Source organism: Halobacterium yunchengense, from assembly GCF_037031165.1.
In the GTDB taxonomy this organism is placed as follows: domain Archaea; phylum Halobacteriota; class Halobacteria; order Halobacteriales; family Halobacteriaceae; genus Halobacterium; species Halobacterium yunchengense.
Map to the genome: position 1 here is coordinate 1 of NZ_JAYEZL010000003.1, position 53773 is coordinate 53773.

The following is a 53773-nucleotide window of genomic DNA, read 5'->3' on the forward strand; positions in this document are numbered from 1 at the left end:
CACAGCGACACCGACACGCCGCCCCGGAGCTCCATCATCGGCGGCACCCGGTAGGACTGGATCTTCTTCGCGACGTCGGGGATGTCGTCGGCGTCGACCTCGGCGTCGGCGTCGTGACTGATGCCGCCGTCGCCGTCACCGCTCGTGGCGGTGTACGTGATGAACGCGCCGATCCCGCCGAGCAGCCCGACGTAGATGACGCTGACCACGAGGTCCGCGAGGCCCATCGCCTGGAGGGCGTGGAGGCCGATCTTGCCGACTTCGATGCCGGCGGTGGTCCCGGCGATCATCAGGACGCCGAGCTTGTAGTCGACCTGCCCCAGGTCGCGGTGTTTCAGCGTCGCGATGACCGACGTCGCGAACACGAACGCGAGCCCGGAGGCCACCGCGACGGTCGTGTCGTAGCCCATCACCATCAGCGCGGGCGTCACGAGGAACGACCCGCCCATGCCGAAGAAGCCGAACAGGAGGCCGATGAGGACTCCGAACCCGGCGAACAGCGCGAGCAGGCTGACCGCGACGCCGAACAGTTCCATCGTCATTTGCCACCGACCGCGTCGACGACCGCCGGTCCGAACACCCGCTCGAGGATGCCGTAGCCGACGTACAGGATGACCGCTTCGACCAGGACGACGCCGACGACGAGCAGTGCGCCGTCGACGCCGCTGGCGTTCTCAAGCCCGAACATCTGTCGTCACCCCGAACAGTATTGTGTAGTTCATGGTATTCTGCTCAATTCTGCCTAGTTCACTGCCTCACTTAACGGTTTTGGGTCTACCGTACAATTCTATTCGGAGCAGTACGCCGTACGTTACACAGAACGGACGCACGCGCGGTCCGACCGCCACCTGACGCTGGACGCGAGCGAGAGCGACGCGAGCGGCGGCGAATCGCTGTACTGGCCGGACGGCCGCGGTGGGCCGCGCGGTCACAGCGCGGCGAACGCCACGCCGTACGCCAGCGAGAACGAGAGGACGAACGAGCCGACCCACGCGCCGACGGTCGTGCCGACCTTCCGGGCGCTCACCGCGTTGCTGCCGCCGACCGCGGCGCCGCTCCCGATGATCGCGCTGACGACGATCTCGTTGAACGAGACGGGGACGCCCAGCAGCACCGCGAGCTGCGCGATCAGAAACGACGGCACCAGCGCCGCGATCGAGCGCCGCGGCCCCAGCGACGAGTAGTCTTGGCTGATGGCCTTGATCATGCGCGGCGCGCCCGTCCACGACCCGACGAGGATGCCGAAGCCGCCCCCCGCGAGCACGGCGAACGTCGACACGCCGCCGACCTGGTCGACCAGCGGCATCAGCGGGCCGACCGCGAGGCCGACCTGGCTGCCGCCGGCCGAGAACGCCACGAGCGAGCCGAGCGCGAGCAGGACGCGCCGCAGCCCGCCGGCCTCGTCCCTGCGCACGTCCCACCAGACCGCGGCACCCACGGCGGCCGCCGCGACGAGCGTCACGGCGACGGCCGCGCCGGTGCCGTCGGCGCCGACCACTCGCTGGGCGAGCGCGCGGAGCGTCCCGCCGGAGCCGTTCCGGCCGAGGAAGCTGAACTCGACGTTCGCGAGTACCGCGCCGACCAGTCCCGCGAGCGCGGCGACGCTGTACCGCTCGGGGACGTCCGGCCGCGGCAACACGCTCGCGATGCCGTACGCGATGCCGCCGCCGACGAACGGGGTCAACACCCAAACGGCCGCGACCTGCGTGTACTTCGGCCAGACGGGCGTCCCGCCGAGCGCGAGGCCGACGCCGATGACGGCGCCCGTGACGGTGAACGCCGTCGCGATGGGGTAGCCCGTGACGATGCCGACGGCCATGAGGCCGGCGCCGAGCACGAGCACGAGGATGACGCCGGCGACGGGGAGTTCGATGCCACCGACGAGGCCGCTACCGACCGCCTCCGAGACGTTGCCCCCCTGCGTGACCGCGCCGACGAAGCCGAACACGCCGACGACGAACGCCGCGCGCATCGTCGAGATGGCGTTCGCGCCGACCGCGGGCGCGAACGGGGTCGCGCCGCTCGATCCGGCGCCGATGACCCACGCCATGAAGAGGCTCGCGAGCGCTGCGGCGGCGAAGAGGGCGAGGAGAGCGGGGTCCATGCTGTGTGTGTCAGTCGGCGCCGGCCGTGGCGGCGTCGCGTGCCTGGCTGCGACTCCGCCAGTAGCCCTGGGCGTACGCGCCGAGGAACATCCCGGCGAGCGCCCAGAGGATGGTCACGTTGCCGACGCCGAGGCTGGCGTAGGCGGCGCCCGGGCAGATGCCGGACAGCCCCCAGCCGACGCCGAAGACGGCGCCGCCGACCAGGACGTTCCGGTCGAAGGGCTTCAGGCGGCGCTCGTAGGCGTCGCCCGTGAGCGGTGCGCGGTCCCGAATCCGGGGCAGCACTGCGAAGGCGACGCCGGAGACGATGGCCGCGCCGAACATCACGAACACCAGCCCGAAGTCCTCGAACTGGAGGAAGTTCAACACGACCTCGGGGCGCGCCATGTGGCTGAAGCCGAGCCCGAACCCGAAGATCAGGCCGCCGACGAACACCAGCGGCTTGAACAGGGGGTGTCGGTCCGTCATGGGCTCACCCCCAGCGCGGCGACGACCTGGGCCGTCCCGATCGCGACGGTCAGGAACGTCAGCACGCCGACCAGCGACGTCTTCGACGCCGACCCGACGCCGCAGACGCCGTGGCCGGACGTACAGCCCTTGCCGATGCGGGTGCCGACACCGACCAGGATGCCGCCCAGGAACAGCCGCCACGGCTGGACGTCGGTCGTCCACAGGGTCACGCCGGCGACCTCGTAGAGCCGGCCGGTCGTCCCGGGCTCGTACAGCGACGTGGAGACGAGTCCGGACTGGACCGTCGCCGCGAACGCCAGCGCGCCCAGCACGATGCCGGCCGTGAACACGACCCGCCAGTCACGCGAGGCGACGTACCGCTGGAACCGCGGCTGGTCGGAGACGTACGACAGCGTGGACTCGAGGAACGTGCTCGCGCCGGCCGGAATCCCGGTCCCGGCGTAGATGACGACGGTCCCGAGCCCGACGAGCAGGCCGCCGACGGCGTACCGGCTGACGCCGTTGGGGAAGAGGTCGGCGGCCAGCTGGAGCAGTACGGGGTCAGTCACCATCGGCGTGGTCAGTCACCCGCGAGCGACTCCTGGCTCGCCGCGCAGTTGTTCGGCCCGAGTTCGAGGGTGAACGCCTCCTCGTCGTCGACGGCCTGCTGGCCGAGGTTGGTCGCGATGATGCTCTCGTAGTTGGCGGGCCGCGGCGGCATGTCCGAGAGGATGAGTTCGACGAACTCGTCCTCGTCCATCGTGAGCGCGGCCATGTCCTCGACGAGCTCGCCGATGGGCGCCGTGTACGTGCCGTCCTCGGCGGGTTCGGCGGCGTCGCTGAAGTGGGCGCCGCCGATCAGCGTGTCGTCGGGCAGCGTCAGGACGCGCTCCTGGAGGGACTCGTAGAGCATGCGCGCCGCGTCGGGGGCGCCGTCGTCGCCCTCCTCGAGGTCGGGGCGGGCGACGCTCTCGACGAACAGGCCGTCGCCGGTCGCGAGCAGGCTGTCGTCGACGAGGTACGAGGTCATGCCCGTGGTGTGGCCGGGCGTGTAGACGGCCTCGATGGTGACGTCGCCGACCTGGAAGGTGTCGCCGTCCGCGGCGGTCGTCAGTTCGTCGGCGTACGTGACGCCGCGGTCGACGGCCGCCTCGGGGATGACGCCCTCGACGCCCTCGCCGTCGAGGTCGCGGACGCCCGAGATGTGGTCGGCGTGGATGTGGGTGTCCAGGGCGTACTTCAGGTCGACGCCGAGCTCGTCGGCGTCCTCGAGGTAGCGGTCGGTGAACGCGCGCAGCGGGTCGACGATCGCGGCCTCGCCGTCGTCGTAGACGAGGTAGCCGAGACAGCCCGAGGACGGGCGCTGGTACTGGACGAGCGTGCCGGCGCCGTCGTAGCGTTCGACCTCGACGGCCTCGTAGATGCTCGCCCAGCCGTTCATCCCGTCCTCGAGGTGGTTCACGTCGTAGCCGCGCTCGGCGAGGGTGCCGGCGACGAACTCGCTGGCGCCGCCCTTCGCGCAGAGCACGGTCACCTCGCGGTCGTCGGGGATCTGTTCGAGGACGTCCTCGTCGACGTCGTCCTCGAGGAAGTGGAAGTAGGGGACGTTGATCGACGTGACGTTCTCGCCGTCGATGCGCCACTCCTCGTAGTCGGACTCCATCCGCGCGTCGAGCAGCGTGACGTCCTCGCCGGCGTCGATGCGGTCCTTCAGCGCCTCCGGCGTGACGGACTCGACGTCCGCGTCCGGAGTCGGGAAGTCTTCGGGGTTCATGTCGTGCAGTCGCTTCTACTGGACGGACGCACTAAAGAGTTTGCATAGTAATCCACCGATTGCACAATATAGCCTGCGTGCCGCGTCCGCCGAACGACGTGAATCTGGCGCGTACCCGCGCGATTACTACACTAACAAGGATAGCTGCGGCCGACCGAGAGTTCGGACCGTGCACAAGAACCAACATTCTTTTAACCACGGAGTTGGTATTGTGCGTTAGCTCCAATACACACCAACGGAGCAGACATCCCATGAGTGCAGAATACGACATCGCGGAGACGCTCGACGTGAAGGGTGCATCGTGTCCCATGCCGGTCGTGAAGACGAAGTCCGCCATCGACGACCTCGCCGAGGGCGAGGTGCTGGAGGTGCTCGCGACGGACCCCGGCAGCGTGAGCGACATCGACGGCTGGGCGTCCGGCACCGCCGGCGTCGAACTCGTCGACCAGGAGGAGGGCGAGGACGTGTACAAGCACTACGTCCGCAAGACGGAGTGACGATGAGCACGGACACGCCCGACGCGCCCGGCGACGACGCCCCCTCGCGAGCGGAGCTCGCCGCCCGCGTCGAGGAACTCGAGGAGGCGCTCGCCGCCGCAGACGAGGACGACCAGCGGAAGATGTCCATCATCGCGACGAAGGGCACGCTGGACATGGCGTACCCGCCGCTCATCCTCGCGAGCACCGCCGCCGCGTTCGGCTACGACGTGACGGTGTTCCACACGTTCTGGGGCCTGGACATCCTCCACGAGGAGCGCTCGAAGAACCTCAAGCTGAGTTCGGTCGGCAACCCCAACATGCCGGTGCCGAACGCTGTCGCCGCGCTCCCCGGGATGGACCGCGTGACGACGAAGATGATGGAGAAGAAGATCGCCGACAACGACACGGCCACCATCGAGGAGCTGATCGAGACGAGCCTCGAGATGGGCGTGGAGTTCCAGGCGTGTCAGATGACCATCGACCTGATGGACTACGACGAGGACGACTTCTACGACGGCGTCACCACCGGCGTCGGCGCCGCGACGGCCCTACAGGACATGGCCGACGCCGACATCCAGCTGCTGGTCTGACCGGACGGCTGTCGCTCCCGCGGACCCGTGTCTCTCCGTCGCCCGCCGACGGACCCGACTTTCGACGTTCGCACCAGAAACGACCCGGGGCTCGCCGGCGAAACGACCCGGGGCTCGCCGCCGAACCGTCTCCGACGTGGTGTTCCGGCGGCCGGGACCGCGTCTCGACGAGCCGGTTCGCGCGCGGGTCGCGGCGACGGCGTCAACGCCGGCAACCGGGCCCGGTCCGGCGTTCGACTGGCGTACCAGAAGGAGTATCGATCCGGGCCGCGTAGTCGGTATCGTAGAACAGTTGCACGGATGCTGCGGCTGCCGCGACCCGCCCGTTCACAGAGACCGATGTCAGAGACGAGAGCGGCGATCGAGCGAGCGGTACAGACCCACCCGGGACTGCACTTCCGGGGGCTGGCTCGCCGGCTGGAGATCGCGCCGGGCCAGGTGCAGTACCACGTCCGGCGGCTCCGCTCGACGGGGGACGTCGTCGCGGAGTCCGTCTACGGGCGGACGCACTACTACCCGCCGGAGTACGACGAGTGGGAGCGGACCGCGCTCGCGTTGCTCAGGCGCGAGACCGCGGGCGACGTCGTCGCGCACGTGCTGGTCGAGGAGCCGGTCCGCCCCGGCGACGCCGCGGACGCGCTCGGAATCGCGCGCAGCACGCTCGAGTGGCACCTCGACCGCCTGGTCGAACACGGGCTCGTCGAGAAGCGCCGCGGCGCCCGCGGCCGCGTGCGGCTCGCGGTCCCGCAGCGTGACCGGACCGTAGAGCTGCTGCGGGACGCCGACCCGTCGCTCGGCGAGCGCATGGTCGACCGGTTCACGCGCCTCGTGGACGGCCTCCTCGACGGGCCCCGAGACCGATGACGCACTGGCTCCCGGGACGGTACGGCGGCGTCCTCCTCGCCGTCCTCGCGCTCGCCGCGCTCGCCACGACCGCGCTGTTCGCCGTCGCGGCGGCCGCGTACGCGCGGCGGCGGTCCCGCCGGTACCTGCTCGTCGCGGGGGTCGTCGGGCTGCTCGCGCTGCGCACGCTGCTCGGCATCGGCACGGTCCTCGACGAGGTGCCGATGGTCGTCCACCACCTGGTCGCGCACGGCATCGACCTGGCGGCCGCCGTCGCGCTCCTCTACGCGGTCTACCGGGCTCCGGCCCACCGCCCCGGAGACCTGTAGGGCTGCCGACACTCCCGTTAGAGGGTTGTACCAGAATCCCCATACCGCGAACGGTCGTAGTGTCGGGTAGCGACGAGGGGCGGTCGCCGCCCGCCGCCCGCTCGCCAGAACCCAACGATGTCCGACACTACCTGCCACTCGTCGACTGACCAGGAACGCGACCACGAGCGGTCCGCCGACCGCGCCCGCTGCCGACGCAGGAGCGTCCTCGCGGCGACCGGCGCGGCCGTCGCCGGCGGCCTCGCCGGCTGTCTGGGCGGCGGCGGTGGCGACGGTGACGCCCCCGGACCGGTGACCCTCGACGAGGACGACGACTGCGACGTCTGCGGGATGGTCATCTCCCAGCACCCCGGGCCGACGGCCGAGGTGTTCTACGCGGACGTCGAACCGGCGGGCCACGAGAACCCGGCGCGCTTCGACAGCACGTGGGAGGCCTTCCAGTTCGACTTCGAGCACGACGACTGGACGCGGGAGGCGTTCTACGTCACCGACTACTCGAGTGTGGACTACAGCATCCAGACGGGGGAGGGCGAACCGGTCATCTCCACGCACTACGACGCGGAGTCGTTCGCCGACGCAACCGACGTGACGTTCGTCGCCGACTCGGAGGTGGTCGGCGCGATGGGGCGGGACCTCGTCGGGTTCACCGATAGGGCGGACGCGGAAGCCTTCCGGGACGGACACGGCGGCGACCTGGTGTCCTTCGACGACGTGACGCCCGAGGTCGTCTCGTCCCTGGGGCGGTGAGATGCTCAGCCAGGACCTCGCGACGGTGGGGCTCGTGGTCCTCGTCGTGTTGAGCCTCTCGCTGGCCGTCCCCGTCGACGCGGGCGGCGGCGCGGACCCCGTGGCGTTCGGCGACACGCTCCGCCTCGGCCTCACCGGCGAGACGGTCCGCGAGGCCGAACAGCACGACCTCTCGATTCCACGCGTGCAGGTGTACTACTCGGGCTACGAGTACGTCGTGGGATTCAACGGCGTCGAGTCGTTCGTCGCCGAGCAGGCCCGGACCGGCAACGAGCGGCAGTTCGGCCGCCCGGTCGCCGTCTTCGTCTCCGACTACGCGGGGACGAACGTCTCGCTGACCGAGGACGGCTACCTCACTGCGACCCGCCACGTCGGCTTCGAGCGCGCCGGGGAGACGTACGTCGTCGTCGACAGCCGCGCCCGCCTGCCGAGCGGACCGGTCGCGGTGCCGTTCGGCGAGCGGGACGCGGCCGCCGACTTCGCCGACGAGTACGGCGGGTCGGTCGTGCCCTGGCGGGACGTCGGCGACCGCGTCGACGCCGACCGGTCACTCGACGCGTCGACGTTCCGGGCGGCCGTCGACAACCGGAGCGAGTGGGCCGACGACGCGGTCGCGTCGACGAGCGACCTCGCGGACCGCCCGACGTCGGTGGTCGTCGGGGAGGACGAACCGACGCTCGAGGCCGCCCTCGAGGCCGCACCGCCGAACACCACCGTCGAGGTGCCGCCTGGCACCTACCGGACTGACGGGCTCGTCGTGAACGAGTCGGTCACCGTCGCCGGCACCGGTCCGGAGACGCGCATCGTCGGCGACGAGAACGGCACCGTCGTGCACGCCGCCGCGTCCCGGGTCGCGCTGACCGACCTCACCGTCGCGGGCGTCGGCGACGTCGGGAGTCGACGGGGCGAGATGAACGCCTCGCAGCTCTCGGACGTCGGCTGGTCGGAGAACGTCGAACTGGCGTACGGCCGCGGCGACGCCGGCGTCCGCCTCGTCGACGCGCCCGGCTCGCTCGTCTCGGACGTCCGCGTCGAGTCGCCGTCGTCGGGCGTCGTCGTGTTGAACAGCAGCGGCTCGGCGCTCCGCGGCCTCGACGTGAACGTGACCCGCGGCATGGAGGAGGGCTACATGGGCGTCGTCGCGATGTACGACCCGATCGTCGTCGAGGACAGCAGCTTCGAGGGCGGCCGGGACGGCGTCTACACGCACCGCGCGGACGGGGTCGTGGTCCGGGAGAACGAGTTCGCGGACGTCCGGTTCGGCGTCCACCAGATGTACACCTCCGAGAGCCTCGTCCGGGCCAACGCGGTCCGGGACGCGCGCACCGGCGTCGTCGTGATGACGCGCCCGACCGGGAACCTCGTCGTCGACAACGACGTCCGCGAGTCGGGCGTCGGCATCTCGACGGCGGGGTCGCACTCGTACTTCGCCGGGAACGTCCTCGCGGACAACGCCCGTGGCCTCGACGTGTTGAGCGCCCAGTCGCTGTACACGCACAACACCGTCGTCGACAACGGCGTCGGCATCCGCGGCGGCACGGGCCTGGCGACGAACCTCGTGACCGCCAACGACGTCGTCGACAACGACCGCGCCGCGACCGCCGAACTCGGGTCGCTGCGCGTCTGGACCGTCGGCGACGAGGGGAACTACTGGGGGCCGGTGCCGGGCTTCGACGAGGACGGCGACGGCCACTCCGAGCGCGCGTTCCGGCCGACCGGACCGGTCGACTCGCGCGTCGACACAGTGCCCGGCGCGTGGACGCTCGCGCAGTCCCCGTCCGTCGAGGTCGTGCGACGCGTCGAGAGCACCGTCCCCGGCCTGCGTGCGGCCGGCGTCGTCGACACGGCGCCGCGCGCCCGCCCCGCCCGACCGGAGGCGCTCGCGGCCGTGCGCGACGGCGCGAACAGTACGGAGGTGGGCGCGTGACCGAACACGCCGGCCCGGACGACGAACGCGCCAGCCCGGACGACGAACACGCCGGCACGGACGACGGGCCGGTGCTCGCCGCGTCCGACGTCTCGGTCTCGTTCGGCGACGTCGACGTGCTGGACGGCGTCGGCGTCGACTTCGAGGCCGGCACCGTCGCCGCGCTCGTCGGGCCGAACGGCGCCGGGAAGACGACCGCCCTGGAGGTGCTCGCCGGCCTCCGCTCGCCCGACGCCGGGACGGTGACCCGGCGGTCCGCGGCCGCCCGGTCGGTCGCGTACCTCCCCCAGTCGCCGCGCTTCCGGGACGCGTTCACGGCTCGCGAGGTCGTCTCCTTCTACGCGTCCCTCGTGGACGTCGACGTGGACGTCGACGCGCTGCTCGACCGCGTGGGGCTGTCGGCGGCCGCCGACCGCCGCGCCGACGCGCTCTCCGGCGGGATGACGCGCCTGCTCGGGCTCGCGCAGGCGCTCGTCGGCGACCCGCCCGTGGTCGTGCTGGACGAGCCGACCAGCGGCCTCGACCCGGACGCCGCCGACCACGTCTTCGAGGTCGTCGCGGACATCGCCGCCGACGGCCGACTGGTCCTGACCGCGAGCCACGACCTGGCGGCGATCCAGCGGCGCGCCGACCGCGTGCTGTTGCTCGCGGACGGCGAAGTACAACTCGACGGCACTCCCGACGCGCTGGTGGCGGACGCGGGCGTCGAGACGCTCCGGGACGTCTTCTCGGCGGCCGTCGGCGAGACGGGGCGGCGGGCGACCGCCGTCTCGGCGGCCGCGCCGGGGGGTGAGCAGTGATGCGGCGCCACGAGCGGACGTTCGTCGTCGCCGACCGCGAACTCCGCACGGTCGTCCGGAACCGGGCGCTGCTCGCGGTCGCCGCCGCGTTCTTCGCGGCCGTCGTCGGCCTCGGGGGCGCGTCGACGGGGTCGCCGGGCGGCTACGTCTCGCTGACGTACAACCTGCTCGTGCCCGTCGCGGTGCTCGTTCCCGTGCTGGCGTTCGCGTTCGGGTACCAGTCGGTGCGCGGCGACGCGGCCCGCGGCGAGGTCGACGTCATCCGGACGTACCCCGTCTCGCGCGCGGAGTACGCGCTCGGCGTCTTCGTCGGGCGCGCGCTCGCGGTGCTCGCCGTGGTCGTCGCGTCGCTGGCGGTCGCCGGCGTCGTCGCGAGCACCGGCGCCGAACAGCCGGCGTCGTTCCTGGCGACGCACTCCGCGGGCGACACGCTCGCCGTGTACGCGCGGTTCGTGCTGTTCGCGGTCGGCTACGCGCTCGCTGTCGTGGCGCTGGTGCTGGCGGCGTCGGCTGTCTCGCGGTCTGACCGCGAGGCGCTCGCGGTGACCGCTGGCGTCGTGGTCGTCGTGGTGTTCGTCCTCGACCTCGCGCTGGTGACGCTGCTCTCGATGGGGTTCCTGACCGCGGACTCGGTCGCGGCGTTCCTCGCGGTCGGGCCGTCGAGCGCGTTCCGCGGGCTGGTGTTCGAACTCGCGGTCCGGCCCGCGCTGGCGACCCCGCTGCCGGTCCGGACCGCCGCGCCCGCGCTGAGCGCCGCCGGCCTGCTGGCGTGGTGGGCGGTCGGCGTCGGCGTCACCGCGCTCGCCGCGTGGCCGGCGGGAGACGAGTGAGTCGCCCGGGAGCGGGCTACGCGAACCCGAGCGCGTCGGTCAGCCGGTCGACGTCCTCGGTGGTGTTGACGGCGTGGATGGACGCCCGGACGGCCGAGGGCTCGGGGAGCGCGCGCACGACGACGCCGCGCTCGCGGAGCCGCTCGACGGTCGCCTCGGGGTCGTCGACGTCGACGGTCACCAGCCCGGACTCCGGCTCCGCGGGACTCAACAGCCGGTCGTCGGGGACGGCGTCGGTGAACCGCGACGCGAGGTCGCGGATGCGGTCCCGGACGCGGTCGACGCCGACGTCGTCGATGGCGTCGACGGCCTCCCGGAGCGCGACGTGCGGGGCGGGGTTCGCGGACCCGACCTCGAAGCGGCGGGCGCCGGCGGCGAACGCGTACGGGTCGTCGGTCGGCGTCTCGACGCTCCGGTAGCCGACGGTCGCGGGCCGCAGGGACTCGGCGACGTCGCGGTCGACGTACAGGAAGCCGCTGCCCCAGAGGCCGAGCAGCCACTTGTGGCCCGCCGCGGCGACGGCGTCCGCGCCCCAGTCCCCGACGTCCATCGGGAGCTGGCCGGGGACCTGGACGGCGTCGACGAGCGCGAGCGCGCCGGCGTCGTGGGCGACGTCGACGAGCTCCGCGACGGGGAGTTCGGTGCCGTGCGTCCACGTGACCGCGCTGAAGCACGCGAGCTCCGCGCCGGCGACGGCGTCCGCGAAGGCGTCGACGTCGACGCGGCCGCGGTCAGTCTCCACGACGCGGACCTCGACGCCGCGCTCGCGGAGGCGCTGCCAGGGGAGCACGCCGGCTGGGTGTTCGACGTCGGTCCGGACGATCGCGTCGCCGGGCTCCCAGTCGACGGCGTTCGCGACGGCGTTGACGCCGGCGGTCGTGCTCTCGGTGAGCGCGACCTCGTCGACGTCGGCACCGACGAACGCGGCGAGCCGCTCGCGCGTCCGGTCGTACTCCGCGAACGCCGCCTCGTAGGGGTCGGCGTCGACGGGCGCCTCGTACTCGTGGGCCCGCTGGAAGCGGTCCGCGGCCTCGACGACGTACTCGGGGCTGGGGCCGTGCGCGCCGAAGTTCAGGTACGCGTGTTCGGCGAGGGCGGGGACGTCGGCGCGGAGTTCCCGCGGTGTCACCGCCGGTCACCCCGGACAACCGGGAGCGACGGCCCGGACGCGCTCACGCGTCACCTCCCGGGCGCTGGGCGCGGCCGAGCGCTCGCGCGAGCGCGACCACGTACCCGAGGCCGTACTGGACGTCCGGGTCCCGGACCGCCTTCACCAGGCCGACCGGGCCGACGCGTTCGGGGGGCTCGCCCTCGGCGTCCCCGACGCTCGCGAGCAGCGTCTCGAGCCCGTCGCTGGTGTCGTCGTCGGCCGCCGTGTCCGCGACCTCCCCGAGCGACGACCCGGTCGCGGCCAGCGACCGCACCATCTCGTCGTCGAGCGCGGCGGTCAGCAGCGACGCCACGCCCGCGAGCTCGACCAGTTCGTCCAGCGCGCCCGTCTCCTCGAGGACGACCAGCGACTCGAGGGCGTCCTCGAGTTCCCCGCCGTGCTCCCCGACGGCTTCGGCCAGCCCGACGGTCTCCTCGGTGGCGAGGCCGTCCGCGGACTCCGCGAGCGTCGACGCCGTCCCCGCGAGGTCCTGGACCATCTCGTCGGTGAGCGCGCTCTCCCCGAGCGCGAGCACGTCCAGGAGCTCGTTGACGGCGTCCAGCCGCCGGACGAACGCCGCGACCGCCTCCGGGTCCTCTGCGATGGCGGCCTCCAGGTCCGTCTCTGTCTCCGTCGCGTCGGACATGCTACAGCAGCCCCCGCGCGGTCAGCCAGTAGGACTCGTTGTACGCGAGCTTCGCCCAGTGGAGCTTCTCGGAGGGCGGCGCCGGCGACGGCGGGTTCTCGTAGTCGAAGGCCACGAACGACGCCTCGCTCATCCCGGTCTCGAGGAAGCACAGCGTCTTCCCGTCGTACGTCGCGGTGGCCGGCCGGCCGCGGACCTCGCTGGCGAGCCGCCGCGACACGACGCCGGCCTGGTAGTGCGCGACGCTGCCCGCGTTCGGCGCGCCCGTCTCGGCGGTGTCGCCGATGGCGTACACGCGGTCTGCGGCCTCGGCTTCGAGGGTGTGCTGGTCGACGTCGACCCAGCCCTGGTCGCCGAGCCCCGCCTCCTCGACGAGGTCGACGCCGCGGTGGGGCGGAATCGTCACGAGGAGGTCGTAGTCGAGTTCGCCGCCCTCCATCGACGTCACGGTCCGAGCGTCGGGGTCGACCGACTCCGCGTTGAAGAACGTCTCCACGTCGATGTCGCGGTCGTCCATGATGGGCCGCGCCCACTCGGCGATGTGTTCGTTGCCGTGGACGCGCTGTACCGGGTACGTGTACGTGATGTCGACCTCGTCGCGGAGGCCGCGCTCCCGGAACCAGTCGTCGGCCATGAACACGAACTCCAGGGGCGCCGCTGGGCACATGTGCGGCGTGCCGACGACGCTCAACACGAGGCGGCCCTCGGTGAACGACAGCAGTTCGTCGCGGAGCGCTTCGGCGCCGGACTCGCTGTAGTAGTCGTGGCCGGCCTCGGCGAGTCCGGGGACCTCGTCGGGGGCGAGCGTCGACCCGGTCGCGAGGACGAGGTAGTCGTACTCGATGGGGGCGCCGTCCCGCATCTCGAGGCGGCGCGCGTTCGTGTCGAGGCGGGTGACGCGGTCGATGCGGAGGTCGACGGCGTCGTCGACAAGCTCCGCGAGCGGCCGGCGGCCGTCGGCCGGCTCTCGCTCGCCGAACGGGACGTACAGCCAGACCGGCTTGTAGACGTGGTCGGGGTCGTCGTTGACGAGCGTGACGCGGACGTCGCCGGCGTCCAGTTCCGGTGCGAGCCGGTCGGCGAGGTCGTTCGCGAGGACCGACCCGCCGGTGCCGCCGCCGAGGACGACGACGTGGTCGGTCATGCTTTCTCCACGTAGAACGCGTAGTGGTCGTCGGCCTCCTCGACGTCCAGCAGCTCGTTGCCGGACTCCTCGGTCCACTCGCGGACGTCGGTCAGCGACTGCTCGTTGTCGCTGCGGAGGACGACGACGGCGCCGGAGTCGACCGTCCTGAGCTTCCCGATGAGGTCCATGAGGGGACCGGGGCAGGCCGAGCCGCGCGCGTCGACGGTCGCCGCCGGTTCGGTGTCTGTCGCAGGCATGGGTACGCGTGGACGTACGCCGCCCAGCCATATAGTATTGCACCTAGTTCCCAATATTCAGAAACCGGGCGGTGCGGTGCCGCGAGCGGCGCGGTGACGGCGGCGCGGGGCGGCCAGCGGCGTCCCGCGCTCGCTACGGCCGGCACGTGTTCACGCCCAGGAGGCGGTACACCAGGCAGAACCGCGTCAGCGCGGTGCCGACGAGGATGGCGCCGGCGGCGACGGCGACCGCGCCCAGCAGCGGGCTCGCGGCGACGTCGCCGGCGAGCACCGCGACGCCCGCGGCGGCGAGCAGGCCGCCGACGGCGAGCCTGACGGTCTTGTCGGTCGACCCGACGTTGGCTTCCATACCAGACACGACGGCCGAGACCGTGTTAAGCGTTGTCGAGGCGCTCGCGGAACGCCCGGGGCAGCGACGCGTAGACGGCCGCGTTCGCGGCGAGCGCGTCGACGGTCGTGTACTCGTCGACGCCGTGGACGGTGTCCGTGCCGAACGCGAACTCCACGGTGGGGATGCCGGCGTTCCGGAGCGCCTTCGCGTCGCCGCCGCCGGTCGCGCTCCGGCGGTAGACGCGCTCGCCGCTCACGGCCTCCGCGGTCGACGCGACCGCGTCGACGAGCGGGCTGTCCATCGGTTCGACCGTCCCCACGCTCCAGGAGACGTCGGTGACGGAGACGCCCTCGCAGTCGGCCACGCACGAGCGGACGTCCGCGAGCACGTCCGACGTCCCCACGCCCGCCGCGAGCCGCACGTCGATCTCGGCGCGGGCCGACTGCGGGACGCTGTTGACCGCGTCGCCGCCCTCGAGCGTCCCCAGGTTGATCGAGGGGTGCGTGAAGAGCTCGCGGGCGACCGACTCGCCCATCGACGGCGCGTAGTACTCGACGGACTCCTCGACGACGGCCGCCACCTCCGGCGGGAGGTCGAGGCGGCGCCCGCCGAACCGCTCGCGGAGCGTCTCCACGGCGGCGTACAGCCGGTCGATGGCGTTCTCGCCGAGCACCGGCCGCGACCCGTGGGCGGCCTCGCCCGTCGCCTCGAGGGTGAGCCAGATGCTGCCGCGGTCGGCGACCGTGACCGAGTGGCGGCCCGCCTCGCAGGTCGGCTCGCCGACGACGCAGCCGTCGGCGGCCAGCCGGTCGGCGTCCAGCAGCGCGGGCAGGCCGGCGTCGCCGCCGACCTCCTCGTCGCTGACGAACGCGAACGACAGCGTCACGGGCGGCGCGGTGTCCGTCTCCGCGAACGCGGCGGCCGCGAACAGCATCGCGGCGAGCGAGCCCTTCATGTCGGTCGCGCCGCGGCCGTAGACGCGGTCGTCGACGCGCTCGCCGAGGGGGTCGTGGCGCCACTGGTCGGCGTCGAACGGCACGGTGTCCATGTGGCCGTTGTACAGCAGCGTCGCCTCGCCCTCCCCGGGCAGCGTCGCGAGGAGGTTCGGCTTCGACGGGTCGACGGCGAACCCCTCGACGTCGACCCCGTCGGCCTCGAGGAACGCCGCGACGACGTCGGCGAGTTCGGTGGTGTCGCCGGGCGGGTTCGACGTGTCCACCGCCAGCAGGTCGAGTGCCAGGTCGACCAGCTCCGGGCGGTGGGCGTCGACGTACTCCCTCGGCGTCGACGCGCTCACGACCGCACCTCTCTCCTCGCGAGAGTCGCGGCTCCCGCGCTGCGACCGTCCTCGAGACGGGTGAGCATGCGTCGAGGTTCGGTCGCCAGCGTCAAAAGGATTTCTCGATTCGCACAATACTGTTCCTCCGTCGGAACCGCGGAACCGGGTCGCCGGAGGCCCGTCAGCAGCGCCCGCAGCGCCGCCGCTGGTAAGCGAGCACGGCGACGAAGAACGCGACGCTCGCGACGCCGATGACCGGCCGGAGCGGGTCGAACGTCGTCAGCAGCGCCGACGAGCTGAACAGCGCGAGCAACACCGCGTTGCAGACCGGGCAGCCGAACGCCAGCAGGCCGCCCGCGAGGCCGCCGACGGCGAGGCCGTCCCCGACCTGCCGGTCGGCCAGCGACCGCTGGTAGACGAACGCGGCCGCGAACGCCGCCGTCGCCGCGAGGAACACGTAGTCCGCGACCGTCCGGTCGACCATGCGGACGTAGACGGGGTTCGGGAGCAGGCCGGTCACCGTGCCGAAGACGAGGAAGACGCCGACGCCGGTCGCGACGCCGTCGACGAGGGGCGTGCGTTCGAAGGACATCGTCGAGTTGGCTGTCTCGGACTGCTGTGTCCACGACCAAAGGCGTCGCGGAATCGGCCGGCCGTCGTGGTCGTCGACCAGCCCACTACCGGCCGCGCCGAAACCCGAAAGAGTTTGCCTCGAGAACCCAATACTCCACAGGAATGACGCTCCCCATCGACCCGACCGACATCGACCCCGAGGAGTACGGCGAGGAGCAGGCGGTCCTGGAGATGGCCCACGAGGACGCCGTCGAGCACGTCCGCGAGGCGTTCACCGACGCGGGCTTCGGCGTCCCCGTGGAGTTCTCCGTCTCCGAGATGCTCAACGAGAAGGTGGACGCCGGCCGGGACCCCTACTACGTGCTGGGCGCGTGCAACCCCGCGGTCGCCGACCGCGCGCTCGACGCCACCGACAACAGGCTCGGCGCGCTGATGCCCTGCAACGTCGTGGTCTGGCAGGAGGAACCGGGCCGCCAGCGCGTCTACCACGTCTCCATCATGCGCATCGCGCGCCTGCTCGGCATGGCGCCCGACGACGAGGAGATGGCCGACATCGTCGCCGAGACGGGCGAACTCGTCGACGAGGCGTTCGCGAACGTCTGAGGGCGGGACTCCCCGCGTTTCCCCGACCGTTCGTATCGGATAGGTATCACGCAAGCCACATGGCGACGCGGCCCGAACCCGCCACCGGATGACGCCCCCGCACTCGACGCCCTCCCGCCGCGACGTGCTGAAGGCCGCCGTCGCCGCCGGGTCGACGGCCGCGCTGTCGGCGTGCCTCGACCTCGCGCCCGACGACGGCCCGCCGTCCGGCGACCCGACCGCGAAACCCGGCCGCCAGCACGCGTGGAACGACCACGTCCGCACGGACGACCACGGGAACGTCGAACTGCCGCGCCACCAGACGCTGCTGTACCTCACCCTGGACCGGGACGGCCCGCCGACGCCCGGCGACCGCGAGACCGTCGAGTCGGCGCTGTCGACGCTCGACGAGGCCTACGAGTGGTCGAACGAGGGACTGGTGTTCTCCGCGGCGTACTCGCCGGCGTACTTCGAGCGCTTCGACGCCGCCCTCCCAGAGCGCGTCGCCGTCCCCGACCCGGAGCCGCTGTCGCCGTTCGAGGACCCCGTCTTCGACACGCAGGACGCGCTCGTCCACCTCGCGAGCGACCGCGCGGACGTCGTGCTCGCGGCCGAGCACGCGCTCACGGGCGAGGCCGACGAGGTGAACGGCGTCGCCGTCGACGCGGCGCTGACCGACGCGCTCACCGTCGACTCGCGGCGCACGGGCTTCGTCGGCGCCGGCCTGCCGGCCGACCGCCAGGACGCCGCCGGCGTCCCGGACTCGGACCCCGTCCCGGAGGAGTCGCCGCTGTTCATGGGGTTCACGGCGGGGTTCGCGGCGAACCAGGCGACCGAGGACTACGTCACGTTCGACGACGGCCCGTTCGCCGGCGGCACCACGAAGGTGGTCGCGAACCTCCGGCAGCGCCTCGATGACTGGTACGGCGAGCAGGACTACGAGGAGCGCGTGATGGAGCTGTTCAGCCCCGGCCACGCGGCCGACGACCTCGTGGAGGGCGTCGGGAACAACCTCGGGGCGGACAGCCGGGTCGACCGGTACGTCGACGACCTCGCCGAGCACGCACGCGAGTACGGGCGCGTCGGCCACGCGCAGAAGGCCGCGCGCGCGAACCGCGACGGCGACGGGAACGTCCGCCTGCTGCGCCGGCACTTCGAGTCGACCGACGAGCTCGGCTCCGACCAGGCGGTCGCGAGCCTGCACTTCCCGACGCTCCAGCGGGACGTCCGCGAGTTCGAGGCCGTGCGTCGCGCGATGAACGGCACCGACGTCACCGCGGCGACGCCGGCGGTCCGCCAGCGCGTGAACAACGGCATCCTCGAGTACGTCTTCGTGCGGCGGCGCGGCTACTTCCTCGTGCCGCCGCGGTCGCTGCGCGCGCTGCCCGAGCCCGACCCCTAGAGGTTCGGCCGGGTGGCGTCCGCGACCTCGAACTGCCAGACGTCGGGCTCGCCGGCGAGCAACTCGGGGAGCCCCGCGGCGAACTCCCGGTAGTGGTCGGTCTCGAGGTGGGCGTCGAGGGCGGCCTCGTCCTCGTAGCGCTCGACGAACCGGATCGTGTTCGGCTCCCGGACGTCGACGTTCGCCGTGTACTCGAGGACGCCGTCCTCGCGCCGGGTCTGCTCGACGAGGCGTTCGGCGGCGTCGAGGGCGTCCGCGCGGCGGTCCGGGTCGACGGGGAGGCTGGCGTGCAGGATCAGCATACGGGACGGCTCGCGGCGCGGCGGAAAAACTGTTTCCCGTCCGCGGCGGCCAGACTGCACGCGCCGCGGTCCGTCACGACCTGGCGAGCAACAACGCGGCGACGAGGAGCGCGGTCGCGGCGTGCACGACGCCGTACCCGGGGACGCTCGACCCGGACTCCCGCGTGGACTCGGTGGGGGTGCGCTCGGTCGTCGCCGGGTCGTCCGCGGTCGGCGTGGCCACGTCGGCGTCGCTCGTGGCGGTGTTGACGACCGGGCCGGACGTCGTCGCGTTCGCGTCCCCGGTCTCCCAGACGAGGAAGTACGAGCTCACGGGGCTGTCGCCGGCGCGGAGCCGCCGGTCCCGGTCGGTGAACTCACCGTCGCCGTCGTCGACGTAGACGTCCGCGTGCAGGCCGAACGTCGACTCGTTCGTCGGGACCGCGCTGCGGTCGAAGGCCACGTCGACGGACTCGTGGACGCCCGCGTCCAGGGCCTCCACGCCGACGACGGTGTCGTTGTCGTCGTCCGCGCGGAGGACGAGGAAGCCGTCCGCGGGGAGCGCGACCTCCCCGACGGTGGCGGTCCCGGCGGCGGTCCGCTGGGGCGAGGACCGCTCCGCGAGCACGCGCGCCGGCCGGTCGGCCGCCGCGAGCGTGACGGGGCGGCCGGTCACGCGACCGAACGCGGAACTCGGCGGGTCGTCCTCCGGGTCGAACTCGCCGTCGCCGTCGTCGGCGTGGTAGACGACCCAGACCGTCTCGTTGGCGGGCCAGTCCGCCCAGGCGTCGTCGTCCATCTCGACGGGGACGTCGCGCTGGAAGCCGTCGTCGACGTCGACGGCGGTGTGGCCGATCGGTTCGCCGAAGCTCCCGTTCGGGGCCTCGCGATGGAGGACGAGGAACCCGTCGGCGAGCGGGCGGACGGCCTCGACGACGACGGTGCCGTCGCTCGAGTACTGGCTGTCGGCCTCGACGTGGTTGCCGTGGGCGGCGACCGGGCCCGCGGACGCGACCAGGAGGACCGCGAGGAGGGCTGCGGCGGCGGGGCGGCGCATGCGCCACCGTTGGACCGTCTCGTGGTTAACGGTTCTGGACGCGCCGCGGGCGCTGCGAACCGACCAGTGGTTCTATGGTCTCCCTGCCCCCCGTTCCGTGTATGCGACGCCGCCGCGTCCTCGCTCTCGCGTCCGGGACGGCCAGCGCCCTCCTCGCCGGCTGCACCACCGACACGGGCGACTCGACCGACGAACCGACCACCGGCGACGCGCCCGAGACGACCGCTCCCGCCACCACGTCCGCGGAGCCGGACGGCGTCTACGTCCAGCCCTTCGAGGAGCGGATGTCGATGCAGGGCTCGACGACGGCCGGCGACTACTCGGTCGCGCTCATGTTCACGGTGCCGCACACGTTCTGGACGGTGACCGGCTGGGACCGCTCGAAGACCGCGAAGACGGACGACGACTCCGTGCACCTGATGGCGGTCGTCTGGGACGACGACTCCGGGACGACGCTGCCGGACGCCGGCGTCTCCGTCGAGGTCCAGCGGGACGGCGAGCTGGTCTCCCAGGAGGTCATCTACCCGATGCTCTCCCAACCGATGGGGTTCCACTACGGCGGGAACTTCACGCTGCCGAGCGACGGCGCGTACGCGGTACGCGTCTCGGTGGGCGGCATCGCCGCGCGCACGACCGGCGACTTCGAGGGGCGGTTCGAGGACGCCGAGACGGCCGAACTCGACCTCGAGTTCACGGACGAGTCCCGCGCCCGCGTTGGATCGACGGCCGTCGACGCGGCCGGCACGGAGGGCGCGCTCGCGCCGATGGAGACGTCGTACCCGAAGTCCGTCGCGCCCGGCCCGGACGGCCTCCCGGGGACGGTCCGCGGGACGGCCGCCGTCGACGACGCGTACTTCGACGTGACGACACTCGAGTCCGCGTCGCGCGTCGGCGAACCGGACAGCGCCTACCTCGCGGTGTCGGCGCGCACGCCGTACAACGACTACGAGCTCTCGGGGATGGCGCTGGACGCGACGCTGGCCCGTGACGGCGAGAGCGTCTTCGAGGGCGCGCTGGAGCGCACGCTCAGCCCCGACGTCGGCTACCACTACGGCGCCACCGTCCCCTCGGTGGCCTCCGGGGACGAACTGACGCTGTCCGTGACGACGCCGCCCCAGGTCGGGCGCCACGAGGGCTACGAGACGGCGTTCCTGGACATGCGGCAGTCGGTCACGCTCTCCCTGTAGGCGTCGGCGGACGCGAAGCGACGGGACTGCGGGGACCAGCGCGGACCCCGACCGGCGAGGGTAACGTGCGCAGTCGTCTGCGGTCGTCCGTCGGGCGTCCGTTCCCCGTCTGCCTCAGGCGATCGGCAATTCCTCCCCCGTCTGCCTCAGGCGGTCGGCAATTCTTCCCCCCGTCTGCCTCAGGCGATCGGCAATTCTTCCCCCCGTCTGCCGTCGCCCGTCCGGCGACCGCTTCCCCACTCCCGACCGCGAGCGGCGACAGCGCCGTGGGCGTCGGTCGGTGCGGTCTGCCGCGCTCGCGGTCGGTCCAGCGTTGCGTGCGAGCGCCCTTCACGTCACGCTCCGGGAATCCGGCTCACGGCCCGCGTCCCAGTATTTAGTCGTTTCCCCGAGCGCGCACTTCGTTTCGGGACCGACCGCGCTGCGAGATTGGAAAACGCTCTTATCGATGCTCCGACACCGCGTGTGGTATGGCGTCGCAGACCGACCACGACGTCGCCGGCGCGGCGGTGCGGACGCTGCTGGACCGCCGCCAGTTCCTCGAAGCGCTGCTCGACGGCCCGAAGGACAAGCGCGCGCTCGTCGCGGAGACGGACGTCTCGCGGTCGACGGTCGACCGCGCGGTCCGCGACCTGGAGGCCCAGGGCCTCGCCGAGCGCGCGAACGGCGAGTACGAACCGACCGCGTACGGCGAACTGCTCGCCGAGGAGTTCGAGTCGCTCGTCGAGACCGCGTCGGTCGCGTGGGAACTCGGCGACCTCCTCGAGTGCCTGCCGAGGGACGCACTCGGCTTCCGGCTGTCGCGGCTGGCGGACGCCACCGTGACGACGCCGACCACCGCGAACCCGGCCGCGCCCCTCGAGCGCGTCGTCGAACTCAAGCGCGGCGCGAGCCGCGTGCGCTCGATGGCGGCCGGCCGCAGCCCCGGCGCGCTGGACGCCCACGAGGAGGCCGCGGCCGCCGGCGACCACACGTTCGAGTCCGTCGTCTCCGTGGACCTCGTCGCCTGGCTCGTGGCCGACGACGGCCGCCGCGAGACGCTCGCCGGCCTCCTCGACGCGGACGGCGTCAGCGTCCACGCCTACGACGGCGAGATTCCGGTCCCGCTCGGCGTCGCCGACGACGTCGCGTTCTTCGGCGTCGAGTCCGAGGAGGGCGCGCCGGTCGCCGTCGTCGAGACCCGGGACGAGCGCGTCCGCGAGTGGGCCGTCGACGCGTTCGAAGACCGCCGGCGCGCCGCGACCGAACTCGACCCGGCCGACCTCGAGGACTACGTCCGGGAGTGAGCTCCCGGGCGGACAGCTCCTACTGCGGCGGAATCGCCGTCTCGGGCGCGGTGTCGGCGAGCGCGCGCTTCACGGCGGCGACGGCGTCGGTGTCGGCCTCGCACTGGTTCTCCATCAGGACCGTCTCGCTGGGGAACAGGCGCTCGCCGACCTCGAGGCCGTGCTCGCGCGCCGTCGACCCCGTGACGGTGAGGTAGGCGCCGACGCCGACGTCCGCGATGGCGGCCTCCTCCTCGCGGTCCGCGTCCGGGTAGACGAAGTCGACGCCGTCCGCGGCGTCCGTGCCGAGGACGGCCTCCACGAGGCGCTCGTAGCGCGGACTGATGCAGAACGCGCCCTCGTAGGCGGCGACGAACTCGCGGTCGAGCGCGTCCGCGCCGACGGACTGCCTGGCCGCCGGCGTCGCGAGCAGCGTGTGGTGGACCGTGTCGCCGAGGCCGGAGACGACGCGGACGTCCGTGTCGTGGGGGTCGATGCGCTCGTTCAGGTCCGCGATCGACGAGAGGGGCTCGGCGCGCAGCTGGACGACCTCCTCGAGGACGAGGTCGGCGCTGTCGAACCCGAGCGCGAACTCGTGGGTGCGCAGCGCGCGGAACGGCTCCTCGCGGCCGACCAGCTGGACGGGCGTCCCGTCCACCGCGAGGGTCAGCGAGTCGAAGACGATGCGGCGGGGCTTCCCGGCGCGCGCGTCCCGCAGCAGCGTGTAGTCCGGTCGATGCGGGTCGCTGGGGTCGCTGTACGCGGCGAGGCGGTCGTAGACGCCGCGGTCGGCGGTCTGCTCGCCCTTCGCGACGGCCTTCTCGTAGCGGAGCGTCGACGCCACGTCGTCGGCGACGTCGGTCGCGTCGGCGCGAGCGGCGAGACGGTCGAGGACTGCTTCCAGCGGCCGCCCCTTCCGCGGGACGGCGACGCGCACCGGCGCTGTCATTGTCGAATGCAGCCGTCGCGCGCCGAAAACGGTTGTGATTCCGGGGATATCCCCGGCGCGTTCCAGCGAGAGAGCGCCCCTACGGCGTCACGCGCCGAAGACGTCCGAGAGCTGGCTGCGCCACTGCTCGATCTCGTCGACGTGCTCCTCGAGGGCCTCGAGGTCGTCCTCGAGGTCGTCGACGTCGTCCTCGACGTCCTCGACCGTCATGGCCGCCTCCTCGGCGTCGGTCAGGCGCTCGTCGATGGCCTCGACGTCGCCCCGCACGCGCTCGACGGTGTCCACGAGGTCGTCGACCGCGCCCAGGTCGTCCTCCACGCCGGCGACCCGGTCGCGGAGCGCCTCGCGGTCGTCGGCCGCGTCCTCGACGCTCGCCTGCACCTCGGCGACCTCCTCGGAGAGCCCCTCGACGTCGGCGGAGAGCGCGGCGACGTCGTCCTCGACGTCGTCGACGATCTGCTGGGCGGTGCCCTCCTCGTCGAGGAACTCCTCGAGGGCGTCCGTGTACGCCTCCAGTTCGGAGACCCGCGACTGGAGGTGCTCGATCTCGACCTCGGTGCTGTTCGGCACGCCGCCGAGCGCCGACCGGATGGTCTCGAGGTCGTCGTCGTCGACCTCGTCGTTCCGGATGGCCGCCGCGAGCGCGCTCGCGACGTCGCCAGCCTCGAGGCCACCCGCTCCGGCCGCGGCAGCCGCCGTCGACTCGGCGTCCGCGTCGCCGGCGTACCCCTCGGCCTCCGGTTCGTCGAGACCCGGGTCGGCCTGCGGCGGGTCCGGCTGGTCGGCGCCGAAGCCCTCGGCCTCCGGCTCGGTCGACGGCTCCTCGTCGAGGGCCGGCTCCGCCTCGTCGGCCGCGTCCTCGTCGGAGTCCTCGTCGGGAGCGTCGTCCGGGGACGCCGGGTCCGCGTCGGCCGACAGCCCGGGTTCGCCCGCCGGGTCACCCAGGCCGACGTCGCCCTCGAGGATTTCGGCGTCGTCGTCCGGGATCGACTCCACGCCGCCCGCGGACGCCTCGGCAGCCACCTCCTCGTCGTCCTCCAGGCCCGGGACCGTGTCGCGCTCGCCGCCCGCGAGCTCGCGGACGACGTCCGTCGACTCCGGCGGGACGACCGCGTCGATACCCTCGCCCTCGAGTTCGACCGTCGGCGCCGAGAGGAACGGCGTCTCGTCCTGTCCCTCCTCCATGCGGACGCCGTAGACGGTCGTGAACGACTCGCCGGGCTCGAGGTCGCGCTCGAACCGGACGACGCCGTCGCCGCTGGCCGTCCAGTGCTCGCTGCCGTACTCGGGGTGGAACCCGATCTGGTCGATGCCGAACTCCTCGGGGATCTCGTCGACGATCCGCAGGGTCACCTCGTCGGTGCGGCCGGACTCGACGTCGAACGCGACGGCGGGCACCGGGAAGTCCTCGGCGTTGAAGAACTTGCTGACGGTGACGCCGTCCGTCTCCACGACGGTCTCGTCGCTCACTGCGAATCACCCGCGTGTCGGTCGTGCATACGCCCACGTACGCGGACCAGGACTTAAATTGCCCGCCACGGTAAAGCGGTGATTAACGGCTCCCCGACGCGTCGCAGGGAGGTGCTACCGCTCGCTCTCGGGTCCCCGCCTCCCGTACGCTCCGAGTCAGCCGTCGACGTCGACGCGGTCCCCGATCTCCGCGAGTTCGAGGCGCTCGGGGTACTCGAAGCTCCGGACGTGGTGGTGCAGCGCCGTCGGGTCCGCCGTCAGGCCCTTCCACATGTCCCAGTGCGACGGGAGCAAGCGGTCGAACTGGAGCGCGCTGGCGGCCTCGACGACCTGGTTCTCGTCGTTGTACCAGCGCGTGCGCTTCGGCTCCCGGGTCCGCTTGTCCGGGATGGCGCCGACCGTGCCGAACGCCAGAACGCCGAGGTCGACGTCGTACTCCTCGCCGACGCGCGCGAACTCGTCGCTGGGCTTCGTGTCGCCGCCGTGGAAGACGGTGCCGGCGTCGTGCTCGAAGACGTACGAGACCGGGTGGGTGGCGTCGGGGTCGTGGGCGACCTCGACGTGGACGGTGAACTCGCCGACCTCGAACGTGTCGCCTTCCTCGACTTTCCGGTACTGGTCGCGGGAGACCGCGTAGTGCTCGTGCCAGGCCTCCTCGCCGCGCGCGACCGCCAGGGAGTCCTCGGGCGCGTAGAAGTCCGCGCCCGTCTCCGCGAGAATCGGCGCCTGGCTCGGACCGTGGACGTGGTCGGTGTGCTCGTGGGTCGCGAACACGGCGTCCGCCTCGGCGACGTCCCGTGGGTCGAACGGCACGGGAATCATGCGGACCGTGCGCGGCGGGTCGCCGGTGCCGAGGTAGGGGTCGACGAACAGCGTCGTCCCCTCGCTGCCCTTCAGCACGAAGCCGTTGCAGCCGAGGTACCAGACCGCGACGCCGTCCGGGTCGGCGTCCGCGACCGCTTCCGGGAGCCAGTCGCCCCAGTCGCTGTGAACCATACGGGGACCTCGCTCGCGGACGCCCTAAGTCGCATCGGAGTGCGTCGCGAGCGAGCGCGAGTCACTCGAGCGCGTCGGCGAGCAGTTCGACCGGGTGGGGCGGCCGCTCGGCGCCGTCGCGGTCCGCGAGCTGCGTGCGGCAGGACGCGCCCGGCGCGGTGACGCGGCCGGCGTCGCTGTCGTCGACCTCGTCGAACAGCAGGCGGCCGATGGCCAGCGAGAGGTCGTAGTGTTCGGCCTCGTAGCCGAAGCTCCCGGCCATCCCGCAGCAGCCCGAGTCGAGGGGGTCGACGGCGTAGCCGGCGCGGCGCAGTACGCCGACCGCGTGGTGGTCAGCGTTGAGCGCCTTCTGCGCGCAGTGGCCGTGGTAGGCGACGGCCTCGCCGCCGGCGTCCGCGTCGAGCGCGTCGTCGAGCCGGAACGCGTCGAGGTACTCGGTGACGCCGAAGGCGGCGTCCGCGACGGCGCCGACGCCGTCCGCGTCGACCAGGTCGCGGTACTCGTCCTGGAACATGACCGCCGCGGAGGGCTCGACGAACACGACGTCCCAGCCGTCGGCGACGCGTGGCGCGAGCGTGCCGACGTTCTGGCGGGCGCGCTCGGCGGCGGCGTCGAGGAACCCCAGCGAGTACGCCGCGCGGCCGCTGTCCCGGACCTCGCCTGCGAGCTCGACGTGGACGCCGGCGGCTTCGAGGACCTCGACGGCCGCCTCGCCGATCCCGGGGTAGCTGTAGTTCGTGTAGGGGTCGGGGAACAGCAGCGCCTTCCGGTCGGCGGCCGCCTCGGGGACGCGGGGCTCGCGGTCAGCGAGTCGGTCGGCGAGCGTCCGCCTGCGGAACGTCGGGAGGTCGCGCTCGGGCGCGACGCCGGCGACCGCCTCGGCGACGCGGCCCGCGCCGGGGAGCGCCGGCAGCCAGTTCGAGAGCGGCGCGAGCCGGCTGCCGAGCCGGGAGACGGCGTCGACGTTCGCGAACAGGCGGTCGCGCAGCGACGCGCCCTCGCGCTCGTGGTACTCGTGTTTGACCTCGGCCTTGAGCTTCGTCATGTCGACGCCGGTGGGGCAGTCGGACTTGCAGCCCTTGCAGCCGACACAGAGGTCGAGGACCTCCGCCTGGAAGCGCTCGGTGTACAGCTCGCCCTCGGGGAGCTCGCCGCTGATGGCGGCGCGGAGGAGGTTCGCGCGCCCCCTCGTGGTCTGCTGTTCCTCCCTCGACGCCCGGTACGTCGGGCACATCGTGTCCGAGTTCGTCTGCCGGCACGTCCCGCAGCCGTTGCAGAGCTCGACGAGGTGCGCGAACCCGCCCTCGTCGCCGAAGTCCTGTTCGGTCTGCGGTTCGACGGACTGGTAGGCGGGCCCGTACCGGAGGTCCTCGCGCATGTCGGTGGGGTCGCCGCGGTAGACCACCGTCCCGGGGTTGAGCAGCCACTCGGGGTCGGCGGCGGACTTCACGTCCCGGAACGCCCCCCAGAGGTCCTCGCCGTACATCTTCGGGTTGAACATCGTGCGGGCGCGGCCGTCGCCGTGCTCGCCCGAGAACGAGCCGTGGTGGTCGAGCACGAGGCCGGTGACGTCCTCCGTGATGCCGTGCATCGTCTCGACGCCGTCCTCGGATTTGAGGTTCAGGATCGGCCGGATGTGGAGGGTGCCGGCGCCGGCGTGCGCGAAGTACGCCGCGCTCGTGCCGTGGTCGGCGAGCACGTCCTCGAAGTCCGCGACGTACGCCGCGAGGTCCTCGGGGGGGACGGTCGCGTCCTCGATGAACGGGTAGGGCTTCGGGTCGCCCTCCAGACCCATCAGCAGCGGAATCGCGGCCTTCCGGAGCTTCCAGAGGTCGGCCTGGGCCTCGTCGGTGTGGGCGGCCAGCGAGTCGAAGGCGTCGCCGTCCTCGCGGAACCGCCGGTCGGTGGCCGCGACGGCGGCCTCGAGGTCGTCGTGGAGCTCCGAGTCGAACTCCAGCATCAGCGCGGCCGCGGCGTCGTCGGGGATCGGTTCGACGTACTCGGCGAACTCCGGGGAGTCCCGCGCCAGCCGGAACAGCTCGTCGTCCATCAGCTCGACCGCGCTCGGGTCGTAGTCGAGGGCGACGGGCACGGCGCGGACCGCGTCGAGGAGGTCCTCGAAGCAGTACAGCGCGAGCGCCGTCTCCTCGGGCACGGAGACGAGGTCCAGTTCGGCCTCGACGACGACGCCGAGGGTCCCCTCCGCGCCGACGAACAGCTTCGAGAGGTTGACGCAGCGCTGGCCGTCGTCGTTCTCGTAGCAGACGCGGTCGAGGTTGTAGCCGGAGACGTTCCGCTTCAGGTCCGGGTAGCGGTCGGCGATCTCCGCGGCGTTGTCCTCGACGACCGCCCGGACCGTCCGGTAGAGCCCGGCTTCGAGGGAGTCCCCGCTGGCGAGGTCGTCCCACTCGTCGCCGTCCACGACCACCTCCCGGGTCTCGACGACGGAGCCGTCCGCGAGCACGACCGTCAGGCGGTCGGTGTACGCGACGGTGATGCCGTACCGCACGGAGTGGGCGCCCGTCGAGTTGTTCCCGATGCCGCCGCCGACCGTCGCGCGGTTCGATGACGCCGGGTCCGGCGCGAACTTGAGGTCGTGCTCGGCGAGCGCGGCGTCGAGGTCGTCCTGGACGACGCCCGGCTGGACGGTCGCGCGCTCCGCGTCCGGGTCCACGTCCACGATGTCGTCCATGTACCGGCTGACGTCGACGACGACGCAGCCGTCGCCGACGGTCTGGCCGGCGAGCGACGACCCGGCGCCCCTGGGCAGAACCGGCGTGTCGTGCTCGGCGGCGGTCCTGACTGTCGCCCGGACGTCCGCGACGTCGCGCGGGCAGACGACGCCGGCGGGCCGCGCCTGGTAGACGCTGCCGTCGGTCGCGTACAGGAGCTGGGCGTACTCGTCGAAGCGAACGTCGCCGTCGACGCGCTCGCGGAGGTCCGCAGCGAGCGCCGCGTACTCGCCGACGGCCTCGCGGTCGTAGCCGAGCGCGTCCACGGACGTCTCCAGGTCGTCGCGGTGGGAGTCGTCGCCGGCGGCCATGAGATTACCTCATTGTCGTTCGTGAATGATAAAGTCGCGGGGCGGCCGGGTCACGCGACGGCGCGGAGGTGGACGCGGACCGCGCGGTAGAGGTCGTCGTACCCGTCGAACTCGTCGACGGTGACGTGCCAGCGCGCCGCGACGGCGTCGACCATCGAGCTCTCGACGCCGCGCTCCCCGAGGAACACGGCGTCGGTCAGCAAGGTGTCGTCGTCGAGGTGTTCGCAGACCGACCCGACCTCGATGCCGACGCCGAGGTTGTCGCCCATCGCGGGCGCGACGAACACCGTCGCGGTCGCGGCGTCGGCGAACGCGATGCTCTGGGTGGCGGCGTCGACCTCGCTCAACGGGATCCCCGGGTCGGTCGCGAGGAACGCGTTCACGCCGGTGTCGGCGCGCAGGTCCCGCCGGAGCGCGACCAGCAGCGCCAGCGCGTCGTCGGCGTCGAGGTCGAGGCCGTCCCGGACGCGGTCGGCGACCTCGTCGAGGGTCCCCCGGTCGGTCGGCACTTCGGCCGCCGGCCGGGGCGACTCGTAGGGCGGGTAGGACTTGTACGGCCCCATGAGGTAGACGAGGAACCCGCGCTTGCTGGCGGGGTGGGTGAGGGTGTCGCTGTCGTCGAGGGCCGACAGGAGGCGCTCGCGCATATCGTTTCGTCGCGCGGCGCGTCGCATAAAGCTGCCGCGCGCGACGGGGGACGCGGCGTCGCGGACCACTTCCACCGGAGTAAGAACGTTTAACCCGGTTGCGGGCCTACACCGAGGTACGAGTCACGCTCATGTCCGACGACGACGCGGCCGACGGCGCGCTGCTGGCGGACGGCGGCGCCGTCCGGGACGACCGCGAGGACCGCGGCGACGGCAGCGACCTCGAGGTCTCGCTCCCGGAGGACAGCCTGCTGACCCGCGAGGAGTACCTCGAGCTGTACCGGGTGGCGTCGACCGAGCCCGCGTTCGGCGTCCTCACCGCGCTCAGCGAGGTCGACCGGCTGAGCGCGAGCGAGCTCGGCGACGTCCTCGACAGGGAGGGCAACGACCTGCACTACCACCTCCGGAAGCTCACGCGCGCCGGGCTCGTGCGGAACCGCCGCGACCCCAACACGGGCACCGAGGAGCCGTACTCGTACTACGCGCTGACGGACCTCGGGCACACCGTGCTCACGTACGGCCTGAAGACCGGCGTCGAGAAGCTCGCCGCGGAGGAGGCGTCGCTGGGCGAGCAGTACGACGAGTAGGCCGGCAGGCGATACGACGAGTAGGCGCTCCGCGCTGACTACCACGGGTAGGCGCCGCGGACGCGCCCCGTACAGTCACCTTACTCCCGGATACCCGCGAATAACAATCAGCGTCTCCGCGGAACGTCGCGTCATGCCGCGACACGACACCACTGACTCGCGCGACCCCACCGACTCGCGAGAGGCGGCCCCAACCACCGACCCGCGACAGGCGGCCCCAACCACCGACCCGCGACAGGCGACGCCGAGCACAGGAGACGCCCGGACCGGCCGGACGGGGTGGTCGGCGTGAAGGCCTTCGTGATGAACGGCGTCGGCGAGACGGGGTTCGCGGAGAAGGACCGCCCGGAGTGCGGGCCGCGCGAGGCGATCCTCGAACCGACGGTCGCGCTCGTCTGCACGTCCGACGTCCACACCGTCCACGGCGCCATCGGCGAGCGCGAGAACCTCACGCTCGGCCACGAGGTAGTCGGCGTCGTCGACGAGGTCGGCGACCAGGTCGAGGACTTCGCGCCCGGGGACCGCGCGGTCGTCGGCGCCATCACGCCCGACTGGGGGTCGGCGGCCGCCCAGGACGGCCACCCCTCGCAGTCCCACGGCCCGCTCGGCGGCTGGCAGTTCGCCAACGAGAAGGACGGCGTGTTCGCGGAGTACGTCCACGTCGACGACCCGGACGCGAACCTCGCGCACGTCCCCGAGTCGGTCTCCGACGAGGCCGCCGCGTACGTCACCGACATGATGAGCACGGGCTTCATGGGCGCCGAGCACGCGGACGTCCCGGTCGGCGGCACGGTCGCGGTGTTCGCGCAGGGACCGGTCGGCCTGATGGCGACCCGCGGCGCGGCCCTCCAGGGCGCCGGCCGCATCTTCGCCGTCGAGACCGTGCCGGCGCGTCGCGAACTCGCCACCCAGTACGGCGCGGACGTCGTCGTCGACTTCGCGGAGCAGGACCCCGTCGAGGCCATCCGCGACCACACCGACGGCGTCGGCGTGGACGCCGCCATCGAGGCGCTCGGGTCCAGCGAGACGCTGGCCGCCTGCGTCGAGGCCATCAAACCCGGCGGCGTCGTCTCGAACGTCGGCTACCACGGGTCAGGCGACGTCGTCTCCATCCCCCGCGAGGAGTGGGGCGTCGGGATGGCCGAGAAGGACATCGTCACGGGCCTGTGTCCGGGCGGTCGGCTGCGGCTCCGGCGGCTGCTCCGACTGCTCGAGACGGACCGCGTGGACCCGACGCCGATGACCACCCACGAGTTCGCGTTCGACGACGTCGACGAGGCGTTCGAGCTGATGGAGTCGAAAGACGACGGCGTCATCAAGCCGCTCGTTCGCTTCGAGTAGTCAGTCCTGGCAGCAGGCGCCGGACTCGCCGACGAAGTCGACCGCGAGCGGCTCCGAGATGCAGTCGTTGAGGAACTCGAACTTCGCCTCGAGTTCGTCCTGGGCCTCGAGGTACTCCGCCATCACGGGGTGGTCGTGGAGGTGCTGCTGGGCCTCCTGGACCGCCTGGACGTCCTCCTGGGTGGCGTCGCCGGTCTGGCGCGCGAGCATGAACTCCTGGCGGAGGTCCTCGAACTCCCGGATGCGGTCCTGGACCTCCTCGCTGGTCTCGACGGCCTCCTTGGACTCGACGAACGCCCGGTACTCGGGCGTCTCGGTGATGGCCTCGCCGAGCTGCCGGGCGAGCTCGTCGGCGGTCGCGGAGTCGGTCGTCGTCGCGGAGTCGGAGTCGACGCTCATTGCCGGCGAGTTGGTGCTCGGCCCGTTTGAAGGTGCCGGAAGCGGGGGCGAGTGGGCCGGACGGGACTGCGAGCGCGTCCGCGGGGGAACCGCCGGGGTTAAACGCCCGAGACCAGTACCGAGGGCCAATGAGCCACGAGGAGACGCGTTCGGTGGGAGACCTCCGGAAGACCGGGCTCTCCCTGAAACACGACCGGACGTGGGACTACGAGCTCGACCGCATCGTGGAGGCGGTCGAGGAGCGGGACGCGGAGAAGGTCGGCCTGCAGTTCCCGGAGGGGCTGAAGCGCCGCGCGCCGATGGTCGCCGACGACCTGCGCGAGCTGCTGCCGGAGGACACGCGCGTGCTGATCTCCGGGCAGCCGTGTTACGGCGCCTGCGACCTTGACACGTACATGATGCGGCGGACGGACGTGTTCGTGCACTTCGGGCACTCGCCGATGAAGGAGTCCGAGAAGATCATCTACGTGCCGCTGTTCTCGAACGTCGACGTCGAGCCCATCATGGAGCAGTCCCTCGAGGAGCTCGAAGTGGGCGACGTCGGCCTCGTGACGACCGCCCAGCACATGAACCTCTTCGAGGACATGAAGGCGTGGCTGAGCGATCGCGGGTTCGACGTGCACACGCGGAAGGGCGACGACCGCCTCACCCACGAGGGCCAGGTCCTGGGCTGCAACTACGCGAGCGCGGACATCGACGCCGACCAGGTGCTGTACGTCGGCGGCGGGAAGTTCCACCCGCTCGGCCTCGCGATGGAACACCCCGAGAAGAAGGTCGTCATCGCGGACCCCGTGAACAACACCGTCTCCGTCGCGGACACGGAGAAGTTCATGAAGCAGCGCTACGCGACCGTCCACAAGGCGATGAGCGCGGACACGTGGGGGGTCATCTTCTGTACGAAGATCGGCCAGGGCCGCTGGGACCAGGCGAACGAGATCGTCGAGAACAACGACGACGCGTACCTCATCACGATGGACGAGGTGACGCCGGACCGCCTCCGGAACTTCGACGTCGACGCGTTCGTGAACACGGGCTGTCCGCGGATCACGACCGACGACGGCCCCCAGTTCCACAAGCCGATGCTGACGCCCGGCGAGTACGAGATCGCGGTCGGCAACGAGCCCCTCGACGAGCTCTCCTTCGACACCTTCCACGGCACCTGGTAGGCGTTCCGCGCCTCGCCTCGATTCTCGGTTGCCGCGGTCGCTGCCGTTCGCGTTCGGCGAAACGTCGTCGCTCCGCTCGCGCGTCGTCGATTACTACTGCGCATCAGTAAAGGTTTTTGTATTTCCACTATGTATGTGTGGGTAGCATGAGCACGACCTCCCGCTCCGCCCCCATCGAGGGCTGTCGACCGACCGACGCCACGCCCGTCGCCGTCGACGCCGAGACTATCGCCGACGCGTCCCGCGAGGACCTCCGCAGGCTCGCCGACGACCTCGCCGACCGGGACTACGTCCCCGCGGAAGTCACCGCCACCGCGCGCTTCGAGGAGGACTGCTCGCTGGCCACCCAGCGCGAGGCCGACCGCCTCCGCGACGTCGTCGCCGCCGCCGCCTTCCTCGGCGCGAACCGCCTCTCCGTCACCGTGGAGGCCGACGCCGCCCGCTCGAAGGTCGAACCCGCGCTCTCCGCGGTCGCCGAGCGCGCGCGCCGCGACGGCCTCGCCGTCGACGTCCACGGCTTCGCGCTCCACTGACCGCCGTCGGTCGCTCGCGAGACAGCACCTTCTTCGCGCTCCGGCCGCTCGGCGTACCCATGAAGCGCCCGCTGGAGCGCCGCCTCGCCGCCGTCGAGGGGTTCCGGGACCCCGACCCGGCGCTCGAACAGTACCCCACGCCCGCCGGCCTCGCCGCACACCTCCTCCACCTCGCGGACCTCCAGGGCGACCTCGCCCGGCGGACGGTCGCCGACCTCGGTGCCGGCACTGGAATGCTCGCGCTCGGCGCCGCCACGCGGGACCCCCAGCGCGTCGTCGCCGTCGAGCGCGACGCCGACGCCATCGCGGTCGCTCGCGAGAACGAAGGGCGCGTCGACGCCGGCGTGGCCGTCGACTGGGTGCGCGGCGACGCCACGCGACCGCCGCTCGCGGCCGTCGACACGGTCGTCATGAACCCGCCGTTCGGCGCCCAGCGCGGCCGCCGCCACGCCGACCGAGACTTCCTCGCGGCCGCCGCCGACGTCGCCGCCGTCTCGTACTCCATCCACAACGCCGGCAGCCGCGCGTTCGTCGAGTCGTTCGCCGCCGACCGGGGCGGCGACGTCACGCACGCCTTCGCCGCCGAGTTCGACGTCGACCGGCAGTTCGAGTTCCACACCAGCGACCGCGAGACCCTCGACGTCGAGGTGTTCAGGATCGCGTGGCCGGACGGCTGACGGCGCCAGCAGCGGCTACTCGTAGGTCTCTTCGGTCGCTATCGTCACGGACGTGTTCCCGTACTCGGCGAGCACGCGCGACTCGTTGCGCACGAACGTCAGCCCGCCGGCAGTCACGGACTCGTTGGCCTCGGGCAGCCGGACCGTCTCCACGACCGTGTCGTCGTCGACGACCTGGAGGCCGAACCCGCCGCCCGCGGCGTCGACGCGCACGCTCCGACCGCCGACCACCGGGTCCGCCGTCGCGTTCCCCGAGGCGTACACGTGGCGGGTCGGCCCGTCGGGCGGCGTCACGTAGACGTTGTAGACGGCGTCGCCGCCGCGCGGGACCCAGCCGCGGCGGTGGACGCCGACGGACTCCCGCCAGCCGACCCCGCCGACCGTGACCCGCCGGTCGCCCCAGAACGCGAGTTCGCCGGCGCTCACCTCCTCGGTCCAGATCTCGCGGTCCGCGTTCGCGACTATGACGCCGCTCGCGGAGACGTTCGTCGCCTGCGCGAAGTACGGGACCTCCACGCCGGCGACGCGCTCGTTCGTCACGTCCTCGGCGTAGGTCACCTCGTAGCCGCGGATCTCGACGGGGTCGCCGGGGAGGTCGGCCTCCGAGACCGTGGTGACGTTGACGGGGACGGCGACCAGCGACATCGTCACGACGGGCAGCGCGAGCGCCGCGAACGCGACCTTCCGCGTGGAGACGTCCCGGACGAGCGTGCGGTCGTCGGCGCGCACGACCACCGTCAGGAGCGCGGCGAGGGTCGCGACCAGCAGGAGGCCGGCGCCGCGGTAGAGGACGTACTCCTCGACGCCGCCGTACCACCAGACCGCCCAGAGTGACAGCGAGGACGCCAGCACCACGGCGCCGAACCAGACGCGCGCCGCGGACGGCCGCTCGTCGCGGCGCGCCACCAGCAGCGCCGCCAGCACCGCGCCGACGAGGAACCCGAACAGGTGGCCCTGCACGGCGATGCCCGCCCACCACGGCGGCGAGAACGACGGCGACGCCGACGCGAACGTGATGGGGTCCCGGAGCACCGCCCAGAGCAGCGAGAGGACCTCCCGGGCGGACACCGCGACGACGGTCGCCAGGGGGTACCGGACGAGCGCGAACCCGGCGAACGCGTAGACGACCCCGGAGAACCCGATGGTCGCGCCCCACGCGAACGCGCCCGTCAGGAGCGCGACGACGAACACGCCGAGCGGGAACAGCACGAACGCCCGGACGTAGGGGTTGGTGCGCCAGGAGTCGAACGCGGACTCGCCGCGGCCGGTGGGGAAGTGCGAGAACGCGTACTCCGCCAGCGGCGCGAGCGCCAGCGTCCCCAGGAGGTTCCCGGTGACGTGCCCGAGGCTGGCGTGTGCGAACGGCGCGGCCAGCGTGCCCAGCGGGTAGAAGTACGACCACGAGACGAACGGCACGACGAGCGGCGACGACGGCGACTCGGCGCCGAACTGCGCGAACAGGTAGAAGGCGGCGACGCCGGCGACGGACACGAGCGTCCCCCACGGGACGCCGAAGAGCAGTCGCGCGCGGACGCGGCGGACGACCGTCCGGCCCTCACCGACGCGCAGCACGTGGACGCCGGCCGCGGCGAGCGTGAAGACGGCGGCCCACGCCGCCCCGCGCCAGAGGCCGACCGCGTCCAGGGCGACCGCGGCCGCAACGCCGAGCGCGGCGGCGGCCGGCACCGTGCGAGCGAGCGCGCCCGGGCGGCGGAACCGGGGCACGACCGCCACGGCGGCGAGCGCCACCGCCACCGTCGCGGCGACCACCAGCAGCGGCGAGACGTTCATACACCACGTGGTCGGCCGCGGCGCCATAAAGCGTCCGCCACTGGCGCGCGTCGCCGCCTGCGGCCGGCAGAACGCTTCGAAACGTTGAAACGCGCCACGGGCGAACCACGTCGCATGGACCTGCGGGTTATCGAGAAGAGCGACACGGAGCTCACCATCGAGATCGCCGACGAAGACCACACGTTCATGAACGTGCTGAAGGGCGCACTCCTCGAGACCGACGGGGTCGCGGCGGCGTCCTACGACATGAACCCCGAACAGTCCGGCGGCCAGACCGAGCCGCTGCTCACCATCACCACCGAGGGCGGAACGGACCCCCTCGACGCGCTCGAGGCGGCCGCCGGCCGGATGGGCGACGAGCTGCGGGACTTCGCGGACGCCTTCGAGGCGGCGGCCTAGCCGACGACGACGTCCAGGTCGAACGTACAGCCCCCGAACTGGAGGACTTCACCGTCCTCGCGGTTCCGCAGCGCCCGGACGTGTTCTTCGACGGCGACGCGGCGCTCGGCGCGCGTCCTGACGCGGACGCTGTCCGTGTGCTCGCCGAAGTACGCGAGCGCGTTCTGTACCTCCGGGACCGACAGCACGTCCGTGACCTCCAGTTGCGTCGGCTCGCCGTCCGCCGCCGTGAGGACGAGATACGTCGGCTGGATACCCCCCGAAGCGTGCGCCATCGCGACGAAGCGCGCCGAGTCGCACTCGACGGCCTCGACAGCGGACCGCCCGGGTTCGAGCGGGCCGTCGGCGACACACTGGGTGGGCCCCGGGTCCCCCGGCCCGGGTGCACCGGAGTGTGACATACCCACAGCGTCCACGCGCCCCAGTATAATTCATTCGTTAGGATTAGTGGCCGAACGACGTGAATTTTAGCGGCGCGTCGACGCAACCCGTCACGGGTCGGCAGACGGCGGTACGCGAGAGAACGGCGAACCCTCGAGCGGACGCGGGTCGAGGTACCGGCGACTGGGGTCAGCGACGGACGGGCACGCCGTGCTCGTCGAGGTACGCCTTCGTCTCCTCGATGGTGTAGTCGCCGAAGTGAAAGATGGACGCCGCGAGCGCGGCGTCGGCGCCCGCCTCGAACGCCTCGACCATGTCCTGGGGCGACCCGCAGCCCGAGGACGCGATGACGGGCGTCGACACGGCGTCGCAGACGGCGCCGGTGAGCGGGAGGTCGTAGCCGTCCTTCGTGCCGTCGGCGTCGATGGAGTTCACGAACAGCTCGCCCGCGCCGCGCCGCTCGGCCTCGGCGGCCCACTCGACGACGTCGCGGCCGGTGCCCTCGCGGCCGCCCTTCACGGTCGCCTCGAACCAGCAGGACTCGCCGTCGACCTGCTCGTAGTGCTCGCCGCGCTCGTCGAAGCGCCGCCGCGCGTCCACGCTGATGACGATGCACTGGCTGCCGAACGCCCGCGCGCCCTCCTCGACGAGTGCCGGTCGCTCGAGCGCGCCGGTGTTGATGGAGACCTTGTCGGCGCCCGCGCGCAGCGTCTCCTTGACGTCGTCCGTGTCGCGGATGCCGCCGCCGACCGTCAGGGGGATGAACACCTCGTCGGCGACGGACTCGACGGTGTCCAGCATCGTCTCGCGGCCCTCGGCGCTCGCGGTGATGTCCAGGAAGACGAACTCGTCGGCGCCGGCCTCGTTGTACCGCTTGGCCATCTCCACGGGGTCGCCCGTGTACTCGAGGTCCTCGAAGTTCACGCCGGTGTAGACGGCGGCGTTCCCGTCGTCGTCGAGGTCCACGTCGATGCACGGGATGACCCGCTTGGTCAGCATACCTCCCAGTTCTCGGGAGCGACCGATAGGGGTTTCGCCTCCCCCCTGCAACGTCCCCACGGAGGGGGATCTGGAATGACGTACGTCGTCGCGTTCGACAACTCGCCGCTCGCACGGGCCGCGCTGTCCCGGGCCGTCACGTTCGCCCGGGCGTCCGACCAGACAGTCGTCGCGGTCACCGCCATCCCGAAGGACTCGTCGCTCGCCCGCCAGCGAGGGTGGCTCGGCGGCAACGAGACGTTCAGCGTCGAGACGGTCGCCGACAACCTCGCCGGCGTCGTCGCCGACTTCGGCCCCGACGTCCGCTTCGAGTACCAGACCGTGGACAGGTACGCGCCGCGCGGCCGCGTCAGTCGCGCGATCCGCGACGTCGCCGTCCGGAACGACGCCGAAGTGGTGTTCATCGGCAGCGACAACGCCGGCCGCATGATCGGCGGCATCACGTCCGTCGGTCAGAACGTCTCGGCGGACGACCGGTACGACGTCCACATCGTCAGGCACGCCGACGCCGAGTGACCGGGTTCGAGGCGCTGTCGTGGCGCGAGCCGACGCCGAGTGACCGGGTTCGACGACTGGCGGACCGGATTGGGTTCGGTACTGCCAAGTACGGCCGCGTGCAAGCGCCGCGCATGTCCGACGACCACGACCACGACGACGAGTCCGGCCGCGTCACCGCGCCGATGCAGGAGTACGGGACCAGCGAAGTCACCACCGGCTTCGTCGTGCTGCTCGTCGGCGTCGCCGTCGCGTACGCGCTGCCCGCCCTGTTCTGAGCGGCGACGTCTCGTCGCGGACCACGGCTCCCTCACGAGCAGCGGGTGGCCGCCGAGAGACCGCAGTTCCCTCGGAGCAGCGACTGCACGCGGAGCAGTCGCCGTCGCCGCTCCGTCAGTCCAGCTCGCGCTCGAGGACACTCCGCAGGTCGCGGAGCTCGGCCGCGTCGTACTCGACGCCGCCGTCCTCGCCGTCGACGGCCAGCGAGAGCGCGCCGTCCGCAGTGGCGTCGCCGAGGTCGACGACCGGCGCGTCGACGGCCGCGCGGAGCGCGTCGGGGTCCGTGGTCTCGACGACCGCGCGGCCGGGCCGCTCGGAGAACAGCGCGGCCAGGCTCGGCGCGGTCGCGTCGACGCCGGCGTCCTCGGTCACCAGCTCCGCGAGCGCGACCGCGAGGCCGCCGTCGCTGACGTCGTGGACGGCGAGCGTCGCGTCGTGGCGCGCGGCCGCGCGCACCGCGGCGACCCCACTGTCGTCCACGTCGGGGAACGCGTCGCTGCCGTCGAACTGCGCGAGGTACTCGGAGCCGCCGAGCGCCTCGTCGTGGCCGCCGACGAGCACGAGCGCGCCCTCGCCCGTGACTGCCGCGTCGGGGGCGTCGTAGCCCTCGCGGACGCCCAGCATCGCGAGCGTCGGCGTCGGCGGCACGGGGCCGGCCGCGGAGTCGTTGTAGAGGCTGACGTTCCCGCCGACGACCGGCACGTCGAGGTCCCGACAGCCGTCCGCGAGGCCGTCCACCGCGGCCGCGAAGCCGCCGTAGACGTCGGGCTTCTCGGGGTTCCCGCCGTTCAGGCAGTCCACCGCCGCGAGCGGGTCGGCGCCGACCGCCGCGAGGTTCGTCGCGTTCTCGACGGCGGTCGCGTACGCGCCCTCGTAGGGCGCCGCCTCCGTCCAGTTCGGGTTCGCGCCCGCCGCGAACGCGAGCGCGGTGTCCGGACCGCCGGCCTCGGGGACCTCGTACAGCGCCAGTTCGGCGGCGTCCGCGCCGGGCCGCCGGAGCGTGCGGTTGCCGACCTCGTGGTCGTACTGGCGGTACACCCAGCGCTTGCTGGCCGTGTTCGGACTCGACACGACGGCCTCGGTCGCCGTCTCGAGGTCGACGTTCGGCAGGTCCGTCCCGGGCCGGCCGGGCGCCCCGCGGTCGAGGTCGTTCATCGGCGCGCCGTCGGCGAGGAACTCGGCGGGCACGTCGACGACGGGCTCGCCCTCGAACTCGCAGACGTAGTTCCCCTCGGTGACCTCGCCGATGACCGAGCACCCGAGGTCGAAGCGCTCGGCGACCTCGCGCACGCGCTCGACGTCCCCGGGGCGGACCTCGTAGCACATGCGCTCCTGGCTCTCGGCGAGCAGGATCTCGAGGGCGTTCATGTTCGGCTCGCGCTGGTGGACGGCGTCCAGGTCGATGCGCGCGCCGAGGCCGCCCTGCGCGACCATCTCCGAGGACGCGCCGCCGAGGCCGGCCGCGCCGAGGTCGCGCGCGGCGACGACGAGGTCCTCGTCGAGGAGGGCTTCGTTCGCCTCGACGAGGAGCTTCTCCGCGTAGGGGTCGCCGACCTGGACGGCGGGGCGGTCCTCGGTCTCGGCGTCCTCGGCGAGGTCCTCGCTGGCGAAGCTCGCGCCGCCGAGGCCGTCGCGGCCGGTGGCGTTCCCGACGAGCACGAGCGCGTTCCCGGGCTCGTTCGCGGCGGCGGTGACGAGGCGGTCCTCGGGCAGGAGGCCGACGCAGGCGACGTTCACGAGGGGGTTGCCCTCGTAGCCCTCGTGGAACTGCGTGGAGCCGGTGACCGTCGGGACGCCGATGGCGTTCCCGTAGTCGCTGATGCCCTCGACGACGCCGTCGAGGAGGTACCGGGAGTGCTCGCGGTCGAAGTCGCCGAAGTACAGGCAGTCCGCGAGCGCGATGGGGTACGCGCCCATCGAGAGCGTGTCGCGGACGATGCCGCCGACGCCGGTGGCGGCGCCGTCGTAGGGGTCGACGTACGACGGGTGGTTGTGGCTCTCCACGCCGAACGTGAGGTACAAGTCGTCGGTGACTGACACCACGGCGGCGTCGTCGCCGGGGCCGACGACGACGTCGTCGCTCTCGCTGTCGAACGCGGCCAGCAGCGGGCGCGAGGAGCGGTACGCGCAGTGCTCGCTCCAGAGGTTCTCGAACAGGGCGGCCTCCGCGCGCGTCGGGTCGCGGCCGAGTTCCGCTTCGACGAGGCGTCGGTCCGAGTCGGCGAGTGGCATTCACCTTCTTGGTCCTCCTGGGCGGGTTTAGTCGTTTCCATGTGCACGTTCGTGCTACGTTCGGCCGGTTCGACCGGACCGGGGCGCTTTTTGCCGCCCCCGCGCTACCAGGAGGCGTGCTCTCGGTCGAACTACACACGCACTCGTCGCTGTCCTACGACGGCCGCGACCCCGTCGAGATGCTCCTGGAGCAGGCACAGGCGGTGGGGCTCGACGCGCTCGCGGTCACGGACCACGACGAGATCGACGCGAGCCTGCGTGCGGCCGAACTCGCCGCGGACTACGACCTCGTCGGCATCCCCGGGATGGAGGTGACCAGCGAGGCCGGCCACGTGCTCGCGCTGGGGGTCGAGGACGCGGTTCCGGCGGGGCTGCCGTTCGACGAGACCCTCGAGGCGATCCGCGACCGCGGCGGCATCGCCGTCGTCCCCCACCCCTTCCAGTCGTCGCGCAGCGGCGTGGCGCCGAACGTCTCCCACGGCGAGCTGGCGTCGGCGGACGCCATCGAGGTGTACAACTCCCGGCTGCTCACCGGGCGCGCGAACCGGAAGGCCGAGCGCTTCTCGCGCGCCCACGACATCCCCATGACGGCGGGCAGCGACGCCCACATCGCGGAGATGGTGGGCCAGGCGGTCACCAGGGTTGGCGCGGAGGACCGCAGCCTGGCGGCCATCCTGGACGCCGTCCGGGACGGCCGCACGAGCGTCGAGGGCAAGCGCACGCCCTGGCACATCAGCTTCCGGCAGGCCGCGGGCGGCGCGAAGCGACGCGTGAAAAACCGGCTCGCCGAGCTGCTCTGAGCCGATGCGGGGGGCGTCCGCCGGGACGGTCGAGGCGGCCCTCGACGCGGCCGACCCGCTCCCGGGCACGTACGGGTTCGCCGGCGAACTCCCGGACGGCCGCCTGGTGCGTGACGTCCTCGGTCGGGAGCTCTGTTACGTCGACCCCGAAAGCGGCGCGTGGGCGCACGACCCCGACGGCCTCCCGAACGCGGAGCCGGTGCCGGCGGGCCACGTCCGGGAGCTCGGGACTGGCGCGACCGAGCGCGCGTGGCGGCTTCCCGACCCGCCCGCGGACGGCGAGCGTCCCGTCCAGCGCGTCCGGGCGGCGCTCGACCGGGCGCTCGCGGTGGACGGCGAGAAACCCGCGGTGGACGGCGACGGCCTCGCGGTGGACGGCGACGGCCTCGCGGTTGCGTTCTCCGGCGGCGTCGATTCGGCTGTCGTCGCGAGCGCCGTGGACGCACCGCTGTACGTCGTCGGGTACGGGGACTGCGCGGACGTCGCTGCCGCGGAGGAGTCCGCGGCGGCGATGGGCCGCGGCGGCGACCTGCGCGTCGTGGCCCTCTCCCTGGACGACGTGGAGGCGGCGGTTCCCGAGGTGGCGCGCGCGATCGGCCGGACGAACGCGATGGACGTCCAGATCGCGCTGCCGCTGTACCTCGTCGCGGACGCGATCGCTGCCGACGGCTACGACCGCGTGGCGCTCGGGCAGGGCGCGGACGAACTGTTCGGGGGGTACGCGAAGGTCGCGAACGCGCCCGGCGACCACCGCGTCGACGCGGACACCGTCCGCGGCGCGCGCCGCGAGGTCCTGCGGTCGCTACCCGACCAGCTGGAGCGGGACCTGCGGGCGGTCCGCGCCGCCGGGGTCGAACCGGTGACGCCGCTGGTGCACGACGACGTGGTGCGCGCGGCGCTCTCGCTGCCAGGCGACTGGCTCGTTTCGGGCGGGACCCGAAAGCGCGCGCTCCGCGAGGCCGCACGCGACCGGCTGCCCGACGTGGTCTGCGAGCGCGAGAAGAAGGCCGTCCAGTACGGCAGCCTCGTGGCGCGCGAGGTCGACCGCCTCGCGCGGCGGGCCGGGTTCAAGCGCCGGCTGGACGACCACGTCACGAAGTACGTCGAGAGCCGCCTGGAGTCGTAAGCGGACCGGAGGCCGGTAGCGGCGGCGAATCCGGGTCGTCGCCACAGCGGGGGAATCGCCCGCACGTTTCAAGGTCGGTCGTGTCGTATCCGAGAGACATGTCCGGTCTGCTCACCGACGAGGCGGCAGTGGTAACGGGCGGTAGTTCGGGAATCGGGCGGGCGGTCGCCGTCCGGTTCGCCGAGGAGGGCGCCGACGTCGTCGTCGCGGACCTCAAAGCCGAGTCGCGGGACCCGGACGAGGACGCCACGACCGTCGAAGTCGTCGAGTCCGAGACCGACCGGTCCGCGACGTTCGTGGAGTGCGACGTCAGCGACCTCGAGGACCTCGAGGCCGCCGTCGACGCCGCGGACGAGTACGGCGGCGTCTCCGTGATGGTGAACAACGCCGGCGTCTTCCGCGGCGAGGAGTTCACCGAGGTCACCGAGGCGGAGTTCCAGCAGCTGATGGACGTGAACGTGAAGGGGACGTACTTCGGCGCGCAGGCCGCCGCGAAGCGGATGCTGGACGGCGACGGCGGCAGCATCGTGAACCTCTCCAGCGTCGCCGGCCTGGAAGGGTCGGCGGGGTTCGCGACCTACTGCGCGTCGAAGGGCGCCGTCCGGCTGTTGACGTACTCGCTGGCCGCCGAACTCGGGCCGGAGGGCGTGCGCGTGAACGCCATCCACCCCGGCATCATCGAGACGTCGATGACGACCGACGACGTCCCCATCGTCGGCGGCGAGATGGGCGACGACTACCTCGAGGACGTGCCGTCGCGGCGCTGGGGCGACCCGGGCGACATCGCGGACGCCGCCGTGTTCCTCGCCAGCGACATGGGCGACTACGTGAACGGCGAGAGCCTCGTCGTCGACGGCGGCATGACGAACACGAACTGAGCGCAGGGAGCGCTCGACGCCCCTTACTCGGCCGTCCACGCTGCCGGTAGCCCGACTCAGCCGTCCACGCGCTCGGCCGCCTCGATGGCCTCGAGCGCGATCTGGACGGTGTCGTCGTCGAGGTGGTCGGCGCGGCGGAGGTCCGTGCGGTCGTACCAGTCCCAGACCGCCGGGCCCGGTTCGCCGTCGGCGGGGTCGATGCGCCGCGAGGGGACCCGCGCGAAGTAGATGTGGTCGACGTGCTGGTGGCCGACGGCGCCGTCCTCGTGGACGTTGATGTCGTAGCAGACCTGGTAGCGCGGCGACGGCAGCGCGAACCCGTCCGGCGCCGGGAGGTCTGGCGCGTCGCCGAGCAGCGTCGGCTCGAGGCCGGTCTCCTCGCGGACCTCGCGGAGGCCGGCCTCGTGGGGGAGTTCGTCGCGGTCGACGTGGCCGCCCGGCGGGATGGTGATGCCGAGGCGGTCGTGGTCGTGGAGGGCGGTCGCACCGTCGTTGACGACGTAGACGGTCGCCGTGAAGTGGCGGGTCGTCTCCATGCACCGCGGTCTCGCGACGCGCCGGAAAGAGGTTGCGGTCGGGCGGGTCGACCGCGCGAGCGACCGGCGTCCCGTCAGGCTTCGACGCCGGCTTCGCCGCCGGCCTCGAGGATCTCGTGGTAGCGGTTCCGGATGGTGACCTCGCTGACGTTCGCGACATCGGAGACCTCGCTCTGGGTGACGCGTTCGTTCGCGAGGAGGCTGGCGGCGTAGACGGCGGCCGCGGCGAGGCCGACCGGCGACTTCCCCGAGTAGAGGCCGGCCTGCCGGGCGCTCTCGAGGAGGTCGCGGGCGCGGCGCTCGACCGCGTCGCTCAGGCCGAGCTCCGAGCAGAACCGCGGCACGTAGCTCGTCGGGTCGGTGGGCGCGACCTCGAGGCCGAGCTCGCGGGCGACGTACCGGTACGTGCGGGCGATCTCGTCGCGGTCGACGCGCGCGACGTTCGCCACCTCGTCGAGGCTGCGCGGCGCGTCCGCCTGTCGCGCGGCGGCGTAGAGGGCGGCCGTCGCGACGCCCTCGATGGAGCGGCCGGGCAGGAGGTCGTCGTCCAGCGCGCGGCGGTAGATGACCGACGCGGTCTCGCGGACGTTCTTCGGCAGGCCGAGCGCCGAGGACATCCGCTCGATCTCGCCGAGGGCCTGCTTGAGGTTGCGCTCTTTCGCGGTGCGCGTCCGGAAGCGCTCGTTCCACTTGCGGAGCCGGCGCATCTTCCGGCGCTGCCGCGAGGACAGCGAGTTCCCGTACGCGTCCTGGTCCTGCCAGCCGATGTTCGTCGAGAGGCCCTTGTCGTGCATCAGGTTCGTCGTCGGCGCGCCGACGCGGCTCTTCTGGTCCTGTTCGTCGGCGTCGAAGGCGCGCCACTCGGGGCCGCGGTCGATGCCGTCCTCCTCGACGACGAGCCCGCAGTCCTCACAGACCGTCTCGCCGCGCTCCTCGTCGACGACGAGGTCGCCGCCGCACTCCGGACACCGCGTCTCGGCGGTCTCGTCCGCGTCCGTCCGGTCGCGCTCGGGCTCCGCCTCCCGTTCGTCCGCCGACTCGGCGTCAGCGACCCTCGCGGCGGTGTCGGGTCCGGCGTCGGGAGACTCGGTCGCCTCTTCGCGGTCGTCCTCCCGCGTTCGGGGGTCACTCATGGTGAGCTGGGCGGATTCTGTGGGTCCGCAGGCGTCGAATCCGTCTGTACGGAGGGCTTCAGCGCACAAAAGGACTGTGGTAGACACCCTCACTCACGGACGCGAGCCGGGTGCCATCGAAACGCTTACCGACGCGACGGGCAATCCTCGGACATGAGCGATTCTGTCGACGCCGACGAGGTCGAGCACGTCGCGGGCCTCGCGCGGGTCGCCCTCGACGACGACGAGGTCGCCGCGTTCGTCGACCAGTTCGACGACATCCTCGCGCACTTCGAGGCCCTCGAGGACGTCCCCGAGGTCGAGGCCGAGCCGGACCTCGTGAACGTGATGCGCGAGGACGAAATCGAGGACAGCCTCGACCAGGCCGAGGCGCTGGCGAACGCCGCCGAGACCGAGGACGGCCGGTTCAAGGGCCCGAAGGTGTCGTGATGTCGCTGAACGCGTACATCACCGAGGAGACCATCGAGGGCTCGGAGGACGGCCCGCTCGCCGGACGGACCGTCGCCGTCAAGGACAACATCTCCACCGAGGGCGTCCGGACGACCTGCGGCTCGAAGATGCTGGCGGACTACGTGCCGCCGTACGACGCGACGGTCGTCGAGCGCCTCAAAGACGCGGGCGCGACCGTCCCCGGGAAGACGAACATGGACGAGTTCGGGATGGGGACGACCACGGAGACGTCGTACTTCGGCCCGACGCGGAACCCCGTAGACGAGGACCGCGTGCCGGGCGGCTCCTCGGGCGGCAGCGCGGCGGCCGTCGCCGCCGGCGACGCCGACCTCGCGCTCGGCTCCGACACCGGCGGCTCCATCCGGTGTCCGGCCGCGTTCTGCGGCGTCGTCGGCATCAAGCCGACGTACGGGCTCGTCTCCCGGTACGGCCTGGTCGCGTACGCGAACAGCCTCGAACAGATCGGCCCCATCGCGCCGACCGTCGAGGAGGCCGCGGAACTCCTCGACGTCGTCGCCGGTCCGGACGAGAACGACGGCACGACCCGGGAGGAGGGCGCGGACACGGACTTCGCCGCGGCGGCCGAGGGCGACGTCGACGGGCTCACCGTCGGCGTCCCCACCGAACTCGTCGAGGGCGCCGAGGACGGCGTCGTCGAGACGTTCGAGGCCGCCCTCGAGGACCTCCGCAGTCGGGGCGCGACCGTCGAGGAGGTCGCCCTGCCGTCCGCGGAGTACGCGGTCGCCGCCTACTACGTCATCGCGATGTCGGAGGCCTCCTCGAACCTCGCGCGCTTCGACGGCGTGCGCTACGGCCACTCGGGGGGCTTCGACGGGAACTGGAACGAGTCGTTCGCGGAGGCGCGCTCGGAGGGGTTCGGCGACGAGGTGAAACGCCGCATCCTCCTCGGCACGTACGCGCTCTCGGCCGGCTACCACGACAAGTACTACAAGCAGGCCCAGGAGGCACGCGCGTGGGTGAAGCGGGACTTCGACGACGCGTTCGCGGACGTCGACGTGCTGGCGTCGCCGACGATGCCGATTCTCCCCCCGGAGCTCGGCGAGAGCCTCGACGACCCGCTGAAGATGTACCTCGCGGACGCCAACACCACGCCCGTGAACCTCGCGAACCTGCCGGCCATCTCCGTGCCGGCCGGCGAAGCCGACGGCCTGCCCGTGGGCCTGCAACTCGTCGGCCCGGCGTTCGGCGAGGAGACCATCGTCAACGCCGCCGCGGCCGTCGAACAGGCCTGAAGCTCCGATTCCGCGTCCGTCCTCGACGCCGCCACCGAGCGGAGCTTTATCGTGTGACGCCCCAGCGAGCGACGCCTCCATCGAGCGACGCGGTCACCGACGGACGCCCGACAGAGATTTCGTTCGATACCTTCCTAAATTCGGTATCCCTATATTGTTCTCCCAAGCTCACTACCTAGTAAATTTAAGCCGTCGTGGTGCGAGTACGCTCCTGCATGCGCAGGCTTCCCACGGTACTGGTCGTGGCGTGCCTCGTGCTCGCGGGCGCAGTCGGGCCCGCGGCGGCGAGCGCGCCGACGACCCACGACACTACAGCAGCGCACGGCGAACTGACCGACGGCGCCGCGAGCACTGCCGTCGAGGCGCAGGCGAACAACTCCAGCGACGAGACGACCCTGACGGTCCTGGCGTACAACGACGTCCAGACCGCCGCCGCGGAGAACACGACGCTCCCGCGGCTGGTGTCGCTCGTCGACCAGCGGCGCGCCGCCCACGACAACCCGACCGTCATCGTCGGCGGCGGCGACGAGGTCAGCCCGCACGCGCTGTCGCCGCTCAGCCAGTGGCGGGTCCCCGTCGACGTGCTGAACGTGCTCGAGCCGGACGCCGAGGTCGTCGGCAACCACGACCTCGACTACGGGTTCGAGGCGGTCGCGAACTACTCCGCGGCCTCGGAGTTCCCGTGGCTGATGGCGAACATCGTCGACGAGGAGACCGGGGAGCCCATCCCCGGCACCGAGCCGTACACCGTCGTCGAACGCGACGGCGTGAAAGTCGGCGTCGTCGGGCTCGCCGACGAGGCCATCAAGTCCAAGACCGCCGTGAGCTTCGACGAGCAGGGATACGAGCTCCGGAACTACTCGGCTGTCGCCAGCGAGTACGCGACCGAACTGAAAGACGAACGGGGCGTCGACGTCGTGGTGGCGGCCGCGCACGTCGGCATCCCCGAGTCGAAGACGCTCGCGAACACGACCGAGAACGTCGACGTCGTGGTCGCCGGTGACGACGAACTCGAGTACGCGCCCGAAGAGACCTCGGGGACGGTCATCGTCGAGGCCGAGGCGCGCGCCCAGCACCTCGCCGAAGTCAACCTCACCGTCGAGGACGGCGACGTGACGGCCTGGAACGGCCGACTCCTCGACACGAGCGAAGCCCCGAAGAACGAGACGGCGTCCGCCGTCATCTCCGACGCCCGCGAGGACGAACTGAACGAGGTCGTCGGGGAGACGACGGTCGCCCTGGACGCGCGGTTCTCGCCGAACTACCACGACGAGACCGCGCTCGGGAACATGATCACGGACGCCTTCCGGGCGCAGACCGGCGCCGAGGTCGCCGTCACGAACGCGGGCGGCATCCGGTCGAACAGCGTCTACGGGCCCGGGAACGTCACCGTCGGCGACGTCTACAACATCCTGCCGTTCCGGAACACGCTCGTCACCGTCGAGCTGACGGGCGACGAGCTGAAGCGGCTGCTCGCCAGCCAGGTCGTCCCCCTGGAGAGCGAGACCGGCCAGCGGTACGGCGTCGAGGCGCAGCTGCAGGTCAGCGGCGTCACCTACGAGTACGCCAGCCACGGTGACCAGGAGCCGGTCGTCCGCGAGGCGTGGGTGAACGGCGAACCCGTCGAGGGCGACGAGACGTACGACGTCACGGTGAACTCCTACATGGCCGGCTGGGAGGGCTCCGTGCTCGCGGACGCTCCACGGGTGAACGCGACGGACACCCTCTACGGCACCGCGCTCCTCGAGTACGTCCGCGAGAACTCGCCGGTGTCGCCCGAGGACACCAACCGCATCCGGCGCGTCGACGACTTCGCCGAGGTGGAGTCCGTCGACGTCCGGCGGGGCGACGCGACCGTGGTGCTGGACGCGCCCGCCGGCCTGAACGGCACGGACGCCGAGAGCTTCTACGTGACCCACGCCGACTCGACCGAGCGGCAGTACGCCGAGTCGGTCCGCGTCGACGGTGACACCGTCGAGGTCGCGTTCGAGGTGTCGGAGCTGGCGCCGCTGCTCGGCGAGACCGGCGACCTCGAGCTGTACGGCGAGTACAGCACCACCGCCTACGAGCGCGTCTACTTCGAGTCCTCCGTGCTGAACGCGGACCTCGAGCGCGGCGCGTTCGGCGACGCCGACCGCGGCAGCTGGGCGGGCGCCGACGAGAGCGAACGCCGCGGCGACCGCAGCGGTCCAGGCCACGTCCACGCGACGAGCACCGCACGACCCGGTCCGGTCGCCGCTGCGGGCTGACGGCCGGCCTCCCGGCCGGAGCCGCCGGTCGCGGCTGCGGTCGCAGTTGCACGGACGCGCGGGAACCGAGCGACGGACTCAGAAGTCCGGGAGGTCGTCGGGCGCGTCGTAGTCGGCCTCCCAGTCGACGTACTCCTCTTTCAGGAGCCGGGAGACCTCCGCGCCGAGCTCCGCCAGCGACGCGTTGATGTTCGAGACCGTGTCCCAGGACCGGAGGTCCGGGTGGAGTTCGCGCTCGCGCCAGTCCTCGGGGAGGCCGGGCGCGTGGTAGCCGACGCGGTCGGCGAAGTCGTCCCAGAAGAAGTCGAAGTGGTCGAACAGCCCGAGGTCGACCGCGACGTCGAAGGCCTCGCGGTCCAGGGACGTCTCCGCCGCCCACGTCTCGAACGCTTCCTCCCACGCGCCGTCCTCGAGGAACGCCTGGAGGTCGTCGCGGTGGTAGTCCGTCCCCTGGACGGTCACGTCCTCGTACTCGTCGGGGTCGCCTTCCAGGTCCGGCGGGTCCGGTGCGGGGGCGTCGAGTGACACGCCGAGGGCTACGCGGCGAGGTGGGAAAAGTCTGGGCGTCACCGGGCGACGGCGACCGCCGGACTCCCCGGGGAGCCCCGGCGGGCCGACCGCTCCGGGGCGACCGCGCCGCCTACCGCTGGTTCTCGTGGGCCTCGAGGGCGGCCTCGCGGAGCGTCTCCTCGGCCTCGGACTCGGTCTCGACGCGCGGCACCTCGGTCGGGTTGCCGTCGTCGTCGAGCGCGACGAACGTGAAAAACGACGTCGTCGTCTTGCGCTCGGTGCCCTCGCGGGGGTCCTCGGCGTGCACGTCGACCTTCACGTCGAGGCTTGACCGCCCGACGTCGAAGACGTACGCCTCGACGACCGCGACCTCCCCCATCTCGATGGGGCTGATGAAGTCGACGTGGTCCATCGAGGCGGTGACGCACTGGCGGCCGGAGAACCGCATCGACGCGATGGCCGCGCAGATGTCCATCCAGTGCAGCACCGCCCCACCGAGCGCGCGGCCGAGGTTGTTCGTGTCGTTGGGCAACAGCAGTTCGGTCATCTCCGTGTAGGAGTCCATCAGGCGGGCCGACTCGGGCATGCCCGGTGGTTCGACGGCTGGCGGCATGAAGGCTTCCGAGTCGCGGCGGCTCCGGTTTCCGACAAGCGTAAGGCCGCCACGACTAACTTCGAGGCAATGAGCGAGGAATCCGCGGCGACCCGCGAGGGCTCGGTCCGGGTCGTCGGGACGGCCCACGTCTCCGCGGACAGCGTCGAGGAGGTCGAGCGCGTCGTCGAAGAGGACCGGCCGGACGCGGTGGCGGTGGAACTCGACGAGGGCAGGTACCGGCAGCTGCAGGGCGAGACGCCCGACGACCTCGACGCCAGCGACCTCCTGAAGGGGAGCATGGCGTTCCAGTTCCTCGCGTACTGGCTGCTGTCGTACGTCCAGCAGCGCCTCGGCGAGCAGTTCGGCATCGAACCGGGCGCGGACATGAAGGCGGGCATCGACGCCGCGGAGCGCGTCGGCGCGGACGTGGCGCTCGTCGACCGCGACATCCAGGTGACCATCCAGCGGTTCTGGGCGCGCATGACCGGCGTCGAGAAGCTCCGCCTCGTGGGCGAGCTCGCGCTCGGCGTCACTGACAGCCGGACGCTCGGGCTCGCAGTCGGCGGCCTCGCCGGGTTCCTGGTCGGCGTCGCCGCGGAGTTCGTCGCCGGCCCGTTCCTGCTGCCGCCGCCGCCGGCCGGCGTCGGCGTGCTCGCGACGCCGCTGCTGTTGCTTACGGGGCTCGCTGAGGCCGCGCTGTTCGCGGCGGGCGGCGCGCTCGTGCTCGGCGTCGCGTTCGCGGCGCTGTTCGCGCGCAGCGAACCCGACGACGTCGAGGAGTTCTCGATGGACGACCTCACGGACGCGGACGTGGTGTCGGCGATGATGGAGGAGTTCCGGCGGTTCAGCCCCGCCGGCGCGGAGGCGCTCATCGACGAGCGGGACGCGTACATCGCGCACAACCTCCTCGCGCTCCGCGAACAGGGCAAGCGCGTGGTCGCCGTCCTCGGCGCCGGCCACCGCGAGGGCGTCGAGCACTATCTCGAGCACCCCGAGGACCTGCCGCCGATCGGGTCGCTGACCGGCACCCAGCGCAAGCGGTTCTCCGTGTTCCGCGCCCTCGGGCTGTTGCTGACGCTGGGCTTTCTCGCGTTCTTCGTGTTGCTGGTGATGGCGGGCGTCAGCAACACCGTCCTCCTGGAGGTGTTCGCGGCGTGGTTCCTGTTCAACGGCGTCATCTCGATGGGCGCGGCGAAGCTCGCCGGCGCGCACTGGTCGAGCGCGGGCGTCGGCGGCGCGGTCGCGTGGCTGACGAGCGTGAACCCCCTGCTCGCGCCGGGCTGGTTCGCGGGCTACGTCGAGCTCCGGTACCTCTCCGTGCGCGTCGCGGATGTCGGGACGCTGAACGAGCTCCTGGACGACGAGACGCGACCCATCCGGGCGGTCCTCTCGGACATGCTCGACGTGCCGCTGTTCCGGCTCATCGCCGTCGTCGCGAGCACGAACGTCGGGAGCTTCGTCGCGTCGGCGCTGTTCCCGTTCGTCGTGCTCCCGCTCATCGGCGGGCCGTTCGACAGCGTCGCCGCCGTCACGGACGCCATGGTCAGGGGCGCACAGAACAGCGCGGACGCCGTCTGGGGGCTGTTCTGATGCGGTTCTCCGGTCGAGAGGTGCGGGACCTCCTGGTGGCGTGGCTGGCGCTCGGGCTCGCGTTCAGCCTGCTGTACGTCCCGGTGAGCCCGACGACGATGGGGGAGACGCTGACGAGCAGCCTGTTCCTCGGGGAGTTCGCGCTGAGCCTCGCGACCGTTGGGGTGGCGTTCCTGCTGCACGAGCTCGCGCACAAGGTCGTCGCGGTGCGCTACGGCCAGCACGCGGAGTTCCGCGCGGACTTCGGGATGCTCGCGCTCGCCGTCGCGGGCGGCTTCGCGGGGTTCCTGTTCGCGGCGCCGGGCGCGGTCCACCACCGCGGCTACATCACGCCCCGCGAGCACGGCCTCATCGCGGTCGCCGGCCCGCTGACGAACGTCGCGCTCGCGGCCGTCTCCCTCGGCCTGATGGTGACGGTGGCGCCCGACGTCGGGTGGCGCGGCCTCTTCATCAACGTCCTGCTGGCGGGGTTCAACATGATCCCGTTCGGGCCGCTGGACGGCCGCACCGTCCTCGACTGGAGTCCGGCGGCGTACGCCGCCGCCGCGGTTCCCACCGTCGGGCCGGCGCTGCTGTTGTTCTTCGGCCTCTGAGGCCGTGCGGCGACGTGCCGCGGCGGTGTCGCGGTTCGCGCATAGACCGGCACGTTTTTCGCCCCGAGATACGCACGCTCGTGTATGACCAACGGCGGTGCGGACGGCGGGGACGGCGCCGACGAGGCGGAGGAACTGACGTACGCCGACGCCGGCGTGGACGTCGAGGACAGCGAGGCGGCGACCGCGGCGCTCGTGGGCGCGGTCTCGGAGACCGCGGACACCACCGAGTACGCCGGGCTCGTCGACGTCGGCGACCGGTACCTCGCGCTGGCGACCGACGGCGTCGGCACGAAGCTGCTCGTCGCGGAGGCGCTCGGGGACTACTCCACCGTGGGCATCGACTGCGTCGCGATGAACGTCAACGACCTCGTCGCGGCGGGCGTCGAACCGGCGGCGTTCGTCGACTACCTCGCCGTCGACGAACCCGACGAGGACCGCGCCGAGCAGCTCGGAGAGGGCCTGGCGGCGGGCGCCGAGGAGGCCGGCGTCGCGCTCGTCGGCGGCGAGACGGCGGTGATGCCGGAGGTCGTCAACGACTTCGACCTCGCGGGCACCGTCGCCGGCCTCGCCACCGACGAGGACCTGTTCCCCGGGAAGGCCGAGGCCGGCGACGCGCTCGTGGGTTTCGCGTCGTCGGGCATCCACTCGAACGGCCTGACGCTCGCGCGGAAGGCCGCCGAGCGCGCTGGCGGCTTCGACGAGCCGTTCCCCGGCGACGGCTACGAGACGGTCGGCGAGGCGCTGCTGGAGCCGACGCGCATCTACACGCACCTGCTCGACGCGCTCCGCGAGTTCGGCGTGCACGCCGCGGCACACGTCACCGGCGGCGGCTGGACGAACCTCGAGCGCATGGGGGAGTTCCGCTACGAGGTGCCCGACCCCTTCCCCGCGCAGGACGTCTTCGAGTTCGTCCGGGACGCCGGGAACGTCGGCACCGAGGAGATGCACCGCACGTTCAACATGGGCACCGGGTTCGTGGTCGCGCTGCCGCCCGAGCGCGCAGACGGACTCGTCGCGGAGACCGACGGCGAACTGGTCGGGGCGGTCGAGGAGGCCGACGGCGAGCCGTCCGTTGAGATCCGCGGCCTGTCGCTGTAGCGGTTCGTCGACTTTCGCTGTAGCGATTTGCGGCCTGTCGCCGGAAGCGACTCGCGACTCGCGGCGCGGAATGCCGTCAGCTGATGCGCGCCGCCACGTCCGCCTGCGTGATGATGCCGACCGTCTCGCCGTCCTTCGTCACCATCACCGCCTTGTAGTGGTCGAGGAGGCTGGAGATCTCGTCGATGGTCGCGTCCTCGGAGACGGTGGGGAAGCTCTCGCTCATCACGTCGCGGACGGGGTGGTCGCCGACGTCCTCGCCGGCGTGGACGACGTCGCTGTCGCTGATGGAGCCGACGGGGACGCCGTTCGTGATGACCGGGAGCTGGGAGTAGCCGGCGTCCTGCATCTTCTGGACGGCTTCGGTGACGGCGTCGTCGGGGGCGACGCTGACGACCTCCTCGTTCATGAGGGTCTTCGCGCGGACGACGTCGCCCTCGGCCTCGTCGAGCGCCTCGACGATGCGCCGGAGCGTCGACAGTCTCGGGTCGACGTCGCCGCCCTCGATGCGGGCGATCAGCGGCTGGGAGACGCCCGCGCGGTCGGCGAGCTCGCTCTGCGTGAG

59 protein-coding genes (1 of these 59 cut by a window edge) are annotated in these 53773 nt (G+C 72.2%); 29 read left to right on the forward strand and 30 right to left on the reverse strand.

The features are described 5' to 3' along the window. From U5911_RS09085 to U5911_RS09110, 6 genes are all read right to left on the reverse strand, one after another. Positions 1-536 (reverse strand): TSUP family transporter (locus tag U5911_RS09085; RefSeq protein WP_336037158.1); only part of this gene is annotated, 536 nt, incomplete at its 3' end. A gap of 2 nt (positions 537-538) precedes the next feature. Further along, positions 539-688 carry a DUF7512 family protein gene (locus tag U5911_RS09090; protein WP_336036717.1) on the reverse strand — a complete coding sequence of 50 codons (150 nt, stop codon included), beginning with the start codon at positions 686-688 and terminating at the stop codon, positions 539-541. 240 nt (positions 689-928) lie between these two features. Next, the gene (locus U5911_RS09095) at positions 929-2104 is read right to left on the reverse strand and encodes an inorganic phosphate transporter (RefSeq protein ID WP_336036718.1); all 1176 of its coding nucleotides are present in this window, start codon (positions 2102-2104) and stop codon (positions 929-931) included. A 10-nt stretch (positions 2105-2114) separates the two neighbouring features. Further along, positions 2115-2573, reverse strand: a complete 459-nt coding sequence (locus U5911_RS09100) for a YeeE/YedE family protein (RefSeq protein ID WP_336036719.1) — start codon at positions 2571-2573, stop codon at positions 2115-2117. Next, on the reverse strand, positions 2570-3127 hold the full coding sequence (locus U5911_RS09105) for a YeeE/YedE family protein (protein WP_336036720.1): 558 nt from the start codon (positions 3125-3127) through the stop codon (positions 2570-2572). Before U5911_RS09105 ends, U5911_RS09100 begins: the two co-directional genes overlap by 4 nt. Before the next feature lie 8 nt (positions 3128-3135). Continuing rightward, entirely contained in the window at positions 3136-4329 is a 1194-nt protein-coding gene (locus U5911_RS09110; RefSeq protein WP_336036721.1) for an MBL fold metallo-hydrolase, read from the reverse strand. 251 nt (positions 4330-4580) lie between these two features. On the opposite strand from U5911_RS09110, the gene U5911_RS09115 reads away from it, so the two are divergent. From U5911_RS09115 to U5911_RS09150, 8 genes are all read left to right on the forward strand, one after another. Next, complete coding sequence (locus U5911_RS09115; RefSeq protein WP_336036722.1) at positions 4581-4826, forward strand: sulfurtransferase TusA family protein; 246 nt, start codon at positions 4581-4583, stop codon at positions 4824-4826. Between the two features lie 2 nt (positions 4827-4828). Continuing rightward, a complete protein-coding gene (locus U5911_RS09120) occupies positions 4829-5398 on the forward strand; it encodes a DsrE/DsrF/DrsH-like family protein (protein WP_336036723.1) in 570 nt (189 codons plus the stop codon). A gap of 339 nt (positions 5399-5737) precedes the next feature. Beyond that, on the forward strand, positions 5738-6262 hold the full coding sequence (locus U5911_RS09125) for a winged helix-turn-helix transcriptional regulator (RefSeq protein WP_336036724.1): 525 nt from the start codon (positions 5738-5740) through the stop codon (positions 6260-6262). Further along, positions 6259-6570: a DUF7471 family protein gene (locus U5911_RS09130; protein ID WP_336036725.1), complete on the forward strand. Its 312-nt coding sequence runs from the start codon at positions 6259-6261 to the stop codon at positions 6568-6570. The genes U5911_RS09125 and U5911_RS09130 overlap by 4 nt, the downstream gene beginning before the upstream one ends. A gap of 117 nt (positions 6571-6687) precedes the next feature. After that, positions 6688-7317 (forward strand): nitrous oxide reductase accessory protein NosL, encoded by a 630-nt coding sequence (locus U5911_RS09135; RefSeq protein WP_336036726.1) that lies wholly within the window; start codon positions 6688-6690, stop codon positions 7315-7317. Position 7318: 1 nt separating this feature from the next. Continuing rightward, the gene (locus tag U5911_RS09140) at positions 7319-9244 is read left to right on the forward strand and encodes a NosD domain-containing protein (protein ID WP_336036727.1); all 1926 of its coding nucleotides are present in this window, start codon (positions 7319-7321) and stop codon (positions 9242-9244) included. Then, positions 9241-10044 carry an ABC transporter ATP-binding protein gene (locus U5911_RS09145; protein WP_336036728.1) on the forward strand — a complete coding sequence of 268 codons (804 nt, stop codon included), beginning with the start codon at positions 9241-9243 and terminating at the stop codon, positions 10042-10044. Before U5911_RS09140 ends, U5911_RS09145 begins: the two co-directional genes overlap by 4 nt. Next, a complete protein-coding gene (locus U5911_RS09150) occupies positions 10044-10874 on the forward strand; it encodes an ABC transporter permease subunit (RefSeq protein WP_336036729.1) in 831 nt (276 codons plus the stop codon). The genes U5911_RS09145 and U5911_RS09150 overlap by 1 nt, the downstream gene beginning before the upstream one ends. A gap of 16 nt (positions 10875-10890) precedes the next feature. Here U5911_RS09150 and U5911_RS09155 read toward each other — a convergent pair whose 3' ends face one another. The 7 genes from U5911_RS09155 to U5911_RS09185 all read right to left on the reverse strand — a co-directional run bounded on the left by U5911_RS09155 (position 10891) and on the right by U5911_RS09185 (position 16255). Continuing rightward, a complete protein-coding gene (locus U5911_RS09155; protein WP_336036730.1) occupies positions 10891-12003 on the reverse strand; it encodes an aminotransferase class V-fold PLP-dependent enzyme in 1113 nt (370 codons plus the stop codon). 43 nt (positions 12004-12046) lie between these two features. Beyond that, entirely contained in the window at positions 12047-12670 is a 624-nt protein-coding gene (locus U5911_RS09160) for a helical membrane plugin domain-containing protein (protein ID WP_336036731.1), read from the reverse strand. A 1-nt stretch (position 12671) separates the two neighbouring features. Then, positions 12672-13814, reverse strand: a complete 1143-nt coding sequence (locus U5911_RS09165) for an NAD(P)/FAD-dependent oxidoreductase (protein WP_336036732.1) — start codon at positions 13812-13814, stop codon at positions 12672-12674. Then, entirely contained in the window at positions 13811-14053 is a 243-nt protein-coding gene (locus U5911_RS09170; RefSeq protein WP_336036733.1) for a sulfurtransferase TusA family protein, read from the reverse strand. The genes U5911_RS09165 and U5911_RS09170 overlap by 4 nt, the downstream gene beginning before the upstream one ends. 133 nt (positions 14054-14186) lie before the next feature. After that, positions 14187-14402, reverse strand: a complete 216-nt coding sequence (locus tag U5911_RS09175) for a YgaP family membrane protein (RefSeq protein ID WP_336036734.1) — start codon at positions 14400-14402, stop codon at positions 14187-14189. A gap of 25 nt (positions 14403-14427) precedes the next feature. After that, positions 14428-15681, reverse strand: a complete 1254-nt coding sequence (locus tag U5911_RS09180) for a M20 family metallopeptidase (protein ID WP_336036735.1) — start codon at positions 15679-15681, stop codon at positions 14428-14430. Positions 15682-15844: 163 nt separating this feature from the next. After that, on the reverse strand, positions 15845-16255 hold the full coding sequence (locus U5911_RS09185) for a hypothetical protein (protein WP_336036736.1): 411 nt from the start codon (positions 16253-16255) through the stop codon (positions 15845-15847). Between the two features lie 143 nt (positions 16256-16398). Here U5911_RS09185 and U5911_RS09190 point away from each other — a divergent pair, with 143 nt between their 5' ends. Continuing rightward, a complete protein-coding gene (locus U5911_RS09190) occupies positions 16399-16839 on the forward strand; it encodes a DUF302 domain-containing protein (protein ID WP_336036737.1) in 441 nt (146 codons plus the stop codon). Between the two features lie 88 nt (positions 16840-16927). Continuing rightward, complete coding sequence (locus U5911_RS09195) at positions 16928-18220, forward strand: DUF7405 family protein (RefSeq protein ID WP_336036738.1); 1293 nt, start codon at positions 16928-16930, stop codon at positions 18218-18220. On the opposite strand, the gene U5911_RS09200 is transcribed toward U5911_RS09195, so the two are convergent. Together U5911_RS09200 and U5911_RS09205 are read right to left on the reverse strand one after the other, a co-directional pair. Continuing rightward, the gene (locus tag U5911_RS09200; RefSeq protein ID WP_336036739.1) at positions 18217-18522 is read right to left on the reverse strand and encodes a putative quinol monooxygenase; all 306 of its coding nucleotides are present in this window, start codon (positions 18520-18522) and stop codon (positions 18217-18219) included. The genes U5911_RS09195 and U5911_RS09200 overlap by 4 nt on opposite strands. 73 nt (positions 18523-18595) lie before the next feature. After that, on the reverse strand, positions 18596-19558 hold the full coding sequence (locus tag U5911_RS09205; protein WP_336036740.1) for a DUF7282 domain-containing protein: 963 nt from the start codon (positions 19556-19558) through the stop codon (positions 18596-18598). Between the two features lie 101 nt (positions 19559-19659). On the opposite strand from U5911_RS09205, the gene U5911_RS09210 reads away from it, so the two are divergent. After that, complete coding sequence (locus U5911_RS09210; RefSeq protein WP_336036741.1) at positions 19660-20745, forward strand: DUF7350 domain-containing protein; 1086 nt, start codon at positions 19660-19662, stop codon at positions 20743-20745. Between the two features lie 470 nt (positions 20746-21215). Next, positions 21216-22031: a helix-turn-helix transcriptional regulator gene (locus U5911_RS09215; protein WP_336036742.1), complete on the forward strand. Its 816-nt coding sequence runs from the start codon at positions 21216-21218 to the stop codon at positions 22029-22031. Between the two features lie 19 nt (positions 22032-22050). Here U5911_RS09215 and U5911_RS09220 read toward each other — a convergent pair whose 3' ends face one another. From U5911_RS09220 to U5911_RS09240, 5 genes are all read right to left on the reverse strand, one after another. Further along, positions 22051-22959: a phosphoribosyltransferase HisG-related protein gene (locus U5911_RS09220; RefSeq protein ID WP_336036743.1), complete on the reverse strand. Its 909-nt coding sequence runs from the start codon at positions 22957-22959 to the stop codon at positions 22051-22053. A gap of 87 nt (positions 22960-23046) precedes the next feature. After that, the gene (locus U5911_RS09225) at positions 23047-24429 is read right to left on the reverse strand and encodes a hypothetical protein (RefSeq protein ID WP_336036744.1); all 1383 of its coding nucleotides are present in this window, start codon (positions 24427-24429) and stop codon (positions 23047-23049) included. Between the two features lie 156 nt (positions 24430-24585). After that, positions 24586-25425, reverse strand: a complete 840-nt coding sequence (locus tag U5911_RS09230; protein WP_336036745.1) for an MBL fold metallo-hydrolase — start codon at positions 25423-25425, stop codon at positions 24586-24588. Between the two features lie 61 nt (positions 25426-25486). Further along, a complete protein-coding gene (locus U5911_RS09235) occupies positions 25487-28468 on the reverse strand; it encodes an FAD-binding and (Fe-S)-binding domain-containing protein (RefSeq protein WP_336036746.1) in 2982 nt (993 codons plus the stop codon). A 50-nt stretch (positions 28469-28518) separates the two neighbouring features. Then, complete coding sequence (locus U5911_RS09240) at positions 28519-29115, reverse strand: DUF7509 family protein (RefSeq protein ID WP_336036747.1); 597 nt, start codon at positions 29113-29115, stop codon at positions 28519-28521. A 131-nt stretch (positions 29116-29246) separates the two neighbouring features. Between U5911_RS09240 and U5911_RS09245 the strand changes: the two genes are divergently transcribed. Together U5911_RS09245 and U5911_RS09250 are read left to right on the forward strand one after the other, a co-directional pair. Then, positions 29247-29702 carry a helix-turn-helix domain-containing protein gene (locus U5911_RS09245; RefSeq protein WP_336036748.1) on the forward strand — a complete coding sequence of 152 codons (456 nt, stop codon included), beginning with the start codon at positions 29247-29249 and terminating at the stop codon, positions 29700-29702. A gap of 288 nt (positions 29703-29990) precedes the next feature. After that, entirely contained in the window at positions 29991-31043 is a 1053-nt protein-coding gene (locus tag U5911_RS09250) for a zinc-binding dehydrogenase (RefSeq protein ID WP_336036749.1), read from the forward strand. Here the strand turns inward: U5911_RS09250 and U5911_RS09255 are convergent, their stop codons facing one another. Continuing rightward, positions 31044-31442, reverse strand: a complete 399-nt coding sequence (locus U5911_RS09255; protein WP_336036750.1) for a YlbF/YmcA family competence regulator — start codon at positions 31440-31442, stop codon at positions 31044-31046. Between the two features lie 128 nt (positions 31443-31570). Between U5911_RS09255 and dph2 the strand changes: the two genes are divergently transcribed. From dph2 to U5911_RS09270, 3 genes are all read left to right on the forward strand, one after another. Further along, positions 31571-32608, forward strand: coding sequence for a diphthamide biosynthesis enzyme Dph2 (dph2, locus tag U5911_RS09260; RefSeq protein WP_336036751.1), 1038 nt, complete (start codon positions 31571-31573; stop codon positions 32606-32608). Positions 32609-32754: 146 nt separating this feature from the next. After that, positions 32755-33141 carry a DUF7961 family protein gene (locus tag U5911_RS09265; protein WP_336036752.1) on the forward strand — a complete coding sequence of 129 codons (387 nt, stop codon included), beginning with the start codon at positions 32755-32757 and terminating at the stop codon, positions 33139-33141. A 59-nt stretch (positions 33142-33200) separates the two neighbouring features. After that, the gene (locus tag U5911_RS09270) at positions 33201-33818 is read left to right on the forward strand and encodes an METTL5 family protein (protein WP_336036753.1); all 618 of its coding nucleotides are present in this window, start codon (positions 33201-33203) and stop codon (positions 33816-33818) included. 15 nt (positions 33819-33833) lie between these two features. On the opposite strand, the gene U5911_RS09275 is transcribed toward U5911_RS09270, so the two are convergent. Next, complete coding sequence (locus U5911_RS09275; RefSeq protein WP_336036754.1) at positions 33834-35609, reverse strand: rhomboid family intramembrane serine protease; 1776 nt, start codon at positions 35607-35609, stop codon at positions 33834-33836. Between the two features lie 114 nt (positions 35610-35723). Here U5911_RS09275 and U5911_RS09280 point away from each other — a divergent pair, with 114 nt between their 5' ends. Next, positions 35724-36008, forward strand: coding sequence for a DNA-directed RNA polymerase subunit L (locus U5911_RS09280; RefSeq protein WP_336036755.1), 285 nt, complete (start codon positions 35724-35726; stop codon positions 36006-36008). On the opposite strand, the gene U5911_RS09285 is transcribed toward U5911_RS09280, so the two are convergent. Both U5911_RS09285 and hisF read right to left on the reverse strand, forming a co-directional pair. Further along, the gene (locus U5911_RS09285; RefSeq protein WP_336036756.1) at positions 36005-36409 is read right to left on the reverse strand and encodes a hypothetical protein; all 405 of its coding nucleotides are present in this window, start codon (positions 36407-36409) and stop codon (positions 36005-36007) included. The genes U5911_RS09280 and U5911_RS09285 overlap by 4 nt on opposite strands. A 169-nt stretch (positions 36410-36578) precedes the next feature. Further along, positions 36579-37388 carry an imidazole glycerol phosphate synthase subunit HisF gene (gene hisF / locus U5911_RS09290; protein ID WP_336036757.1) on the reverse strand — a complete coding sequence of 270 codons (810 nt, stop codon included), beginning with the start codon at positions 37386-37388 and terminating at the stop codon, positions 36579-36581. 75 nt (positions 37389-37463) lie between these two features. Here hisF and U5911_RS09295 point away from each other — a divergent pair, with 75 nt between their 5' ends. Then, positions 37464-37904, forward strand: a complete 441-nt coding sequence (locus U5911_RS09295; RefSeq protein ID WP_336036758.1) for a universal stress protein — start codon at positions 37464-37466, stop codon at positions 37902-37904. A gap of 113 nt (positions 37905-38017) precedes the next feature. After that, positions 38018-38161, forward strand: a complete 144-nt coding sequence (locus U5911_RS09300; RefSeq protein WP_336036759.1) for a DUF7550 family protein — start codon at positions 38018-38020, stop codon at positions 38159-38161. 115 nt (positions 38162-38276) lie between these two features. Here U5911_RS09300 and purL read toward each other — a convergent pair whose 3' ends face one another. Next, positions 38277-40394 (reverse strand): phosphoribosylformylglycinamidine synthase subunit PurL, encoded by a 2118-nt coding sequence (purL, locus tag U5911_RS09305; protein WP_336036760.1) that lies wholly within the window; start codon positions 40392-40394, stop codon positions 38277-38279. Positions 40395-40510: 116 nt separating this feature from the next. Here purL and U5911_RS09310 point away from each other — a divergent pair, with 116 nt between their 5' ends. The 3 genes from U5911_RS09310 to U5911_RS09320 all read left to right on the forward strand — a co-directional run bounded on the left by U5911_RS09310 (position 40511) and on the right by U5911_RS09320 (position 43198). Continuing rightward, a complete protein-coding gene (locus U5911_RS09310; protein WP_336036761.1) occupies positions 40511-41194 on the forward strand; it encodes a PHP domain-containing protein in 684 nt (227 codons plus the stop codon). Between the two features lie 4 nt (positions 41195-41198). After that, the gene (locus U5911_RS09315; protein ID WP_336036762.1) at positions 41199-42320 is read left to right on the forward strand and encodes an asparagine synthase C-terminal domain-containing protein; all 1122 of its coding nucleotides are present in this window, start codon (positions 41199-41201) and stop codon (positions 42318-42320) included. 98 nt (positions 42321-42418) lie between these two features. Further along, on the forward strand, positions 42419-43198 hold the full coding sequence (locus tag U5911_RS09320) for an SDR family oxidoreductase (protein WP_336036763.1): 780 nt from the start codon (positions 42419-42421) through the stop codon (positions 43196-43198). Positions 43199-43254: 56 nt separating this feature from the next. Here the strand turns inward: U5911_RS09320 and U5911_RS09325 are convergent, their stop codons facing one another. Further along, positions 43255-43734: an NUDIX domain-containing protein gene (locus U5911_RS09325; RefSeq protein ID WP_336036764.1), complete on the reverse strand. Its 480-nt coding sequence runs from the start codon at positions 43732-43734 to the stop codon at positions 43255-43257. A 74-nt stretch (positions 43735-43808) separates the two neighbouring features. Next, positions 43809-44867, reverse strand: a complete 1059-nt coding sequence (locus tag U5911_RS09330) for a transcription initiation factor IIB (protein WP_336036765.1) — start codon at positions 44865-44867, stop codon at positions 43809-43811. Between the two features lie 153 nt (positions 44868-45020). Between U5911_RS09330 and gatC the strand changes: the two genes are divergently transcribed. The 3 genes from gatC to U5911_RS09345 all read left to right on the forward strand — a co-directional run bounded on the left by gatC (position 45021) and on the right by U5911_RS09345 (position 48819). Further along, entirely contained in the window at positions 45021-45296 is a 276-nt protein-coding gene (gatC, locus tag U5911_RS09335) for an Asp-tRNA(Asn)/Glu-tRNA(Gln) amidotransferase subunit GatC (RefSeq protein ID WP_336036766.1), read from the forward strand. Beyond that, the gene (gatA, locus tag U5911_RS09340) at positions 45296-46570 is read left to right on the forward strand and encodes an Asp-tRNA(Asn)/Glu-tRNA(Gln) amidotransferase subunit GatA (RefSeq protein ID WP_336036767.1); all 1275 of its coding nucleotides are present in this window, start codon (positions 45296-45298) and stop codon (positions 46568-46570) included. The genes gatC and gatA overlap by 1 nt, the downstream gene beginning before the upstream one ends. 215 nt (positions 46571-46785) lie before the next feature. After that, the gene (locus tag U5911_RS09345; RefSeq protein WP_336036768.1) at positions 46786-48819 is read left to right on the forward strand and encodes a bifunctional metallophosphatase/5'-nucleotidase; all 2034 of its coding nucleotides are present in this window, start codon (positions 46786-46788) and stop codon (positions 48817-48819) included. A gap of 78 nt (positions 48820-48897) precedes the next feature. On the opposite strand, the gene U5911_RS09350 is transcribed toward U5911_RS09345, so the two are convergent. Together U5911_RS09350 and U5911_RS09355 are read right to left on the reverse strand one after the other, a co-directional pair. After that, complete coding sequence (locus U5911_RS09350; protein WP_336036769.1) at positions 48898-49347, reverse strand: DUF7992 family protein; 450 nt, start codon at positions 49345-49347, stop codon at positions 48898-48900. A gap of 112 nt (positions 49348-49459) precedes the next feature. After that, a complete protein-coding gene (locus U5911_RS09355) occupies positions 49460-49915 on the reverse strand; it encodes an acyl-CoA thioesterase (protein WP_336036770.1) in 456 nt (151 codons plus the stop codon). A 96-nt stretch (positions 49916-50011) separates the two neighbouring features. Here U5911_RS09355 and U5911_RS09360 point away from each other — a divergent pair, with 96 nt between their 5' ends. From U5911_RS09360 to purM, 3 genes are all read left to right on the forward strand, one after another. After that, entirely contained in the window at positions 50012-51514 is a 1503-nt protein-coding gene (locus tag U5911_RS09360; protein WP_336036771.1) for a TraB/GumN family protein, read from the forward strand. After that, the gene (locus U5911_RS09365) at positions 51514-52107 is read left to right on the forward strand and encodes a zinc metalloprotease (protein ID WP_336036772.1); all 594 of its coding nucleotides are present in this window, start codon (positions 51514-51516) and stop codon (positions 52105-52107) included. The genes U5911_RS09360 and U5911_RS09365 overlap by 1 nt, the downstream gene beginning before the upstream one ends. Before the next feature lie 84 nt (positions 52108-52191). After that, positions 52192-53208: a phosphoribosylformylglycinamidine cyclo-ligase gene (gene purM, locus U5911_RS09370; protein ID WP_336036773.1), complete on the forward strand. Its 1017-nt coding sequence runs from the start codon at positions 52192-52194 to the stop codon at positions 53206-53208. Between the two features lie 76 nt (positions 53209-53284). Here purM and U5911_RS09375 read toward each other — a convergent pair whose 3' ends face one another. Continuing rightward, a protein-coding gene (locus U5911_RS09375; RefSeq protein ID WP_336036774.1) for a CBS domain-containing protein crosses the window boundary here: on the reverse strand, positions 53285-53773 show its 3' portion. Its footprint extends 51 nt past the window's final position; 489 of the gene's 540 nt are visible here — the last part of the coding sequence; its start codon lies beyond the right edge, outside the window — the gene reads right to left on this strand; it ends in the stop codon at positions 53285-53287.

Bases quoted from the DNA above. Each gene is read 5' to 3' on its own strand.
- U5911_RS09090 (WP_336036717.1), bottom strand. From the start codon at position 688: ATGTTCGGGCTTGAGAACGCCAGCGGCGTCGACGGCGCACTGCTCGTC.
- U5911_RS09095 (WP_336036718.1), bottom strand. From the start codon at position 2,104: ATGGACCCCGCTCTCCTCGCCCTCTTCGCCGCCGCAGCGCTCGCGAGC.
- U5911_RS09100 (WP_336036719.1), bottom strand. From the start codon at position 2,573: ATGACGGACCGACACCCCCTGTTCAAGCCGCTGGTGTTCGTCGGCGGC.
- U5911_RS09105 (WP_336036720.1), bottom strand. From the start codon at position 3,127: ATGGTGACTGACCCCGTACTGCTCCAGCTGGCCGCCGACCTCTTCCCC.
- U5911_RS09110 (WP_336036721.1), bottom strand. From the start codon at position 4,329: ATGAACCCCGAAGACTTCCCGACTCCGGACGCGGACGTCGAGTCCGTC.
- U5911_RS09115 (WP_336036722.1), top strand. From the start codon at position 4,581: ATGAGTGCAGAATACGACATCGCGGAGACGCTCGACGTGAAGGGTGCA.
- U5911_RS09120 (WP_336036723.1), top strand. From the start codon at position 4,829: ATGAGCACGGACACGCCCGACGCGCCCGGCGACGACGCCCCCTCGCGA.
- U5911_RS09125 (WP_336036724.1), top strand. From the start codon at position 5,738: ATGTCAGAGACGAGAGCGGCGATCGAGCGAGCGGTACAGACCCACCCG.
- U5911_RS09130 (WP_336036725.1), top strand. From the start codon at position 6,259: ATGACGCACTGGCTCCCGGGACGGTACGGCGGCGTCCTCCTCGCCGTC.
- U5911_RS09135 (WP_336036726.1), top strand. From the start codon at position 6,688: ATGTCCGACACTACCTGCCACTCGTCGACTGACCAGGAACGCGACCAC.
- U5911_RS09140 (WP_336036727.1), top strand. From the start codon at position 7,319: ATGCTCAGCCAGGACCTCGCGACGGTGGGGCTCGTGGTCCTCGTCGTG.
- U5911_RS09150 (WP_336036729.1), top strand. From the start codon at position 10,044: ATGCGGCGCCACGAGCGGACGTTCGTCGTCGCCGACCGCGAACTCCGC.
- U5911_RS09160 (WP_336036731.1), bottom strand. From the start codon at position 12,670: ATGTCCGACGCGACGGAGACAGAGACGGACCTGGAGGCCGCCATCGCA.
- U5911_RS09165 (WP_336036732.1), bottom strand. From the start codon at position 13,814: ATGACCGACCACGTCGTCGTCCTCGGCGGCGGCACCGGCGGGTCGGTC.
- U5911_RS09170 (WP_336036733.1), bottom strand. From the start codon at position 14,053: ATGCCTGCGACAGACACCGAACCGGCGGCGACCGTCGACGCGCGCGGC.
- U5911_RS09175 (WP_336036734.1), bottom strand. From the start codon at position 14,402: ATGGAAGCCAACGTCGGGTCGACCGACAAGACCGTCAGGCTCGCCGTC.
- U5911_RS09185 (WP_336036736.1), bottom strand. From the start codon at position 16,255: ATGTCCTTCGAACGCACGCCCCTCGTCGACGGCGTCGCGACCGGCGTC.
- U5911_RS09190 (WP_336036737.1), top strand. From the start codon at position 16,399: ATGACGCTCCCCATCGACCCGACCGACATCGACCCCGAGGAGTACGGC.
- U5911_RS09195 (WP_336036738.1), top strand. From the start codon at position 16,928: ATGACGCCCCCGCACTCGACGCCCTCCCGCCGCGACGTGCTGAAGGCC.
- U5911_RS09200 (WP_336036739.1), bottom strand. From the start codon at position 18,522: ATGCTGATCCTGCACGCCAGCCTCCCCGTCGACCCGGACCGCCGCGCG.
- U5911_RS09205 (WP_336036740.1), bottom strand. From the start codon at position 19,558: ATGCGCCGCCCCGCCGCCGCAGCCCTCCTCGCGGTCCTCCTGGTCGCG.
- U5911_RS09210 (WP_336036741.1), top strand. From the start codon at position 19,660: ATGCGACGCCGCCGCGTCCTCGCTCTCGCGTCCGGGACGGCCAGCGCC.
- U5911_RS09215 (WP_336036742.1), top strand. From the start codon at position 21,216: ATGGCGTCGCAGACCGACCACGACGTCGCCGGCGCGGCGGTGCGGACG.
- U5911_RS09220 (WP_336036743.1), bottom strand. From the start codon at position 22,959: ATGACAGCGCCGGTGCGCGTCGCCGTCCCGCGGAAGGGGCGGCCGCTG.
- U5911_RS09230 (WP_336036745.1), bottom strand. From the start codon at position 25,425: ATGGTTCACAGCGACTGGGGCGACTGGCTCCCGGAAGCGGTCGCGGAC.
- U5911_RS09235 (WP_336036746.1), bottom strand. From the start codon at position 28,468: ATGGCCGCCGGCGACGACTCCCACCGCGACGACCTGGAGACGTCCGTG.
- U5911_RS09240 (WP_336036747.1), bottom strand. From the start codon at position 29,115: ATGCGCGAGCGCCTCCTGTCGGCCCTCGACGACAGCGACACCCTCACC.
- U5911_RS09245 (WP_336036748.1), top strand. From the start codon at position 29,247: ATGTCCGACGACGACGCGGCCGACGGCGCGCTGCTGGCGGACGGCGGC.
- U5911_RS09255 (WP_336036750.1), bottom strand. From the start codon at position 31,442: ATGAGCGTCGACTCCGACTCCGCGACGACGACCGACTCCGCGACCGCC.
- dph2 (WP_336036751.1), top strand. From the start codon at position 31,571: ATGAGCCACGAGGAGACGCGTTCGGTGGGAGACCTCCGGAAGACCGGG.
- U5911_RS09265 (WP_336036752.1), top strand. From the start codon at position 32,755: ATGAGCACGACCTCCCGCTCCGCCCCCATCGAGGGCTGTCGACCGACC.
- U5911_RS09270 (WP_336036753.1), top strand. From the start codon at position 33,201: ATGAAGCGCCCGCTGGAGCGCCGCCTCGCCGCCGTCGAGGGGTTCCGG.
- U5911_RS09275 (WP_336036754.1), bottom strand. From the start codon at position 35,609: ATGAACGTCTCGCCGCTGCTGGTGGTCGCCGCGACGGTGGCGGTGGCG.
- U5911_RS09280 (WP_336036755.1), top strand. From the start codon at position 35,724: ATGGACCTGCGGGTTATCGAGAAGAGCGACACGGAGCTCACCATCGAG.
- U5911_RS09285 (WP_336036756.1), bottom strand. From the start codon at position 36,409: ATGTCACACTCCGGTGCACCCGGGCCGGGGGACCCGGGGCCCACCCAG.
- hisF (WP_336036757.1), bottom strand. From the start codon at position 37,388: ATGCTGACCAAGCGGGTCATCCCGTGCATCGACGTGGACCTCGACGAC.
- U5911_RS09295 (WP_336036758.1), top strand. From the start codon at position 37,464: ATGACGTACGTCGTCGCGTTCGACAACTCGCCGCTCGCACGGGCCGCG.
- U5911_RS09300 (WP_336036759.1), top strand. From the start codon at position 38,018: ATGTCCGACGACCACGACCACGACGACGAGTCCGGCCGCGTCACCGCG.
- purL (WP_336036760.1), bottom strand. From the start codon at position 40,394: ATGCCACTCGCCGACTCGGACCGACGCCTCGTCGAAGCGGAACTCGGC.
- U5911_RS09315 (WP_336036762.1), top strand. From the start codon at position 41,199: ATGCGGGGGGCGTCCGCCGGGACGGTCGAGGCGGCCCTCGACGCGGCC.
- U5911_RS09320 (WP_336036763.1), top strand. From the start codon at position 42,419: ATGTCCGGTCTGCTCACCGACGAGGCGGCAGTGGTAACGGGCGGTAGT.
- U5911_RS09325 (WP_336036764.1), bottom strand. From the start codon at position 43,734: ATGGAGACGACCCGCCACTTCACGGCGACCGTCTACGTCGTCAACGAC.
- U5911_RS09330 (WP_336036765.1), bottom strand. From the start codon at position 44,867: ATGAGTGACCCCCGAACGCGGGAGGACGACCGCGAAGAGGCGACCGAG.
- gatC (WP_336036766.1), top strand. From the start codon at position 45,021: ATGAGCGATTCTGTCGACGCCGACGAGGTCGAGCACGTCGCGGGCCTC.
- gatA (WP_336036767.1), top strand. From the start codon at position 45,296: ATGTCGCTGAACGCGTACATCACCGAGGAGACCATCGAGGGCTCGGAG.
- U5911_RS09345 (WP_336036768.1), top strand. From the start codon at position 46,786: ATGCGCAGGCTTCCCACGGTACTGGTCGTGGCGTGCCTCGTGCTCGCG.
- U5911_RS09355 (WP_336036770.1), bottom strand. From the start codon at position 49,915: ATGCCCGAGTCGGCCCGCCTGATGGACTCCTACACGGAGATGACCGAA.
- U5911_RS09360 (WP_336036771.1), top strand. From the start codon at position 50,012: ATGAGCGAGGAATCCGCGGCGACCCGCGAGGGCTCGGTCCGGGTCGTC.
- U5911_RS09365 (WP_336036772.1), top strand. From the start codon at position 51,514: ATGCGGTTCTCCGGTCGAGAGGTGCGGGACCTCCTGGTGGCGTGGCTG.
- purM (WP_336036773.1), top strand. From the start codon at position 52,192: ATGACCAACGGCGGTGCGGACGGCGGGGACGGCGCCGACGAGGCGGAG.